This window comes from Pedobacter changchengzhani, from assembly GCF_004354365.1.
In the GTDB taxonomy this organism is placed as follows: Bacteria; Bacteroidota; Bacteroidia; order Sphingobacteriales; family Sphingobacteriaceae; genus Pedobacter; species Pedobacter changchengzhani.
This window is the reverse complement of the sequence record NZ_SJCY01000011.1, coordinates 57672-114678: the sequence shown is the minus strand read 5'-3', so window position 1 is coordinate 114678 and position 57007 is coordinate 57672. Positions and strand designations below refer to the sequence as shown.

Genomic DNA, 57007 nt, shown 5'->3' with positions numbered 1-57007 from the left:
TTCTTTCTGTTTGCAAAACCATTGAGCTTACTCTCAGATAAGTGATGGTTCAATTCCCCAGCCATCATAGACTCTAAAAAATGCTTCATCATAGGTGCCAAAACACCATCACTTCCAGTCATCTTTTCGCCGGAACTTAGCCCAGCCATTGCTTCGTTTTTGAAGCTCTCAAAATCAAAATCTTCTCCTGTTCTCATCGCTAATTGTGTTTAAAGGTTTAACGCTTTGACACAGTTCGTGGTACATACTCCCATGATATTAAATATATCAAAGAACTACCCTTCTGATTTCCAGAGTCGGTTTCCCAAAGTTCAAAATTAAGCCAACACTACAACCCGAACACTTTAAATAATTAATCGACTGAGCTAAATCTTCATTTGCGATTCCACTTTTTGATTTAATTTCGAGTATAACAGAATCAAAAACGACAAAATCAGCGTTAAAACTATGACGTAATAAAATTCCTTTATAATAGACAGGATAATACTTTTCTCTTTCGAAAAAATGGCCTCTACTTTCCAACTCGATAACAAGCGCATCTTTATAAACAATTTCCAAAAACCCACAACCTAAAGTTTTATGAACTTCTATAGCTGCATTTATGATTAAATAAGTTTCATTTTTATAGGGAAAATTGTTTTCCCTTATCGAATAATCCATATTGATAAATTTAAACCTAAGTTAACGCATTTTTTATTTATTTTAATTTCCGTGAATTCCGTGTTTCCGTGGCAGATAATCCAGCAACACACCTTTTTAAACGCTACGTTTCTTTTCCATGAATTCCGTATTTCCGTGGCAGATAATCCGGCAACACACCTTTTTAAACGCTCCGTTTCTTTTCCGTGAATTCCGTGTTTCCGTGGCAGATAATCCAGCAACACACCTTTTTAAACGCTCCGTTTCTTTTCCGTGAATTCCGTGTTTCCGTGGCAGATAATCCGGCAACACACCTTTTTAAACGCTCCGTTTCTCTTCCGTGAATTCCGTGTTTCCGTGGCAGATAATCCAGCAACACACCCCTCCAAACGCTCCGTTTCTTTTCCGTGAATTCCGTGTTTCCGTGGCAGATAATTCAGCAACACACCCCTCCAAACGCTCCGTTTCTTTTCCGTGCATTCCGTGTTTCCGTGGCAGATAATTCAGCAACAGACCTTTTTAAACGCTCCGTTTCTTTTCCGTGAATTCCGTGTTTCCGTGGCAGATAATCCAGCAACACAGCTTTTTAAACGCTCCGTTTTTTTTCCTTGCTTCCTTGCCGGCTCATAAAACAAAAAAAGCGCCTCGATTTCTCGAAGCGCTTTCTTTATCTAAATTAAATAAATATTATTTTGCTAATTCTTCTGCCATTGCAGCACCGATTTCAGCAGGACTTTCTACCACACGAATACCACATTCGCGCATAATTTTCATTTTTGCAGCAGCTGTATCGTCCGCACCACCAACAATTGCACCAGCGTGGCCCATTCTACGTCCAGCAGGAGCAGTTTGACCAGCTATAAAACCAACAACAGGCTTAGTGCCATGTTCTTTTATCCAACGTGCAGCTTCAGCTTCCATTCCACCACCAATTTCACCAATCATGATGATTCCGTGCGTATCTGGATCGTTCATTAATAATTTTATCGCTTCGACAGTTGGTGTTCCAATAATTGGATCGCCACCAATTCCGATTGCTGTGGTAATACCCAAACCAGCTTTAACAACCTGATCAACGGCTTCGTAAGTTAAAGTTCCTGATTTTGAAACCACGCCTACATGACCTTTTTTGAAGATAAAGCCTGGCATGATACCAATTTTAGCTTCATCTGCAGTGATAATACCTGGGCAATTTGGGCCAATCAGCGTAACATCGCGATCAGAAATATATTCCTTAACCTGAATCATATCCTTTGTTGGAATGCCTTCAGTAATACAAACAATAACTTTGATACCACCTTCGGCAGCTTCCATAATTGCATCGGCAGCAAAAGCTGGTGGCACAAATATGATCGATACATCGGCCCCTGTTTTTTCTACAGCATCTGCAACTGTATTAAACACAGGCTTATCCAAATGTGACTGCCCACCTTTTCCTGGCGTAACACCACCAACAACATTTGTACCGTACGCCAACATTTGCTCTGCATGGTAAGTGCCTTCGTTTCCGGTAAAACCTTGTACGATAACCTTAGAATCTTTATTTACTAAAACGCTCATGTATCAATTATTTTGTGCAAATCTAATATTTTAGCCTTGCAATTCAAACCTAAAAGGATATTATTTTGAATTTAGGCTTTTATGGATGATGTGGATTAAAACAATTACCGAGCAATCATTTTCGCTAGCAACTAATTATAATCCTAAAATTATGCGCCAGTCAATAACTTAAAAGTTAGTTAATTAATCAATACCCCATTAAGCATTGCAAAACTTTGTTTTTCTGATGTGGACAAAGCCTATTCCACCTATTAATAATAGTAAGGCAGGAATGTAATCGTCCAACGGACATTGCATTTCATAATCTCCTTTTATGTATCCGCGCCCTCCAAAAGCACATCCGCCTATTACCCTTACTAAAACCCAGTTGCAACCTGGTGCAGAAGGATAGCTGGGTGTGCCATAATACAAACCTGAACTGGGAACTTGATTGGTTAGCAGAGAGTTACCTACTAAACAACCAATTTCCGAAAATACTTTGTTGGGGATGAAAAAAAATATTATTGAGAACGGGATGATTAAACCTAACTTTTTCATAAGCTTTAGTATTAATCAGGCACTAATATATGGTTAATAATTGATAAAAAAATAAGTATCCATCAGTTTATCAATTGATTATGGTGAAACACGAGCGCGCTTCGACCTCCTTTACAAAACAAATTTAGCAATTGATGAACGCCAGGCCATTCGTTTATTTAAAATAACACCTATTTTAACCTAATAAAGATGTATTTTTGGAGTTGCCAAAGACCAAATAAAAATGAATACATTTCCTTTACTTTAGAAAAATAAAGGAAAATATTATTAAAATTGCCTCAAAATATGCCTAACAATAAATCATTTATACTGTTCATTCCATTAATTGCAATCATTTTGTTGTCATCCTGCTCTGTTCGCAGAGAGAAAGCGTTGTTTAATGCTCCGACTGATATTATTACAGACACCTTAAAACAGGTTTACGTTGTAAATGATCAAGGGTTGGGAGATTTATACTACCGAATTAAACCAAACGATTTGTTGGCCGTGCGAAACGTTCAAAATCCTGAGTTTGGAGCGGTTGGCAGTACTTCATCTTCTGGAGGTGGTGGTTCAACTGGAGGAACAGCATCTGCTGCACAATCTTTTGCGGTAGATTTAGACGGACAAGTAGATTTGCCAGCAATAGGAAAAGTTGCCGTAATAGGCTTAACCAGACGAGAAGCTGCAGCGAAACTACAAGAGATTTATAAAGAAAAGCTATTAAAAGATCCAATTATAGAGGTAAGCGTGGTTAATTTGAAAGTTACTTTATTGGGCGAGTTTGCCAGGCAAGGGAATTTTTTATTAGAGAAAGACAACACCACTTTAATTGACATTTTGGGAGAAGCTGGAGGAATAAATAAAACGGCAGACCCAAAGAGCTTAAAAATCATCCGTGGAGATAGGGCTAATCCTGAGATTATATATGTAAACCTAAACAACATTAACAGTTTAGCCAGCAAAAAATTAATTCTGCAAAATAACGACATCATCTATCTGCAAACCACAAAATCGGCTGCATTTAATGAAAAAATGCAATCCATCAGCAGTTTCGTACAGCCTATTTTGGTAATTGTAAATGTTGCATTGCTTATACTAACCATTACAAAATAGTTATGGATACTCAACCCATTAAAAGTGTTCTTGTTAATCAGCAGTTAAACTATTGGAAGGTTATTAGGATTTTTCTAAGTAGATGGTATTGGGTTTTAGGTTGCGCAGTTATTAGTTTAGTTGTGGCTTGGCTTTATATCCGCACCATACCGCCTACATACACCACTGGTGCTTCTTTAAAATTAGATGAATCTCCATCTGATGCGGCAACTGACCCAAGTATGCGCAGTTATAGCCGCTTTTATCAAAGTAATATACAAACTGAAGCAACGGTAATGCGTTCTCAAAATGTTATTAACAGAGCAATTGAGCATTTAGATTATAAAATTTCTTATTATTTAAAGGGAAGGGTTTTAACTAGCGAACTTTACCCATCAGTACCATTTAAAGTTATCGTTATTTCGCAAGATAGTGTCAATTTTAGTCGGGCAACTTACGCTGTAGAACCTATAGACAAAGACAGCTTTAGCTTAACATCTACTGATCAGCCAGAAAAGAAGCTAAAATTTAAATATAACCAAAATATTGCGTTAGGCAACATGTTGTTTAGCATCAAAAGCCCGATACCGAATGTAGGGAGTTACAGCTTTAAATTTAATACCAAATCAGATTTTTATGGACGTGCTGTAGGTGGATTGAACATTTTTGAAGCCGAAAAGTATAGTAATATCATGAACATTAATCATACTGATGTTAACCCAGTGTTTTCGTCGGATATTTTAAATGCCATTGTTAAGGAATATATTATTAACGACGCCGAACAGAAAAAAAGATCAGCGAAGCAAACCATTGCTTATTTGGATAGTCAAATAGATTTTTTAAATAAACAAGTAGATCAAGCTGGAAAAAAGCTATCGAATTTTACGTCAGAAAGTACTGTTGGAGATCCGGCAACGGATAAACAATTTAACATTGGCAAGCTCACTTCCCTTCAAACGCAGCGTACAGATTTAGCATTTCAAAAGTTTTCCATCGAACAATTAGAACAGCAAATTAAAGCAAACAAGGAAAAAATTAGATTAAGTTTAGATATTGATGGCATCGCAAGTTCTGGATTGCCAGCATTGATTGGCCAATTAAACGGCGCTATCGCCAATAGGGAATTAAAGTTGACCCAATTTAATGAGGATGCCGCTCCTATTAAGCAGTTAGATAATCAAATAGCAGAAATAAAACAGCTTATTAATGCAAATATCAATTCGCTAAAACAAAAGAATCAAAAAACCATCAACCTAATCAACAGTGAATTAAATAAGGTAGGTGGTTCGTTAAGTCAGCTTCCTGCTAAGGAGAACGATTTCGCTAAACTTCAGAATAATTATAATATCAACCAAAGAATGTTTTCTTTGTTGTTTGAGAAAAAACTAGCGGCTCAAATTACATCTGCAGCCGTTACGGCAGGAGCCAATATCATTAACGAAGCGCAACCATCGTTCAACCCTATTTCTCCCGTAGCGGGCCAAATTTATTCATCTTATTTAATCGGTGGTATTCTGGCTGGCTTGGGCCTGATCGTTTTAGTTAGGTTAATCAACCCATACATTTACGATGTGGAAACTGTAGAAGGTTTAACGAGTATTCCAATTCTGGGTGTGATATTAAAGTATGATAAGGGCAAAATTGGTGACATTCAAAAAATATTAGCGCTCGAAAAACCCAAATCCATTTTTGCAGAATCGGTAAGATCGGTGCGTACAAACCTGAGTTTTTTAGCTTCGGATAAAGAAAATAAAACAATTTGTATCACTTCAGAAATTTCTGGTGAAGGCAAATCTTTTGTAGCATTAAATTTAGCTGGCACGCTTAGTATAATAGATAAAAAGGTGATTCTGATTGCTGCAGATTTAAGAAGATCTAAATTACACCATGTTCTTGATGCTGATAATTCGAAAGGATTGAGTACTTATTTATCTGCGCAGTCTGACTTAGATGAAATTATAAATCGAGATAACGCTTACAATTTTGATTATATAACCTCGGGTCCTGTGCCACCAAATCCTTCAGAATTACTTCATAGCAATAAAATGAAATTGCTTTTGCAAGACTTGAAAAAAAGATACGAATATATCATTTTAGATACTGCCCCGGTTGGTTTAGTGTCTGATTCTGTTCCGATAATTAACCAAGCAGATGTAAATCTTTTTATTATCCGCTCTGGGGTGTCAAAATTTGGCGCTGCATCAGTACCCGAAAGACTATCTAAAGAATATGCTTTAAATAATATAGCCATTATATTAAATTCGTTTTCGAACGAGTTATTACACTCGAACATTCATACCAGTAATTATACCCAAAGTGGATCTGGAACTTATTACTACTCTAATTATAGTGGTTATGGAGATAGGACGTATTATGAAGATGAGGTTAAAAAATGGTGGGAATTTTGAAAAAAAAGCTAGGAGGTGGTTACGCGTGGAGGCGTTAAAGCGTTAAGATGAGGAAGCGGGAAGGTATAGAGATTAAAATCCTCAACGATTCAACGAAAAACGACTAAACAAATAAACAACAAACTACTAAACGAAAAATGGACAATACCTACAATTGGTACCCAGTGTGCACAAAATCACGATTTGAGAAAAAGGCATACGACGAACTTCTGCGCAAAAATATTATTGCCTACCTACCCTTAAAAAAAACCTTAAAACAGTGGAGCGATCGCAAAAAAATAGTTGAGGAGCCTTTAATAAAATCTTATTTATTCGTTTATATCTCAACCAAAGAATATGGAGAAGTATTGATTACAAACGGCATTGCTAGGTTTATTTATTTCGCTGGCAAAGTGGCATCAATGCCCCAACGACAGATAGAAGATTTAAAATTATTGCTAGCAAACGATTCGGATTTGGAAGTTTTCGAATTTGACATTCAGCCGGGCGAAAAAGTATTGATAAAAGCAGGGCCATTTAAAGGAATGATTGCTGAAGCTGTATCCCTATACAACAAACAACGCATCATACTACGTTTAGAAAATATGGGACTTTCTATAAACATCAATACATCAATGGCATTTATAGAATCATTAAAAGACTAAAAAAGTCAAAATCTTCAAAAAACCTGCCTTAATTTTTGTAAGTTCGCCTTATTTGCAGGCAATTGCACCTGCATTTAAATAGTATTTTAGTCCCTACTAAATAAGCTGATCAAACGGTTACATTGCCATAGAATTTAAGGCGGTACAAAACAGTAGGACAAACTAACTCAGTGCTAGCTAAGTTAGCAGAATCGAAACATAATAATCAGGCTTATTTTTTCAAAGAAATGGGACTGAAAGGGCGAAGCTGTGGGAGACCGAGACCGAGGCTGAGACTGAGACTGAGACCGAGACCGAGACCGAGACCGAGTACTAAACTTTAACCTCAACCTTAACCTCAACCTTAACCTTAACCTTAACCTTAACCTCGACCTTAACCTCAACCTCAACCTTAACCTTAACCTCAACCTCAACCTTAACCTTAACCTCGACCTCAACCTTAACCTTAACCTCAACCCCAACCTCAACCTCAACCTTAGAGATAAAAAATGTATTACGACTTCACCGACATGCCTGTATGGAAAATTTCGATGGATTACGCAGTAGAAATATTTAATTTGACTATTAAACTGCCTAAGCAAGAGGACTATGCTTTAACATCTCAAATTAGAAGGTCATCTGTTTCAGTGTCGGATAACTTAGCAGAAGGATTTGGTAGAGAAACGAATTTAGATAAGAAGCGATTTTACGTGATGTCTCGAGGTTCACTCTTAGAATCGAAAAATCAATTAATCTATGGTAAAGCAGTAGGCTACTTTAGTGAAGAGACCGTTAACAACTTATTAAAAAGCAACGAACAAATTCATCACGAATTAAATAAATTAATAAAAAGCTTGAGAGGATAAATAAGGCTGAGAGATAACAGAGGCTAAGACTGAGACCGAGGCTGAGGCTGAGACTGAGACTGAGGCTGAGACCGAGGCTGAGACCGAGGACGAGACCGGAGACCGAGGCTGAGACCGGGACCGAGACCGAGGCTGAGACCGAGACCGAGGCTGAGACCGAGACCAAGGCTGAGACCAAGGCTGAGACCGAGGCTGAGACCGAGGCTGAGCACTCAACCTTAACCTAGCCCTAGACCTTAACCTCAATCTCAACCTTAACCTCAACGTCAATCTCAACCTCAATCTCAACCTTAACCTCAATCTCAATCTCAACCTAAACCTCAACCTTATCCTCAACCTCCTTTGTGCCGTATAGCTGGAATTATAAATAAAACTCAAGATGAAGCAAAACTACTGCATGATGTAAAAATTATGTGTGACGTTATGGCTCATGGTGGCCCTGATGATGAAGGCTTCTATATTAATGAAACAGAAAATTTTGCTTTTGGTCACAGAAGGTTAGCATTGATTGATTTATCCAAAAATGGTCACCAACCCATGTTTTACAATAACGACGAGCTGGTGATTACTTTTAACGGAGAAATTTATAATTATTTAGAACTGAAGCAAGAATTAGTAGAACAAGGTTTTTTATTCAACACACAAACCGACACCGAAGTTATTTTAGCGAGTTACAAAGCTTGGGGAATTGAAAGTTTTAACAAGTTTAACGGAATGTTTGCCTTTGCCCTTTACGACAAATGCGAAAACACAACTTATTTAGTTAGAGATAAATCTGCAATAAAACCACTTTATTACAGCAATGTAAATAACAGTTTGGTGTTCGCGTCAGAAGTTAAGGCATTTGAAGCAGTTGATTATGAGTACACGGAAAATCCCGATTGGAAAATTTATTTCTTAGCCTTCGGTCATATCCCAGAGCCATTTACAACATATTCTGAAATCAAGATGTTGCCAAAACAGCATTATCTAAAGTGGAAACATAAAAGCAATTCTTATATTCTAGAAAATTATTCGAGTACAAACACAGTTAAGCAGATTACAAATCGAGCAGAAGCAATTGTAGCGGTACGTAATTGTTTAAAAAATTCGGTAAAAAACCATTTACTATCAGATGCCAAAATTGGCGTTTTTTTGAGTGGTGGAATCGACAGCAGTGTTCTTTCTGTACTGGCAAACGAGGTTAAAACTGATGAAGGAAAAATAGAAGATTTAAACACACTATCTATAAACTTTAAAGAAGCGAAATTCTCTGAAAAAAAATATCAAGATATTATAGTTGATAAAATCGGCGGAAAACACTCCGAATATCTAATTACGAAAGAGATTTTCGATTCAAATTTTGAACGTGCATTAAATGCAATGGATCAACCCACTACGGATGGGGTAAACTCGTGGTTTGTAAATTACTTTGCTAAGAAAGAAGGATTAAAAGCAGTATTATCTGGCATAGGTGCCGATGAATTATTTGGCGGTTATCCATCTTTTAATAGAATGGCAATTGTTGATACACTATGCAAACTGCCAAAATTTCTTTTAAAGAAAGGCTATCATTTCAAAAATGAACTTTTAAAACGGGCTTATTACCTCAGCTATAAAAACACCATTGGCCAATATCTTTTTCTAAGGGGAATATTTAGTCCACGAGATATTAGTGCGCTGTTAAATTGTTCTCTAAATCATGTGGATGAAGTTCTGCAAAAGATCAAAATCCATGCGCCTGTAACACTTAATTCAAAAGAAAAAGCAAGCTGGATGGAAATGAACATTTACATGCAAAATCAATTGCTTAAAGATACCGATATGATGAGTATGCAGCACGGTATTGAGGTGCGTTTGCCATTTTTGGATCAAGATTTAATCAAACTGATGCAACATTGCAAAAGTAATTTGGTATTTAACAAATCACCCAAAAAAGCATTACTTATTGATGCGTTTGAAAATATGATTCCAGAAATAATATGGAATAGACCCAAAATGGGTTTTACCTTTCCTTTTGAGATTTGGTTAAAACAAAACAAAAAGGACATAAAGAAAGATCCTCAAAATAAACACGAAAAAGAAATTTTAAGTGCTTATCAAGCTGGACAATTACATTGGGCAAAGTCATTGGCTATCCGCTTGATAAACAAGAAAGAACTTTGAAAAAATCATCACAAATAATTAATGAAACTTAATTTTTTTGAAAGATGCTTTTATTAACCCTTAAAACATTTAGCTCAACTGGCGGTATCGAGAAAGTAAGCAGAACACTTGCAAAGGTGCTCTACGACCATCATCATCCAAGTAACGGTGTAAAGGAAACAACTTTCGAGATGGTTTCGCTTTGCGATAAAAATGAAAATTTAGATAGCAGGTACTGCACGCCAGATAAATTCTCGGGCTTTGGAGGCAATAAAATACTTTTTGGAGTATCAGCTTTCGCAAAAGGTTTGCATCATGAGGTTATTTTACTAAGCCACATCAATTTGCTCTTTATTGCAATGCTAATCAAATTTTTTAAACCTAAAAAACGAATTATCCTTTTAGCACATGGCATAGAGGTTTGGAGAGAACTTAGAAATTGGAAAAAGAAATTTATACAAAAAAATGTTGAAATATGGGCAGTAAGCCATCATACCGCAAATATTTTAATAAATACCCATAATATTGACCGAAAATCAATACACGTACTCAATAATTGTCTAGATCCATATTTTAAGCTCCCAACTAAATTCGAAAAACCTGCCTATTTATTAGAAAGACATCAAATAAATAATCAGCAACCTGTACTGTTAACCGTTACACGTTTGTGCTCATCAGAACTTTATAAAGGGTATGATATGGTGATTGAAACTTTGAAAGATTTACTGATAAGCTTTCCTAATCTTAAGTATTTATTGGCAGGGAAATATGATGTAAAAGAAAAAGCGAGAATTACAAAAATGATTAGCAGAGATGGTTTAGAAAAACATGTATCATTGGTCAGCTTTATCCCAGATGATGAACTTTCTGATTACTTTTTACTTGCCGACCTTTTTATCATGCCAAGTAAAAAAGAAGGCTTTGGAATCGTTTTTATAGAAGCCACCGCTTGCGGATGTCCTGTGATTGCAGGAAATCAAGACGGCAGTACCGATGCTTTACTAAATGGGGACCTTGGTTTGTTGATCAATCCAGAATCTTCATCAGAATTGATCAGTGCAATAGAAAAAAGCTTAACAAAAGGTAAAAGCCATGCCTTAAGCATAGTTTTACAACAAAAATGTTTGGCAAATTTTAGTTATAAAGCCTATCTAGATAAGGTATTGGCGTTATTAAGGAGTGGAACCCCAAAATGATGTAATCCTGAGCGGAGTCGAAGGACAATCATTTTGTTATTTTATTACTAGTGAAAGGTCTTTGACTAAGCTCAGACTGACAACTCTTAAGCTTTAACTAATCATTCGTACCAAAAACAAGTGCTCTGTCGGAATGGCGGAGAGATAAAATTAGCTTCCATAACATTATTAAGAAACTAAAAATATAAATGAACCAAGACGAACACGATTGGAGCCCCTCCCCAACCCTCCCGAGAAGTCGGGACGCGTACCCTGAAGGAGAGGGAGTAGTTATTGAAACCATATGAACACAGACAATCAAGAATGGGAAATTAATTCCAAATCTTCACTATTCGACCTTAAGTTAAACGAGGTTTGGGCTTATCGCGATCTATTGGGTCTATTGGTGCGAAGGGATTTTGTTTCCTTCTACAAACAAACCATTTTAGGTCCGCTATGGTTCTTTATCCAACCCCTATTCACCACCATTATTTTTACATTCATTTTCGGCAATCTGGCTGGAATCTCTACTGATGGTTTGCCAAAACCGTTGTTCTACATGGCCGGTATTACGGCTTGGAACTACTTTTCTGATTGTTTAACCAAAACATCAACCGTATTTAGAGATAATGCAGGCATTTTCGGAAAAGTATATTTCCCTCGGTTAATTATGCCTTTAAGTATCGTAGTCAGCAACTTGGTCCGATTCGGCATACAAATGCTCCTATTCGTGTTCTTCATGGCCTATTATTACTTTTCGGGTGCACATTTTCAAATAACTTGGGCCATTTCGCTCTTTCCGCTCTTAGTTTTATTAATGGCGCTGTTGGGCTTAGGTACTGGTATGATTATTTCTGCCATGACCACCAAATACAGAGATTTAGCATTTTTAGTCGGTTTTGGTGTACAGCTTTTAATGTATGCCACGCCAGTAATCTATCCTTTATCCATCGCCCTAACAAAATATCCAAAATATGCTTGGCTTATCGAGTTTAACCCAATGACGCCAATTATTGAAACCTTTAGATATGGCTTTTTAGGCCAAGGTAGTTTCAGCTGGGGAAGCTTGGGTTATGTGAGTGGGATTACGGCGCTTTTGATGGTTGTTGGTATTGTAGTGTTTAATAAAGTGGAACGAACTTTTGTGGATACAGTGTAGGGATAAATTTATGCATACATCAATAGCTAAAATCGAGGAAAAAATTAATACAGTTAATCAATTATTAAGTTACCCATTAACAACACCAGATTTTTTAAACAAAAAATATTACCCGTCATTGGATGGTTGGAGAGCTATAGCTATAACACTAGTGGTTTTAGGCCATGCTGGTTCCTCAAGTTCACCGGATTCTGGTTATTATATAATTGCTAAAATTTTCTTCAGTGGATTACTTGGCGTAAAAATATTTTTCGTATTAAGTGGTTTTTTAATTACAAGTCTACTGATAAAAGAAAAGATAAAATATGGTTCAATTAATGTCAAAAATTTTTTCATAAAAAGAGGCCTGAGAATTCTGCCCGTACTTTACCTATACTTGCTAATAGTTTTTATTCTAAATAATAAGTTTGATTTTGGACTTAATTCTATAGGCTTCTTGGGACCAGCCTTATATGTTACAAACTTTGGTTTTTTTCCATCATCTTGGGTTCTTGTACACACATGGACACTCTCAGTTGAAGAACAATTTTATATGTTATGGCCGTTTATTTTTAGACTAAATAAATATGCAATTTATATTTGTATAATAATTATTTGTTTATCTCCTATTTTAAAGCCATTAACCTATAAATTTCCTTCGTTAAATTACTTACTTCTGCAACCATTTTTTAATTCAGCAACATCAATTTTCACTGGGTCATTGAGCGCCTTTCTTATTTTCAATAAACATATATTTAAAAGACTGATAATTACAAAAGTGATGGCAATAATTGCCTTTATATTTTTATGCGTTTACGCATATTCGTTATCTTTAGGCATTTTTGGAAAATTTAATTTAACATTAGGAGAGTTAGTAGCAAATTTTTCAATAATGTATCTTATAATAGCTACAATAGTTAAACATGATCATTTTCTATTTAAAGTACTAAACACCCAGCTTTTTATAAAGCTAGGGACAATCTCTTATAGTTTATATATATGGCAACAGCTGTTTTTATTTCCTTTAGGGATTTATCCGAATTGGTCGGTTTACGTTTGGTTTCCAATAAATATAATATTTGCAGTTTTGGCGGCATTAGTATCATATTATTTTTTTGAAAAATATTTTTTAAATCTTAAAAACAAATTGCTTCGCGACACTTAATGAATTTGGCAATAAAAGCAGAAAACCTCTCCAAAGCCTACCAGCTTGGCCAAATTGGCACCGGCACAATAAGCAAAGACTTAGAGCGCTGGTATGCCAGTATACGTGGAAAAGAAGATCCTTTTTTAAAAATTGGCGAAACTAATGACCAACGGAGCAAAAGCTCAAGCGACTTAGTTTGGAGTTTAAAAGACATCAACTTCGAAATTGAACAAGGCGATGCCGTGGGCATTATTGGCAGAAATGGTGCCGGTAAAAGCACTTTATTAAAAATATTAAGTAAAGTAACCGCTCCTACCACGGGCAAAATCTCGGGAAGAGGTAGAATAGCCAGCTTACTAGAAGTTGGGACAGGTTTCCACCCAGAATTAAGCGGTAGAGAAAACATTTTTTTAAATGGTGCTATTTTAGGCATGCGCATAAAAGAAATCCAACGTAAATTGGAGGAGATTGTAGATTTTGCAGGTATAGAACGCTACCTCGATACGCCAGTGAAACGCTATTCTTCTGGTATGTATGTGCGTTTGGCATTTGCAGTTGCGGCACATTTGGAAAGTGAAATCTTAATTGTAGATGAAGTTTTAGCTGTTGGCGATGCAGAGTTTCAAAAGAAATGCTTGGGAAAAATGAATGATGTGAGCAAAGGTGAAGGGAGGACGGTACTTTTTGTGAGCCATAACATGGATTCCATAACAAGACTTTGCGAGAAAGGTATACTTTTGAAGAATGGACGAATACAATCGTACGATCAGTCATCTAAGGTTATTGATTCCTATTTGAGATCTGATTCTGGTACTACGTCAACACGAACTTGGTCTCATAGGGATGCGCCAAAAAATAGTTTAGTAGAATTAATATCTGTCAAAGCACATGATGCTAATTATGTAAATAAGGAATTTTTTGACATTACTGAATCAGTAGGTATTTCCATGAAATATCAAGTTTTTACGGAAGGATACATATTTCATTCAGCATTTAATTTTTTCAATGGAAATGGTGTAAACATATTCGATGCTCATGAATATTTAGATTCCAATAACAAGCCTAAGCAAATAGGTACTTACGAAGTTGTTGCTTGGTTGCCAAAAAATTTATTCTCAGAAGGAAATATTATAATCGGAGCTGCGATTTTAACGCAAAATCCATTTGTAATACATTTACATGAAATGGATGTAATCGTCTTTAATATGGTAGATCAAACAAATGATAATCCTACAAGAGGTCATTATGTTGGAAGTCTACCCGGCATCGTCAGACCTCTGCTAGAATGGTCAATAACCAAGATTTAATCATTTAATGAGTTGAGATTCTGCACAAAATATTTTGAACTAAATTTTAAAGAGATATTATAAAATAAGTAAGTAATTATTACAGCAACAAAAAATATGATTTCATTTGGCAAAAATAAATTCAACTATACTGATACAGTCAAATTTGACATTAAGTCAATTGAGCAGGGGCATCACAAACTAGCGTATAAAAATGTTCCAATGATAAAATGTCCATTTGATTATGTAATTTATCAAATGTTAGTATTTCAGATTAAGCCAGACTTGATTATAGAAATTGGAACAAATAAAGGTGGTTCTTCCATGTATCTCGCAGACCTGCTTGAACTTAGTGGAAATGGAGAACTACATACTATAGATATTGTGGATTTAAGAGATGAAGCCGCTAAGTCACATCCTAGGATAAAATTTTTTGGTAGTGGTTTCCAGAACTATGATATTAACCTTATCAGCTCATTCAGTACGGTTCTAATAATTGAGGATGGGTCTCATACTTATGAAGATGTCAAGGCAACACTAAATAAATTTTCAAAGTTTGTTACAAAAGAATCATATTTTATAGTAGAAGATGGAATTTTAGATAAGTTGGGTTGGAAAAAAGAATATAACGGTGGTCCAAATAAAGCAATAAAAGAATTTATACAAGAGAATGATTCGTACATTATCGATAGATATTGGTGCGATTTATTTGGAATTAATGCAACTTTTAATACCAACGGATTCTTAAAAAAAATTAAGTAGTATATGGAATCGGAAGAAATATGGACAGGAGAACGCTTAGAAACTTATATTTTTAACGAAAATACAATAGAGCACCTCCATCGATATGCAATCGCAATTGAACTAACTAAAAATAAGGTTGTTTTGGATATCGCTTGCGGTGAGGGGTACGGTAGTAATTTATTGGCTGAAAGTGCAAAATACGTTCATGGTGTAGATATATCACCAATCACTATTGATAAGGCTCAAAAAAAGTATCTAAAATCTAACCTAAAGTTTAGCTGTGGTTCAACATCTGCCATTCCGCTTGAAAATCAAAGCATTGATGTAGTTGTCAGTTTCGAAACTATAGAGCATCATGATCAACATGAACAAATGATGCTTGAAATAAAAAGAGTTCTAAAGCCCAAAGGATTACTAATAATTTCATCACCAGATAAACTTACCTATACAGACCAAACAGGAAATATCAATCCGCACCATGTTAGAGAACTTTATTTTGAAGAATTCAATTTCCTATTAAAGCGACATTTCAAAAATGCTTCTTTCTATTTTCAAAAAATGATACAAGGCTCTATTATTTACAATAATAATTTAAAGATGAACTTCTCAGAATATGTAGGAGATTATTCGATAGTGAAAGAGATCTCAGAAAAAACGCATATTTACGTTATCTCAATAGCGACTAATGGTGAATTACCTCTTTTAGGAATTAGCTTATTTGATTCTAAAATGATTAATTCGTTAAGCATACAAGATACTCATCAGAAAATTGAAAGTGCAGTATCAAAAATAAAACAATCTTGGAGCTATAGAATTGGCAATGTGCTTTTAAGACCATTGAGTTTCTTTAAAAGTAAATTTAATGCCTAAAGTCACTGTAATTATTCCAAACTATAATCATGCAAAGTTTCTCGAACAACGGATTGACTCAGTAATCACTCAAACTTACCAAGATTTTGAAATTATAATTTTGGATGATTGTTCTACAGACAACAGTAAGAATATTATTGAAAGATATAGAGGTAATTCAAAAGTAAAAGAGATTGTTTATAACACGAGGAATAGCGGTTCCGCGTTCAAGCAATGGGAAAAGGGAATTAGTTTAGCCAAAGGTGAATACATTTGGATTGCTGAAAGTGACGATTTTGCAGATATTTTTTTCATAGAAACTTTGCTAGAATGTTTTACTACTCAGAAAGACATTGGAATAGCCTTCTGTAACTCTAATTGGATAAATGATAAAAATGAAATTGGTATCAGTCTCTCTCTGCATTTGAAATCGAGATTTGCATTAGGAAATAAAGAAATAATAACATTGTTGTATTATAACACTATTCAGAATGTAAGTTCAGCACTCATAAAAACTAATCTCGCAAAAAAGTATACAAGTCAATTATGGAAATTCAGATCCTGCGGTGATTGGCTTTTCTACATCCAAATTTTAAGTGAATCAAATTTATATTATACTGAAAAAATACTTAACAATTTCAGATGGTATCATGACAATATTTCAAATTCAGCATTCAAGAATGGGCTCTGGATTACTGAAGGTACTAAACTATTAAGCCTGCTGAATCCAAAAACGATAAAGCTACCTAGGCGAGAACTACATCAAACAATTAAGATGTGGTTATCAAAAATATGGGGAAACAATGGGCTGGATATAAAAGCTCGAATTAAATCAACAATAGATATAGCCACCTTTTACATAAGATTTGCAATATGACAAGTGCTATATTAATTATCATACATAAACCAGATCCTCAAGAATCAGAGTTAGCTTCACTAGAACAATGCTGGAAAAAACTTAACAACTATAAAATTGTATTGATTTTTCCAAAAGGAATGGACATTGGTGCTTATTTACCAGTCGCACCAAATATAAGCCATGTTGCCATAAACCCTAAATGGCTTTCAACTTATCGAAATTTTAATAAATTAAAAACCAACCCATTACTCTATAAATTATTCAGCAGTTTTGATTTTATTTTATTTTATGAGCTGGACGCATGGGTATTTAATGATGAATTACAGTATTGGTGTAGCCAAAATTATGACTACATCGGTGCACCATGGTATGAAGATTTGCACAATGCAAATTCAGATTCAAAATTTATAGGTGTCGGCAACGGTGGGTTTTCACTAAGAAAAGTAAAAAGTCACTTAAAGGTTCTCTATTCATTTTCTTATGTAAACTCACCCGTAGAAATGATGAAAGAAACTTTTAAAAACAGAGGATTAACGTTTAGAAGTTTACTTCATGTTGTGTCCAATTTTACTTTTAGGAATAATACATTTTATCTTTTTAACAACTTTAATTCTGGCGAGGATATTTTTTGGGGACAAATTGTTTCTAGGTCGTTTAAAAACTTTAGGCTACCAAATGAGCGCACGGCTTCTAAGTTCGCAATGGAAGTAAAAGCGCCTCAGCTTTATAAGGAAAACAATAACATATTACCCTTTGGTTGCCACGCTTGGGAAAGATACCACAAAGATTTTTGGATGCAATTTATCAAAGTAAAAGAGGAAAATGAATGAGATCAGGTTGATTTCTATCATTATTCCAACCTACAACTCAGGAAAAACCATTGAAGCATGTTTGGAATCAATATCCATACAAACTTTTAAAGCTTTTGAAGTAATCATTATAGATGGACTATCTACCGATGAAACAATTCTAAATGCAAAAGAATTTGAGAATAAAATCGCATTAACCATTTCATCAGCAATGGACGAAGGAATTTACGATGCTATGAACAAGGGAATATCATTAGCAAAGGGCGAATATTTATACTTTTTGGGCAGTGATGATACTTTATTTGACAATGAAGTTTTACACACTATTGCAAAGGAAATTGTAAATTCTGATGCTAGGATAATTTACGGCAATGTAAAAATGAAAGGTAACAGCCATTTGGTAAAAAATAATACAATCTACGGTGGCGAATTTGACTTAAAACGTTTATTGGTTCACAACATTCCACATCAGGCTATATTCTACCATAAAAGTGTTTTTGATCAAATCGGGAAATACAATATCAATTATCAACTCTTTGCAGATCATGATTTTAATCTGAGAGCCATCTCTAAATTTGAGCTTCAGTACATTGACCAAATCGTTGCCAATTTTAATGTTGGAGGTTCGAGCACAACGTTAAAAGACGAAAAATTTGAACAAGATAAAATTTATAATTTCATCAATTATTTTGGCAAACACATTCATAAAATAGAATTTGCTAAAGTTAGATATTACATTAAAGAAGCGGCATTAAATAGAAATAGTAAAGTAGCACCAATGATGAGAGTTTACTGCTTAATGATTTATTCAAAACTGAAAGTTCAATCCTTATTAAAATGATTTCGATTATAATTTGTAGCCGAACGGCAAAGATTAACGAAACGCTAAAAACTAATATTGAGAAGACTATCGGAACTGAATATGAAATTATTGCAATTGACAACTCTGCTAATAAACTGAGTATTTTCGAGGCTTACAATATTGGTGTATCAAAAAGTAACGGTTCCATTTTGTGCTTTATGCACGATGATATTTTATTTCATACTCAGAATTGGGGTGTTAAGGTTGATCGTCATTTCGATAACCAAAATATTGGCGCCATTGGTATTGCAGGAAGCCCTTATGCGCCAAATATGCCTGGATCTTGGTGGGGAGGCGATTTAATTAACCAACAATTACTTGTAAAAGAAAACAGCAGTTTAAGATTATCAACGAAAATTAGCGATGGCATCGAAGCCGTTTCTAAACCGGTTGCTGTACTTGATGGAATATGGTTATGCATTAGAAAATCTATATTCGATAAAATTAAGTTTGATAGTGATAATTTTAAAGGTTATCACATTTATGATATTGATATCTGCTTACAAATTTTTAAATTAAAGTATGAACTATATTGTGTTTTCGATATCCATATCGAGCATATCTCTATGGGAGATGTAAATGACCAATGGATTAAGAATGCCCTTGCGCTAAAAAAAAAATGGAAAAAAACATTACCAGTACAAGTTGTAAAATTAACTAAAACTGAAATGTTAGATACAGAGTTTAAAACCCTAAAAGAGTTTTCTCAGATATTAATTGCTAATAATTATTCTCCTAAATACAGTTATAATTTAGCTTTAAAAGAAATTTTTCAAAGTAAGTTTGGTATTTCAGCGTATAAGGAAACAGCTTATTTTTTATTAAAATACATAAAAAGTACCATTACCGCCTTTAAAATATCATGAAAGAACTGTACGATAAAAAAAATATTTCTTATTACAGCCATACCAGACCAGAACTGCTGAAATTTTTACCCAAAACTTTTACTTCAATTTTAGATATTGGTTGTGCTGGTGGTAATTTTGGACAAATGCTAAAAGAGCTTTACAAATGTGAAGTTTGGGGTGTAGAGCCAGGTGAAAATTCGGCAAAGATTGCAAGTACTAAATTAGATAAGGTATATCATGGGCCATTTGATAATGAGACAGATATACCTGCCAACAAACAATTCGATTGTATATTTTTTAATGATGTGCTTGAGCATTTAGCACAGCCAGAGGAAGCATTATTACTTGCAACAAAGTATTTATCGCCCACAGGTTGTATAATTGCTTCAATTCCTAATATTAGGTTTTACCCAGCTATAATTTCTCTGTTAAGACATAAAGACTTTAAATACCTTGATGCGGGCGTCATGGATAAAACGCATCTTCGGTTTTTTACAAAAAAAAGTATGATTAGGCTTTTTGAAGAAAGCAATTACATTGTTAAAACAGTAGAAGGAATTAATCGACACACTTTTAAGTATTTAGAAATTCTAAATTTCTTTCTGCTAAAATCAATAGACGACATGCATTACCCACAATATGCGATAGTTGCTACAAAAAATGAATAGCGAAAATCCATTAGTTATAGATATTATTATACTTAGCTATGCTAAAAATGATGAGCTTAAAAAACTGACTGAACAAACCATTTCCACCTGTGTTGAATCTGAAGAGCAGAAAGAAATCAAGTTCAATATCGTGGTTATTGAGTCTAATCAGAATTTAAAACCATATCAATTCGAACATTCAGAAACAATTTATCCTGACGTGAAATTTGGTTTTCACAGGTATTTAAACATCGGAATAAAAAATACGAATAACGAATATATATGCCTGTGTAATAACGACTTGCTTTTCCATCCAAATTGGGCATCAGAAATTCTTAAGGCAATGAAAGATGATTCAGAACTTCTAAGTGCTAGTACGTTCTGCCCAATTATGCACAAAAATGGAAAATTTAAAATGAATAGCGGTTTGATTGATGGTTACGAAACGTTATTTTCTGGTTGGTGCTTTATGGTTAAAAGGTCCCTATTTGATACAATAGGTTTTTTAGATGAAAAATTTGAATTCTGGTATGCAGATGCGGATTATTTAAAAACATTGAAAATGCATGGAATTAAAAATACACTAATCACCAGCTCAATCGTTTCACATCTAAATGCGGTTACATCTCAGTCCTTGAGCAAAAAGGAATATTTTAGATATACTCGCCTGCCGCAACTCTATTTTAATTACAAATGGAAGCGAGATTCATATCTTAAATACAAGACTAAGCTGTTTTATTTTAAATTTAAACATCTTTTAAGCCTCAAATAAATGAAACTAAATTACGCAACTAACTTTGCTATTCGTTTATTCAAATTGCTCAACTTTAAAAAAATTCGGTCAAAATATAAAGCTCAAATATTCGAAGAGAAAAAAAAGATTGTCTTTTATAGTGAATTAGAAAAATTTGAGAAAGAACAGTTACTTTCTTCTAGATCCTTAAAAATAGAAAGATTAATTCCTTTTCTTAATGACAAGACTTCAAATACTTCCTTTGACCCCCACTATATTTATCACCCAGCATGGGCAGCAAGAATTCTTGCCAAAACAAGACCAGCATTTCACATCGATATTTCAAGTACAGTGAGTTTTTGTAGTATTGTTTCAGCCTTTATTCCAGTAAGATTTTATGATTATCGGCCGGCAAAAATCCAACTAAGTGAGTTGGCAATGGGAAAAGCAGATTTGATGGCCCTTCCGTTCGCAGATAATTCTGTTGAATCAATTTCTTGCATGCACACGGTAGAGCATATCGGCTTGGGCAGGTATGGCGATCCGATAGATTATGATGGAGACATCAAAGCAATGAAAGAACTTGCAAGAGTTTTGGCACCTGCTGGAAATTTACTCTTTGTGGTACCAGTCGGTTTTCGGAGAATAGAATTTAACGCACATCGCATCTATCAGTATGAAGATATCATTGAGACTTTTCCATCTTTAGAAATTGTTGAATTTAGTCTCGTACCTGATGACTATGAAGATAAAGGCCTAATTTTAAATGCAACAAAAAGCGAAGTTAATGCTCAAGCGTGGGGTTGTGGGTGTTTCTGGTTTACTAAAAAATGATAGCAGTTGCATTAGCTGGAGGTTTAGGAAATCTTCTATTTGAATATGCCTTTATTTACAGTTCACATAAACGATTAAACACCAATTTCATTTTATTAAAAAAGGGCTCTCCTATTTTACTGTATAAATATTTTATATTAGATAAGAATACGTTCTATTATCTAGACTTATTCTTCTTCGATTATGATGGGTTTAAATTAATTTTCTCGCATTATTTAAGAAGGATTTTTACAACTTTACTGATTAAAACGAAACTGAAACATACTGTCGTAGTCGATAATCGTGACAACCCAAAAGTAGCACTTAAGTTAATAAATGATAATACTATTTATGAAGGTTATTTTCAATCAGAACAATATTTCCAAACGCATAGTAAAGAAATATTAACGCTATTTCAAATCAAAAAAAAATATTTAAAGGCATTTGATCATAAGTTCAATTGGTTAAATAATAAAAAAAAAGTTGTTACGATTCATATTAGACGAACAGATTATCAATCGGCTTTTGGATATTTAAACCTAGGTTCTGCTGACTTAACTTTGCCGATGAGTTATTACCATAGTGTTATCAAAAAGATTCATAATTCAGAAAATTTTTACATTTTCATCTCTGATGATATTTTATCTATTGGTAAAGAATTCGGTTATCTGGAAAACAAATATCTTTCTCAAGAAAATGAGATTATTGATTTCCAGCTTATGCAAAATGCAGATATTTGTGTAATTGCAAATAGCTCATTTAGTTGGTGGGCTGCCTATTTAAATAACAAGGAAAAAATAGTGTATTGCCCCAAATATTATCTAGGTTTTCTAACAGAAGTTGAATACCCAAACCAAATATATCCACAAAATTGGATTCAGATACCAGTAATTTAACCCTTAAAAAATCTTTCTTTACTTTTGCAAGTGGTAAAAAGTACTTGGCGCTTGCTTTCGCTTTAGCTCGGTCGTACCGTTTTCACAATGGTACTTCAATTCCATTTAGCATAATTTCTAATAAAGATTTCAGTTTACCTTGGGATTTGACTTGGGTAAACAAAACAATAGTTAGTCAAAACATTCTTGGTCCAGGTTTAGAATTCAAACTTCATCTTTTAGACATTGCTCCAACAGATGAATCCATTTTTATTGACGCAGACTCTTTAATTTATGGAAGTATAAGCAACCTATTTTCTTTGTTCAATAAGCAAACAGTAAATGTAATTGGTTTAAAGGTTACGGATGGTATTTTTGTAGATGAAGATGTTGAATCTGCCTGTAAAGAATTTGATTTAAATTATATGGTAAGATATTGTGGCGCCTTTTATTACCTCATAAAAAATAAAATAGGTAAAGATATCTTCGATTATGCGAATGAACTTTATCTTTCAGGCCGAAAATTTCAGCACAATGAAAACACCATGTATGATGAGCCAATTTTATCGATAGCCTTGTCTAAATTTAGGGTAGATCCATTAGCAGACGATGGTAAAATTTGGGGTGATTTGGCTCAATGGGAGTATAAAAATCAACTTAATATATTTAAGTTTCCGCCCGTTTTTAATAATATCGCCAACGCTACAAATTATAAATTCTGGTTACCAATAGGCGAATACAGTCCAAAAATACTTCATGTAGGTAGTGGGAATTATAATAAAAAACCTTGGTTATTTGATTCCGTTCGTTTAAAGCTACATTACAAATTATTACTGCCTGTAAATTTAAGCGATTGGTTGGTGAAAATTATCGTGATCCCATTATATCAATTGGCAAGAAAATTATTGAGGTAAATGAAGTTGGTTATTTTAATTATAAAAATTGATTGCTGTAAATAACATCAAATATTATAAAGGACTCGATGTTTTGAGGGCTTTTGCTGTTTTCTTTGTGATTATTACACACTGGGGCCCACATCAATTTAGCTCAGTAACATTTACAGCTATATACCAAAAAATACTGCCCGACGGCAATTTTGGTGTAGATCTTTTTTTTGTGCTTAGCGGATTTCTAATTACTAAGATTTTACTTAACGCGAATTTAGAATCTAATGGAATAAATAAAATGAAAATTATCAAATCATTTTATATACGTAGATCATTGCGAATATTTCCCGTTTACTACATTTTAATTCTTATCGTGTTTTTATTGGGAGACCAAGGAGTAAGGAATCATTTACCTTATTATCTCACTTATACTTCAAATATTTTTATATTTCAAACAAATATTTGGGATAGTATTTCCCATACTTGGTCACTTGCTGTCGAGGAACAATTCTATATAATTTGGCCATGGGTTATAATTCTCTGTCCTCAAAATAAAATTTTAAAAACCATTTTAGCTTTCCTAGCAGTAGGCATTATTAGTAGCTTGGCAATACATTATTTTTATGGTGCTATTTTTTATGTGCTCACACCTACTTGTTTTACAGCATTTTCGATTGGCGCCTTAGCGAGCTATCTACAAATCTATCCAAATGTTAAAATTCAACGTATTATTACATTTGCCCTTCCTTTTGCAATTCTTTTTTTTATGATTAGCCAATTTGGTCATAAATTGGTGTTAATTAGATTGATAAATTCAATCATTGCCGTTAACCTTATCCTCTATGTAACCAAAGAGAAATATAACACTGTAACAAAATTTATCTTTGAAAATAGATTATTAATTACCATTGGGAAAATCAGTTATGGTATTTATTTGTATCATTTCATTACACCAAGATACTATTTAGAGTTTATAGATTATATTAATCATTATTCCAATTTTTCCCCTCGCACATTAAGAATATTAACTTATCCACCGCCAGCATATTTAATCCAATTGGCAATTGTTTTTTTTGTGTCCTATATATCATTTAAATATTTAGAATCTAGTTTCACAAAATTGAAACGATATTTTAGCTATACAGACAGTAATAATATAACAAAGCATATTGAGAATATCAATATTAAATATTAGTCATGAAGAAGATTAACATTAAATTTCAGAATGGTTTATCTTTTGAAAGTGGCGTTAAGGAGATTCTTTGGGAATTAACAGATGAGTATGAATTTGTAGACAGCAAGAATCCAGATTTTATCATTTTTGGGCCTTATGGAAATGATATACCTACGAAAGGAGATTATGTTAGGATAGGGTATTATTGCGAAAGTATTAGACCAGATTTAACAAATTGTGAATGGGCATTTGGTGTGCCAATAGAAGAGGAAGTTAAAAATTATCGATACAAACGCATACAATGGCATGGTTTAAATCCATCCGTTTTTATCAAAAATATTGATGTTAAATCTGAGTTTGCAAAAAAAACTAAATTTTGTAATTTCCTATATTCAAATAAGATACCTTACCGGGAAGAATTTTTCAAACAGCTATCAAAATACAAAAAGATAGATGCTCCAGGAAAATCTATGAACAACATGGCTCCAATAGATTCTCAATACAAAGGGGATACATGGGAAATTAAACGACAATTTCTTAGCCCATATAAGTTTACAATTGCTTTTGAAAGCTATTCTTATCCAGGTTATCAAACAGAAAAATTATATGATGCCATGCGGATGAATACAATTCCCATTTATTGTGGAGACCCAAAGGTAGCTGAGGTATTTAATGACCAAAGCTTAATCGATGCTAACAATTATGTAGAAGTTTCTAACAATACATTAAAAGAATTTTTAGAAAAAAATAGTCAGTATAACTTTAAAGATTACCGTCCCGCAACATTTGATAGTTTATATTACAAAGTGCGTCGAAAATTAAAAATGATCGGCAAAAATGAAAAAATGAAAATACAGCTGAATAATCTGAATTTTACACCTTTGATTGACAAAATCATTGAACTAGATAATAATCCCGAAATGTATATGAGTATGTTGAATGAACCTTGGCTAAAAGAAAACAAAGTGCCCGAAAGTTTATCATCAATAAATAGATGGAGAGAAATCTTTAATTCTTAGTTATTGATGACTTTACCTTTAATTTCAGTGATTATCCCACTCTACAATTCAGAAAAGCATATCGCTGAAACACTTAACAGTATTTATAATCAAACCTACACCAATATCGAGGTTATCGTTATTGATGATGGTTCGACAGATAACTCTTACGAGGTTGCTAATAAATTAAAGAAGGAAAATACAATCATCGTACGCCAAAATAATAAGGGCGCAAGCGCAGCAAGAAATGCTGGATCAAAAATTGCAAAAGGTAAATATATTCAGTTTTTAGATGCTGATGATTTGATTAGTGACGATAAGATAGCTAGTCAGGCTTTGATACTTGAAGAAAGACTGGAGTTTATAAGCATTTGTTCAACAGTATATTTTAAAGATGGTGAAGAAATTAACCTAAAATATCCTGAAAAAACTTGGATGAGCAATTTTACTGGTTCTAAACATGAATTTATAAGAAACCTTTATGGGGGCGATCTAGTGGGGGCGAATTTAGGCGGAATGGTTGCTGTACACTCTTGGCTATCGCCAAAAATAGTATTGGATAAGGCAGGACAATGGAACGAGGCGTTAAGTATGGATGATGATGGAGAATACTTTTGTAGAGTTTTGTTAGCATCAGAAGGTATTTGCTTTTCAGTGAATGGAATTAATTATTATAGAAAGCACAATTCAAATACTAATCTATCAGCCCAACTTACTTTAAAAGGCTTCACTTCTATGTTCAACGCTTCGTTACTTAAATATAGCCACTTAAAAGACGAGCTTAGTAAAGATTTACTTGATAAGATTTTTAGTATCGAATTTCAACAAATTACTGTTGCAACCTATCCAAGGTTTAATGGTATATCTGCACAAGCATTGAAGAAAACAAAAGAATTTGGATTAAAAAAAATAGCCTATTCAGCTGGCCCGATCAGTACAATCTTAAGTAAAATATTTGGTTGGAAATTAATCAAATACATTAACTATTTGCGTTTTGGGCATTAATTCAAAAAGAGTAGTTAACTGCTATTTACGAAGATATTATCATGGCTATACTTTCAATATCAATCATAGCGGTTTAGAAGCAATTAAATAATAGTGAATAGAAATATTATCACACTCGCTACAGGAAAGAAATTTTATTTTGATTTGGCAATCAATCTTGCCCGATCGTTTATATTGTGGAATAGAGATTCTAATATCGATTTTTATATTGTTACCGATTTACCAAATCAACTTCCATTAGATTTGTTAAATGATATTAAAATAATATCCATTCAGCCAAACGAATTTGGATTAGGTTTTACACCAAAATTATTTTTAGACAAAGTTGCTCCTCCAGGTCAAACCTTATTTATAGATAGTGATTGTTTAATTTTCGGCAACCTTATCAAGGTTTTTGAGCGCTTTAAAGGAAAAAAAGTTTCAGTGGTTGGTGATTATATAACTAATGGAGAATGGTTTGGAGACATAAGGCTTATTTGTGAAAAATTTAATATCCCTCACCTACCGAAGTTTAATGGAGGAATATATTATTTAGAAAGTAGTGAGAAAGCATCAGAAGTATATAGTTTAGCAAGAGAAATAGAAAAGAAATACGATGAAATAGGTTTTGTAAGATTAAGGAACCGCCCCAATGATGAAGTAATTATGGCATTGGCTATGCAAATACATAACATGGAGCCTTTAATTGATGATGGAACGATAATGAGTGATCCACAAGCCTGTCAAGGTGGATATGAAATAGATGTGATCAGCGGAGAAAGATGGCTATTAAATTCGTTTAAACATCCGTTACACCAGTCTTGGTATCCATTTAAAAAAGTAGAGCCACTAGTTGTTCATTTTTTAGGTAGTTACACGCAAAACTATCCATATAAAAGAGAAGTTTACCGTCTTGAAAAACATCTCAACAATAAATTGAACTGGCATACAGACCTTTATTCAAAGGTTACAATAGAAGCGCCCGCTCGATTTAAAGAACAATTTAAAATACTTTTCAGACCAGTTTTTAGATTGCTTTTTGGAACTAGACGGATTATTAAATCAGAAAGAATAGTAGAATAATGGATGTTAGTATTATAATCCCTACTTACAATAGAATTTGGTGTTTACCTAAAGCAATAGAAAGTTGTTTTCCAACGAATTGCAAAGTAGAAATTATTGTTATTGATGACGGAAGTAATGATGGAACCTGGGAATGGCTACAAAATCAAAAAGAAATTACTAAAATAAAAACACAAAATTGGGGGAAGTGTTGGGCAGTAAATGATGGTTTTAAAATAGCAAAAGGAAAGTACATCAAATTTCTTGACTCTGACGATTTGATTAATAACCAAGCAACAGATGAACAATTTATTCTTGCAGAAAAAGAAAATGCAGATGTAGTGGTAAGTGGGTATAAATTAATTGATGAAGCAGGAAGGATTATAAAAGAACAACCCTGGATCAAATCTGATGATTTTGTTGCCCAACAGTTAGGAGAATGTGATTCGTCACATTATTCTTCATATTTATTCAGAAAGGAATTTATCAATGAAATACCCCATAGACCTGATTTTGGATTTAGAGATGATCGGTTGTTCGTTCTTGAAGTAGCTTTGAAGAAACCAAGAGTAAGTTTTCATGATGGATACGGACTATTGCATAGAATTCACAATAACAAAAGACTTCAATTTACCCCAAATAAAATAATCCAAAACTACCAACACTATCAACTCTATCGAAAAATATTTGAAATACTCTCGTCATCAAGCGAGCTTTCCAAGCGAAGAATTGACGCTGGCATAAAAGTGCTATGGCCATTAGCACATTGGGTCGCAATAAACCATTTACAGGAGGCTGATGAAATTGTGAAATGGATTTATAAACTAAATCCCGATTTTCACATACCAAACAAAGGAATATTAGGTGTGTTTTACAAAAAATTGGGTTTTAGAACCACCGAAAAAATATTAAATTTCAGAAGATTATTTACTAAACCCAAATCCCATTAAAACGCTTAACTTATTTTACGAAGAACCTGAAAATGATCGTTGGATCAAATATGATCGCTATCCACGAAAAATAATACGCAGAATATTTAGAGGTAAAGCTAAACCTGGGGGCGTAATGTTAATTGCTTTACAATTAATGAAGGGATTAGACGAACTGGGCATCCCCTATCGTTTTAACGATTATAAATACGCCAAAAAGCACCCAACAGAGTTGATTGGAATAGTTGGTAAACCCCAGCTAATTTTTGAGAAGCGATTTAAAAACCCTATCCTATTTGGTGCAGGAGTTTATTCTCATCCTATAGAATGTCCTGATTTATTTGAGTTTTACCCCAACGTAAAAAAAATTCTTGTTCCGGGTAACTGGATAAAAGAAATGTTCGAACCCTATTATAAACATAAGGTATTGGCTTGGCCAGCTGGAATAGATACAGCAAAATGGAATCCATCAATTAAAAAACAAAAGGAGTATGATTTTTTAATCTATGATAAAATTAGATGGAAACATGATGAATTTGAAACCTCACTCATACAACCTATTGTAAACGAATTAGAAAGATTAAAGCTTACCTATACCATTTTGAAATATGGTTCTTACCAGCCTAATGAGTTGATGGAAAAACTAGCCGTCTCTTTATCGGCAATTTTTTTGTGTGAACATGAAACACAAGGGCAAGCTTATCAACAAATTCTATCGACCAATACCCCTATTTTGGCCTGGGATAGAGGTGGATATTGGCAAGACCCTTATTATTTCCCCAATAAAGTCAAATACAAACCTGTAAGCTCAGTTCCATATTGGGACGAGAGATGTGGCTTGAAGTTTGAAGATATTTCCAATTTTAGTGATACGCTTGAAACATTCATTTATCAATTAAAAAGAAAAGATTTCAAACCAAGAGATTATATTTTAGAGCATCTAACTCTTTCAATTTGTGCGAATAAATACGTAGAAATCTACACAAAAACCACTGATGAAAATTCTTCAAATCGTTAACCCGGTAATTCCATTTCCTGTAACTACAATTGGTGGTACAGAACGTGTAGTATCTTATTTGATTGATGAATTAATAAAAGATGGTCATGAAGTTACGCTGATGGGTCATAGTGATAGTATCGTGCCTGCACGCGTTAAATTTATTCCGATTGGGCGATATCTAGAACAAGAAAACACAGTAAAAACGATCTGGAAACATTTACTTTTCAATAAATACGATGTTATCCATAACCATGGAAGACTTATTTATTTCTTGCCTTTAATATGGAGTAATGTGAGAAAAATACACACATTCCACATGTCAGACCTGGAAACAAAGTCTTTTTTTAGATTTTCGAAACTCAAAGCTAGAAATTTCACTTTTAGCCCGTGTGGAAGGTGGATACAAGACAAAACAAAGCATTTAATGGGTAATTGGGCATTTGTTAATAATGGTTTGCCAAAAGACTTATATACTTATCATAAAAAAATAATGTCTGAAGATTCCCCACTAATTATTATTTGCAGAATGGGAAAAAAAAAAGGTGTTCTTGATGCAATCAAACTAGCCAAGATTACCGAGAGAAATTTAATTATAGCTGGTAAAGTTGGTGATTATCCTGAAGAATTAGATTGGTTTAATAAATATGTTCTTTCAGAATGTAACGGATCCAATATAAAATTTATTGGAGCAATAAATGATGAGCAAAAAAATGTACTACTCAATTCAGCTCTTGCGTTACTTATTCCTACCATTGATAGTGAAGCATTTAATACTACAATGTTAGAGGCAAACGCTTGTGGGTGTCCTGTGATTAGCTATAATCGTTTTTGTTTCGATGAATATATTATAAATGGAGTGAATGGTTTTAAAGGAGAAACATTTGAAGATCTCATCAGTGCAGTTTATAATCTAAATCAAATTGACAGACAAATATGTAGAGCTTTCTTTGAAAGAAATTACACAGCAGCGATTATGGCAGAAAACTACACAAAACTATATAAATCTAGAGTTTGAAAATAGCAATTATAGCCGATCCGGAATTGCCTGTTCCTCCCCTTTTATACGGAGGAATAGAAAGAATTATATCCATGTTAATTGAAGGTTATATAAAACTTGGGCATAAAGTTAGCTTATTTGCGCATCCAGATTCTAACACATCAGCAAAACTATTTGCGTATAGTGGATTAAGCAGCAGCAATAAATTAGATGTGATTAAAAATACATTTTTAATTAATCGAATACTTATAAAGAATAATTTCGACATCGTTCACAGCTTTGGACGATTGGCTTATTTGCTACCGCAATTACCAGTTAAGTTACCTAAACTGATGAGTTACCAAAGAGAGCCATCATTAGGGCAAATTAAAAAGGCAATAACATTGTCGAGGAAAAATTCACTATCGTTTACGGGTTGCAGTGCCTATATCAGTAACCAAATATCACCTTTCGCTACATCCTATCCAATATTTAATGGAGTAGATTTATCAATTTACGATTTTGTCGAAAAAATAAAGGAAGATGCTCCTTTAGTATTTTTAGGACGAATTGAACCTATAAAAGGTACACATATTGCAATAAAAGTAGCTCAGGCAACGAATAAAAGGCTAATTATTGCTGGAAATATTCCAGCTGAATATCAAAATTATTTTGAGCAGGAAATTAAACCTTACCTGTCAGATACCATTACCTACATTGGTCCAGTAAACGATTCACAAAAAAACAAGCTCTTAGGTAGTGCCTTGGCATTTCTGATGCCTATTGAATGGAATGAACCCTTCGGCATTGTAATGGCTGAAGCGATGGCCTGCGGAACTCCCGTAATTGCATTTAATCGAGGGTCTGTTCCAGAAATTGTTATCAATGGAATTAATGGATTTAGTTGCAACACTGTCGAAGAAATGATTGGTCTAATAGGTAAGGTGCCACAATTAAATAGACAAAATATCAGACGAGATTGCGAAGAAAGATTTTCTTCAACAATAATTATTAATCATTACTTGGAATTGTATCAAAAAATGATCGACAATAATAAATGAGTAAGATTGTCCTCATCACTTCCGGTCAACCTTCCCTTAACCCGCGACTAGTAAAAGAAGCCGATGCATTGGTAGAAGCGGGTTATGAGGTGACTTTGATTTATCAATATTGGAACGATTGGGCAACCATAGCAGATGAAACTTTAATTGCTTCAAAAAAATGGAAAGCGATTAGAGTAGGTGGAACACCAGACACGAATCGTTTTTCGTATTGGAAATTACGCATCATCAGTAAAATCGCCAATATCTTATCCCGAAAAATTGGCTTAAAATATCATCTAGCTGAATTAAGTATAGGGCGATGCGCAATGGCTTTATCGCGAAAAGCGTGTAAAATATCTTCAGATTTATACATTGCCCATAATCTAGCAGCATTACCCGCAGCGGTGAATGCTGCAAAAAGAAACAAAGCAAAATCTGGTTTCGATGCAGAAGATCTTCATCGTTATGAAATGAGTAATAAGGCAACAGACATCCATGTTAAACTAAAAAAATTTATTGAAGAAAAATACTTCCCTAAAGTTGATTATTTAACCACAAGTAGCCCTCAAATAGCAGCTTATTATAAAAAATTATTTCCAAAACTTATATTCAATGGCATTTTAAACGTTTTCCCAAAGCAAGAAAACTTAACGATAAAAACATCAAATAATCACGCAATTAAACTCGTTTGGTTTTCTCAAAACGTTGGTTTGTCTAGGGGCCTTCAAGATGTGTTTACCGCTTTAAAGAAGTTGCAGGAGTTTGAGATTGAATTTTATATTTTAGGCTATTTATCAGATGTAATGAAACAAAAGTTTGAGGAAATTACTCATCACTTACAATTCAATCATCCACCTAAAATATTCTTTCAAGCACCTATTCATCCTGATGATGTACAAAATTATCTTAATCAATTTGACATAGGCTTGGCTACAGAACCTGCATTTTCTATTAATAACGATTCGGCGCTGAGCAACAAAATCTTCACCTACATTCAAGCAGGCTTGGCTGTAATCGCATCTGATACAACTGCCCAATCGTCTCTTTTAGAGGAATACCCAAATATGGGGATGATTTATAAAAAAAATGATCCAGCATCATTATCAAAAGTAATAAAAACATACCTAGAAGACAGAACGTTATTATTGGCTCACCAAAAACAAGCCAAAAAATATGCGGATGAAGAGCTTAACTGGGAAGTAGAAAAACTGAAATTTCTCAATATTGTAGAACAAACTTTGGCAACAATTTGAAACGCCTCCTCATCATTTCCCCTCACTTCCCTCCATCCAATACTGCCGATTTGCAACGCATTAGAATGAGTTTACCTTATTTTGAGGAATTGGGTTGGCAAGCAGAAGTGATTACGGTCGACCAAAAATTCACGGATGTGGTAAAAGATGAATTGTTGCTAAACACCGTTCCAACTTCAATACCTATACATCGCGTTAAGGCATTATCAAAAAAATACACGGCTAAAGTTGGTTTGGGAAGTTTAGCTTTAAGATCATTGTGGTTTATCAGGAAAAAAGGAAATGAATTACTTAAAACCAAAAAATTTGACTTAATATATTTTTCGACTACCGAATTTCCAGTATGTATTTTAGGTACCTATTGGAAAAAGAAATTCGGCATTCCTTATGTAATTGATATGCAAGACCCTTGGCATACTGATTATTACAAAGATAAGCCTAAGGCAGAACGTCCAAAAAAATACTGGTTTTCGTATCGATTGAATAAATACTTGGAGCCTTTAGCCATGAAAGCTGTTGATGGTTTAATTGCAGTTTCGGCCAATTACATTGAAACTTTGGAGCAGCGCTATCCGCGACTAAAAAACAAACTAAGTGCTGTAATTACCTTTGGCGCTTTTGAGGTTGATTTTGAAATCGCAACAGAATACAATGAACAACTTAATTTAGTTTATAAAGCAGAGAAAAAACAAGTGAATTTGGTTTATGTAGGTCGTGGTGGGCATGATTTGAAACCAGCTCTACAAACTTTATTTAGTGCATTTAAAAAAGGCCTAAAGGAAGACCCCCAGCGATTTGAAAAAATTAGCATGCATTTTATTGGCACAAGCTATGCACCAAAAGGTAAGGGCGAATTTACAGTGAAGCCAGTTGCGTCAGACTTCGGCCTGACCAATTATGTGAGCGAATATACCGATAGAATTGGGTTCTATGAAAGCATAAAAAACTTACAAAATGCCGATGGCTTGATGATTGTCGGGTCCAACCAAGCAGATTACACCGCTTCGAAGTTGTACCCTTATATTTTAGCAAAAAAACCATTATTAGCCGTTTTACATTCAGGAAGCAGTGCCACCAAAATATTAAAAGATTGTAACGCTGGTTATTATATTGGGATAGGATCAGAAGAGGAATTTGCTTTTAAAACGCTGTCCAATTATTTAGAAGGTATTAAAAATAACCTAATCCCTGCTACGGACTGGGAAGCTTTTAAGCCTTATACCGCCAAAGCGATGTCGGAAAAGCAGGTAAAATTATTTAACGAAGTTATGGGTTTTCATTTTCTAAATTTGTGACCCCGAGATACGAGGGATCTATGTTAGGGAATTCGCACCAGTTTTTTAACCACAGAGGGCAAAGAGTTTTGCACAGAGACCACAGAGAAAGAATACAAGTTAAGGTAGATCGCCTTTCGTTTAAAAATCACCGTTTGTTTAACTACTTAACTTATCAGTTCCCAAACTCACACTTTCGAAGAGGAAATATGAAATTATCTAAAATAGATTCTTCGTTCCTCAGATCCGATAGCTGTCGGATGACAAAATCTATTTAAAAAAACATGCAATCCATATATCAATTCATTTTAAGAAGAGCTTTTTTTAGTGGTCAGGATAGAATATTTAATTATTTGTTTACCCATAACAAATTTAAAAAGCATTCTACAATCGTACAACCATTAACAGGCGATTTCGAAATCTGTTGCGACACGGCTACTTGGATTGGTGGGAAAATTGTGTACACTGGCGATTACGAGCCCGAACTTAAAAAAGTATTTAAATCGATTATTAAAAAAGGTGACCAGATTTTGGATGTTGGCGCAAATATTGGTTTCCATACCTTATACTTTGCACAACTTACTGGAGAAAACGGTTCAGTTAAATCCTTTGAACCTGTACCACAAAACTTTAAAGCACTAAATAATAATATAGGATTAAACAGCTTTCTAAATATAACCACTTACAACATCGCTTTAAGTAATCAAAAAGAACAAATCATTATTGATGTTGATGCGAAAAGTACTAATCCTGGTGCATTTAACTTATTTGAACAAGGCAGACAAACACCTATTAATTGTTTTGTAGGAGATGAAATTATTGGGGGAAAAAAGGTTGATTTTATTAAAGTAGATGTAGAAGGATACGAAAGTTTCGTAATAGAAGGTTTAATGCAAACCATTAATAAAAATAAACCGAAGATTATTTTTGAATATGATAAGCATTATCATGAAAAAACAGGAAGATCGGAAGATTATATTTTGTTGATGCTGGCGAAATCGGGTTATCGTTTTCAATACGTCACTAGAAAAGGTTTAGTGGATGTCAAAAACTTTCAAAACCTCCTATCGGGAAACATTTTAGCGAAATATTATGAGTAAAAAATTGGCTATAATTACTACCCATCCCATTCAATATTATGCGCCAGTATTTCAGCTTTTGGCTAAAAGTATAGACTTAAAAGTTTTTTATACTTGGGGAGAAAGTTCGCTAAAAAAGTTCGATCAAGGTTTCAAAAAACAGGTCGAATGGGATTTGCCTCTTTTATATGGTTACGAGTATGAATTTTTAAAGAATACGGCGGAGGATAAGGGTACGCATCATTTTAATGGCATCGTTAATCCAGATTTAATATTAAAAGTAAGTGATTTTAAACCTGACGCGATTTTAATTTATGGTTGGGCTTGGAAGAGCCATTTGCAAGCGTTTAGATTTTTTAAGGGTAAAATTCCGATTTATTTCAGAGGAGATTCCACTTTATTTAATAATCGAATGGGATTAAAATCTGTTGTGAAAAATCTCTTTTTAAAATGGGTTTACAGTAAAGTAAATTTCGCTTTCTACGTTGGCAGAGCTAATAAAAATTATTTCAAAAAATACGGATTTAAGGAATCTCAATTGATATTCGCACCACATGCAATTGATAATGAACGGTTTGCCGAAAATCGAACCCAAGAAGCGAATGCGTTGAGATCAAATTTGGGCATCGCCGAGGAAGATACGCTCATTCTTTTCGCTGGAAAATTTGAAAAAGTAAAAAACCCTGAACTTTTACTTAATGCCTTTATTGGAATGACGAAGGAGTCAGAAATCATGAAAAAGTTGGAAGACCGAAGACCAAAGACAAAGGATCAAAGTATAAAGTTTAAAGTTCAAAGTCAGAATTCCCAAGTCATAAAAACTAGTACCCTCGTCGATCAAACAGTTTCCCCTTTAGGGGATGTCCGAAGGACAGGAATTCATTTACTTTTTGTCGGAAATGGAGAATTAGAAGAAAGCTTAAAGTTGAAGAGTAGTTTAGCGATTAGCGGTGATGGGCTAGCGGAAAAGGAAGTTGAAAGTTCAAAGCTTAAAGAAGTTGAAAGTTTAGCAGAAGATAAAGCTCAAGGTTTAGGGGTTAGCGGTGAGGCGTTAGTGGATGAAGGTTTAAAGGTGAAAGGTAAAAGATTTGAGGAATACATCACGCAGGATAAGCACCCAAATCTCATATCTCATATCTCACATCTCATAACTAAAAACGTTCATTTTATGGATTTTCAAAATCAATTGCAAATGCCTGTGGTTTACCAAGCTTGTGATTTATTTTGCTTACCATCGTTAAGTGAAACCTGGGGTTTAGCTGTTAACGAAGCAATGGCCTCGGGCAAGGCTGTTCTAATTTCGGATAAGGTGGGTTGCGGGATTGATTTAGTTACAAATGGCAAAAATGGTTATATCTTTGAATCAGAAAATGAAAGTGATTTACAAAGCAAACTAATCACGATGTGTGCAAATAAAGATTTATTGCGTAATATGGGCAAAGCTTCTCTAGCTAAAATAGCTTCTTGGAGTTTTGATAACCAAGTAACCGCTATTAAAACTGAATTAGATAAAATATGACCGGAGCAAACGAGCGATCGAAAACCATTGTACCGCTTTACATTCCTGTAATTTTAGCCTACCTGTTTAGTGGTATTCCAATTGCATCGTATATTATTGCTTGGTTGGGGTCGTTATTTATATTTTATTGGACATGGTTCTCACCATCAAAATATTATAACGAAGATTTGCCTATTTACAAGCAAATTATGAGGCCAATTTACCTCACTCAATTTGTATTTGCTGGCTTTATGTGCGTAACATCCATATTTTATTTTATGGATCATTTGGGGTATAGATATTTTACACAAGTAGAAAAAGGACTTCAATTTCAAGGCTCAGAAAAAACATATATTATTGCGCAATGTCAGAGATTGAGTTTACTTGCCCACGCCGCAATCGTAACAGGGATAATTTTAAAGATAAAAAAAGAACCTATTCAACCAAAAAATTACACATTTTATAGTGGCCATAACTATTTAATTGGTCTATCTATTATCAGTTACATTATTGGTTTTATTTGTCAGTATTTACCCGGCCTTATACAAGTTGCATTACCAATAATGGCTGTGGCAATAAGCTGTGGCGCGGTTCTTTTGGTACGCGGGGTAGTAGAGAAAAACCTAAATTATTTTTTGGTTGGTGCTTTCATATTTATTGGTAATTTTTTAAATGCCAGTTTAAGTGGATACAAAGAACCAATTATTACCAATGTAATTATACTTGCATGTTTATTTTTACCTTATTATAAAAAGGCAATTATTTGGTCGTCTATTCCAGTAGCTTATATTTTATTGTACTTTTTACCTACCTACAATACAGTTGTAAGATCTTCATGGAATGGAAGCGTTTCTGCAGAGGAAGCCAGAACAGAAGCCTTTGAAACATTATTGGGCAATTCAAATCAAGATGAAATTGAAGAAACAAATTGGAGTTTTTTAACCAATCGATTAAGTGAAATTGACATGTTTACCACTTTTGTTGCTTACGTGCCCGCACACCACGATTATTATGGCTTTGAAATTTTAGAAGATTCATTTATAAATTTAATCCCGAGGATATTTTGGAAAAATAAACCCAATACCGAAGATGTTTCAATGAAAAGAGTTTACGACGCTGGTGTGGCAAGTAGATTTTCTTCCGTTTCTGCTAAAACGAGGCCTGTGGTTGATGCTTACCTCAGCTGGGGCATTCCTGGTGTTTTTTTTACCATGCTGATTTATGGGCTAATGATGCAAAGTATGTGCAATTTGGCAGAAAAATTATTTGGTAGTTATGAGCTAGGTTGTATAATCGTATTTAACAGTTTGTTCCAACAACTATGGCGCGGAAATAATTTTGAGTTTATGATTAATAATATTTTTTATAGTTACTTAATTATGCTTGCTTTATGCAAACTGCTAATTATGTTTAAAATAATAATGCCAAAATTTTCGGTTAAAGAAGCTTAGTTTGTTGGTTAGTTTTTTGGTTGGTTGGTTAAGGTTTAGAAATATGAAAATCGTTATTTTATTTTGAGAATTATTCAAATTATAGCATCGTATAAACCTGCCTACATTTATGGCGGACCAACCATGTCGGTGGCTAAATTGTGCGAGGCACTGGTTAAAGAGAAGACCAAAGACCAAAGCTTAAAGCTCAAAGATCGAGAAACCAATCAAGGCAGTATAGAAAGCCCTTTTAGGATTGGGGGAGACCAAAACGAAAAGACCAAAGACCAAAGCTCAAAGACTAAAGGTGAAGAAACGAAGAACGAACAACGAACAACGATTAAGGAAAACCAAATATTAGATATCGAGGTTTTCACTACACTAGCCAACGGTAAAACCGAACTAAATATTAAGTCGAATGAGAGACAAATAGTAGATGGCGTACCAGTAACCTATTTTAACCGGATAACAAAAGACCACACGCATTTCTCTCCAGCATTGCTTCTGGCTTTAAGGCGTAGAATCCAGTCTCATAAAAAAAATATAATAGTAACGCAACGTAACTCAGTTAATAACTCCCTCTCCTTCGGAGAGGGCCGGGGTGAGGCTCTAGTCATCCACATCCACGCTTGGTGGAATTTAGTCTCTATTTTTAGTTGTTTAATAGCAAAGTGGTATAAAATACCTGTTGTATTATCGCCTCGCGGAATGTTAACAAGCTACACCCAAGAAAATAGAAATGGATTTGTTAAAAAAATTATCCATCAACTATTAGGAAAAAGACTTCTCTCCTACTGCCACATACATGCAACAAGCGAGTTAGAAAAACAGGATATTCTGAACTTTATTCAACCCAAAAGTATTACGGTTATTCCAAATTTAGTAGAATTAGGTAACGCGCAAGGAGTTGAAAGTGAAAAGTTAAGAGTTGAGAGTTTAGGAATTAAACCAGCCGGCCGGACAGGCTGGGACCAAAGCTTAAAGACTAAAGACCCAAAAGCGAACAAGGAACAAGGAGCAAAGAGCAATGAAGAAGCGTTAAAAACAAACGAACAAACATCAACAACGTATAACGTACAACGACATACGACATACGACATACGACAAACGATAAACGAACCCCGCCCATTCAAACTCATATTCCTATCCAGAATTGAAGAAAAAAAAGGTTTAGAACTTTTATTTGAAGCTCTGGCTAAATTGAAATTTACTTGGGAATTAACAATTGCAGGTTCAGGAGAAGAAGAATACGTTGAAAGTTTAATGACTAAAGTTAAAAGCTTGAAGCTTGACGCTAAAGTAAATTGGGTTGGACAAGTAAATAATGACGCTAAATTTAACCTCTTGGCACAACACGATCTTATGGTTTTAACTTCATATAATGAGAACTTTGCGAACGTTGTGGTAGAAAGTTTATCGGTGGGCACACCAGTTTTAATTTCTAACAAAGTTGGCTTAGCCGATTATGTTAAAGAAAACAACTTTGGATGGATCACTAATTTGGAAGCAAAACAAATCGGCGAGGAGATTGAAAAAGCTTTCGTAGATATACAAAGCAGAAACCTCATTAGAGAAAATGCACCCACTACTATCGCTCACGACTTTTCTGCTCATCTAGTTGATCGATATATCCAACTTTATCAGACCATTTCATAAATGAATGCAAATTTCACCTTCGTAATCCTCACTTTTAACGAAGAAATACATTTACCGCGGTTGCTAAATTCGATAAAGGATTTGAATGCTCAAATTTATATTTTAGACAGCGGAAGTACAGACGACACCTTGGAAATTGTAGAGCGTTTTAAGGCTGAGGCTAAGGTTGAGACCGAGGCTAAGGTTGAGGTCAAGTTTAATAAATTTATCAACCATCCAAAACAGTGGGATTTCGCACTTAAGGCTTTTCAAATTAATACACCTTGGATTATCGGACTTGATGCAGATCAAACAGTGAGTAAAGAACTTTTTACGCTTTTACAAGATTTTAACGATGAAGATTACGCAAATGTAAACGGCATATACTTCAACCGAAAAAATTATTTTCAAGGCAGTTGGGTTCGCTTTGGCGGATATTTCCCTTTTTACCAGCTAAAAATGTTTCGAAATGGAATCGGATTCTCTGATTTAAATGAAAATATGGATCATCGGTTTGTAGTTACCGGCGCCACGCATATTTGGGAAAATGGTTATTTAATTGAGGAAAACTTAAAGGAAAACGACATAAAATTCTGGTTTGCCAAACATGAAAAATACAGCGATCTTATCGCTGAAGAAGAAATTGAAAGAGAAAAAAAATTGAGGATGCAGACCATCAAAGCAAATTTTTCGGGTAACCCTGATGAACGCAGAGCTTGGTTTAAAAAACTGTGGTGGAAATTGCCCTTGGGTATCCGTCCTTATTTGTATTTCATTTACCGAATGACTTTTAAACTCGGTATATTTGATGATCGGAAGGCCATCTATTTTCATTACCTACAAGGATTATGGTTCAGGTTGCTTGTCGATAAAAAAATAAAACTATTAAAAGCTAAAAATAAAATCGCAACAGATGCTTAACCTATCTACTGATGAAACTAAAAAGGTAGCCAACCAAAAAGCAATACAATTTGTTGCCTCGTTATTGATATTATATTTCTTTTTTAGCCAAAGCAATCTATTTATGAATAGCGTGATGAGTCCTGGATCTCGGTTTTACAATTTATATATTGCAACTAATCTTGATTACATCCAAGCGTTAAAAAGCGCGTTAATCAAACCAGCAGCCAGTATCATAAAAGCCTTTGGCTTTTATGTGGTTTACAATAACGAAGATGTTATGGTGGTGAATGGGCCATGGCTGAGGATTAACTATTCTTGTTTAGGTTTCGGAGTGATGAGTTTTTTAGCAGCCTTTGTATTTGCCTTTCCAGCTACATGGAAATCAACTTTTAAGATGCTAGTTCTAGGAGTGATAGCTATTTACATCCTTAATGTACTTAGAATAGCAGGATTGGGTATTTTACTTGGGTTCTTCAAATCGCAACGTCATAATTTCACCTATCACCACGAAATTTTTAATGTTTTGGTTTATATCTGCATCTTTATAATGCTTTTTATGTGGATTAAGAAAAAAAGGAAGGTAGGTTGAGACTGAGAACGAGGCTGAGACCTACCCTTCTCAACCTCAACCTCAGCCTCAACCTCAACCTTAACCTTAACCTCAGCCTCAACCTTAACCTTAACCTTAACCTCAGCCTCAATCTCAACCTCAGCCTCGACCCTTAAAACAAACACTATACTTTGCAAGAAACTCAACTACATAAAAACTTCAATAAGGGCGATTTCAAGATCGGAGCATCCAATTTCAAACAAATTTTATGGTATGCCTGTAGCCTGCTTTTTTTTAAAAGTCACTTAATTCCTTTTAGTCGCATTTTAGTCTTTATTCTTCGCCTTTTTGGTTCAAAAATCGGAAAAGAAGTTCGCATTAAGCCTGGCATACATATTAAGTATCCTTGGAAATTAACAATAGGTGATTACAGTTGGCTTGCCGATTGTTACATCGAAAATTTAGATTGGGTACGCATTGGCGAGAATTGTTGTATCTCACAAAAAGCAATGTTGATTACAGGAAACCACAATTACAGAAAAAATTCTTTTGACTTAATGATTGCGCCAATTATTTTAGAAGATGGCGTCTGGATCGCTGCAGGGTGCATGGTTGCTCCGGGAGTAACATTACATAGTCACGCTGTTTTGGGTATGGGTAGCGTTGCAACTAAAAGTTTAGATGCAAATTCTATTTACCAAGGCAATCCAGCGGTAAAAGTTAAAGATCGAGTGATTGATTAATTTCATTTGAAAAGTTACTAACCCTAATACGCGCTTGCATCATTAAGAGTTGGTAACTTTCCTCTCCGTGTTAATTTTCTCTGTTTACGCTGTGGTTAAAAAACCCTTTATCAAAAGTGCTGTTTTTTCTGAAGCACCCGGTTTGCCCATCAAATCAAGTAAATCATCATAATTGCGAAGCATTTCTGCTCGTCCGTCTCCATTTAAAATTTCCAACACTTCTGCATTCATTTTAGCCGAATTGCAATCTTCCTGGATAAGTTCGGTTACAATCTTACGGTTAACGATCAAATTAACCAATGAAATGAATTTGATTTTCACCAACATCCGCGCTATTGCGATGGAAATCGTACCACCTCTATAAACCACCACCTGTGGCACTTTAAAAAGTGCAGTTTCGAGCGTTGCAGTGCCAGAAGCCACAATAGCAACGTGCGCATTTTGCAACAGATTATAGGTATTTCCGAAGAGTAACTTCACCGCTTTGCCTTGCGTAAATTGGCTGTAATAATCTTCGCTAAAGGTTGGCGCTGCAGCGATGGCGAAAATATAATCTGGATAATTTTCGGTGATGCTCAACATCACAGGCAACAAGCGTTCTATCTCTTGTTTTCTGCTGCCGGGCAAAAGTGCAATAATTTTTTTATCGCCAATTTTATGAGTTGCCCTGAAATTTTGATCGGGTGTAAATTGAGCAATTTCATCTAGTAAAGGATTGCCAACGTAATCAACGTTCATTCCCCATTTGGCATAAAAATCGACTTCGAATGGTAAAATGCAGAACATTTTATCTACAACCCTCTTTATTTTAAGTACTCTTTTTTGGTTCCAAGCCCAAACCTTTGGCGAAATATAATAACAAACTTTAATGTTATTTTCCTTTGCAAATTGAGCTATTTTCAGATTAAAACCAGGAAAATCAATTAAAATTAAAACATCGGGTTGCCATGCCAATATATCGTTTTTACAGGCTTTTAAGTTTTTAAAGATCGTTGGCAAATTCATCACAACTTCCGTAAAGCCCATAAAAGCCATATCGGCATAATGTTTAACTAGCTCGCCACCTTCAGCCTGCATTTTATCGCCCCCAAAATAGCGAAATACAGCACCTTCATCTTCTGCTTTTAAAGCTTTGATTAAGTTAGCACCATGTAAATCGCCCGATGCCTCGCCAGCTACAAGATAATATTTCATTTTTGGTTTGTTTAGTTGGTTGGTTTTTTGGTTTTTTGGTTGGTTGGTTGGTTTGTTTTTTGGTTGGTGCAAAAGGGATGCCTATGACAATGGTTGGTTGGTTTTTTGGAACATACCTCTCTGCTTTTGCTTTTATAATTTTTAACTTCCCGACTTTCGGATTCTAATAAAAAACCACCCCCCGCCAATGCTCAGCCACGCACTCACCCTCCTCAAAAAAAGGAGGGGAGTAAAAATCCATCTTCTAACATCGTTCTTATAAAATCGGACTTCCCGATTTTTTTAACTACTGATCTTTTCTGCTGCTCTATCTTCGGTCATCGGTCTTATGACCTCGGACTTTCGGACTTCCCGACTCAACCTCAACCTCAACCTCAACCTCCCCCCCTACAAAACCTTATAAAAGAAAAAAACAAAAGCACATAAAAATGTTGCGGCCAATATACCTCTTCCTATATTTTCTTTATTATATTTAAAAAAGTACTGCATTACGTATGCGTTTACCGCAATGCCACCAATGTACAACAAATCGGCGCGTTGTAAATAAATAACATGGTTAATCAAATACCAAGCAAAGCCGCATAAAATTGCAGGAATTACAATGCCAATTGCCAAACCGATCCACACCGAATTGGTAAGCTTGTTTAATTGTTCATTCATTTTATCTCGATTTACCACTAACCCAAATTAAAGCCATCAGGTGATGAAGTTTTAGTAGGCGCACTTGACTTTTTATTATAAACATCCAAATCCCACGAGTTTAACACCGGAATGGCGTGATGAGCTGTTAAATCAAACTGAACAGGCACCACGGAAACAAAGTGATGATCGAGCGCCCAAACATCAGTATCTTCACCCTTATCAAAGTTTTGAAAAACACCCGTTAGCCAGTAATAAGGTCTTTTATAAGGATCGGTTCTTTCTTCAAATTCCTCTGCCCATTTCGCATTTGCTTGCCGGCATATTTTAATACCTTTTATATTATCCCCTTTGGGAAAATTTACATTTAACAACGTTGCCTCTGGTAAACCGTGCGACAAAACCTGTTCGCAAATAGTTTTAATATATTTCTTACAATGTTCAAAATCTGCATCTTGTGCAAAATCATCCAACGAAAAACCAATAGAAGGAATTTTCTCAATCGCACCTTCTACCGCAGCAGACATGGTACCCGAATAAATTACATTGATTGAATTATTTAACCCATGGTTAATACCCGAAACGCATAAATCGGGCTTTTTACCCTTAAAAATTTTATTTACGGCGAGTTTTACGCAATCTACCGGCGTACCACTGCATTTGTACATTTCCACGCCATCATATAGGTTTACTTTATCAAAACGAATGGGTTTCCCAATGGTAATGGCGTGTCCCATCCCACTTTGTGGACTATCGGGTGCAACCACAACAACATTTCCCAATTCCTGCATCACTACCATCAAGGCCTTAATCCCGGTAGCGGTAATGCCATCATCATTAACAACTAAAATATTTGGTTTGGTATTTTGCTTTGTCATTTGGCAAAAATACATATTATAAACTTTTTGGCCTTAAACTTTAACCATATAATAACCACAATTTTTATATGCAACTTTTCGCTCAGCGCTCAATTAAATTTATAAATCAAGCCGACTATTTTTTTTATCGTACTTATAAAATAATCCATATATATTTGGATAACTTATTAAAAACCGCTTGATTAGATTTAAATCAGGTAAAATGCCCCATAAAACCTAAAATTCATGAAATTAAAACTGTTTACAGTTGCGTTTTTATTGGTTACAAGTGCTTTTGTTAAAGCACAAAACACCTATCAATGGAAAACAGCAACCGAAGGAGGTTACACCTACAAATACGTAACCAACGACCCTACAAAATCTCGATTTTACACTTTAAAAAATGGTTTAACTGTTATTCTATCGCAAAATAATAAGGAACCAAGTATTGTGTACAAAATGGCTGTAAGAGCCGGAAGCAATACTGATCCGCGTACAAATACAGGCTTAGCGCATTACTTAGAGCACTTATTATTTAAAGGAACAGATAAATTTGGAACGTTAAATTATGCAAAAGAGAAACCTTATTTAGATAAAATTGAAGCGCTTTACGAGGTTTATGATAAAACAACCGACCCCGCAAAACGTAAGGAACTTTATAAGGAAATTGACAAACTTTCTGGCGAAGCCTCTAACTATTCTATCGCAAATGAGTACGATAAAATGATGAAAGCAATTGGCAGTAACGTAACCAATGCGCATACATCGGTGGAAGAAACTGTTTACGAAGAAGATTTACCATCAAACGCAATTGATAAATTTTTAGCTGTGCAGGCAGAACGATTCCGCAACCCTGTGTGTCGGATTTTTCATACCGAATTGGAAGCTGTTTACGAAGAGAAAAACATCGGGATGGATAATGACGGCCGTAAAATGTACGAAAAAATGCTTTTTAGTCTTTTCCCAACACACAATTACGGACAACAAACTACTATTGGTACCATTGAGCATTTAAAAAACCCATCGTTAGTAGAAATTAGAAAATATTACAACAAATATTATGTGCCTAATAATATGGCGCTAATTATGTCTGGCGATATAAATTACGATGCGCTAATTAAAAAAATTGACAAGAGTTTTTCGTTTATGCAACAAAAGCCGTTGGCACTTTACAACCCAGCACCAGAAAAGCCACTTACTAAAATACAGAAAGTTGATGTTTTTGGCCCAAGTGCAGAAAGCTTATACATTGCTTACCGAGGTTATGCAGAGAATACGCACAACAGCATCATGTTAGATCTGATTTCGAGCATATTATCTAACGGTAAAGCAGGCTTATTTGATATTAACTTAAATCAACAGCAAAAAGTCCTTAGATCCGGCACTGGCTACAACCAAATGAAAGATTATGGCGTGTTTATTTTAACCGCTACGCCAAAAACTGGACAAAGTTTGGAAGATGCACAAGCGTTATTGTTGGGGCAAATTGACTTACTTAAAAAAGGCGAATTTGATGAAAGTTTGATTAAAGCCACTGTTGCCAATCAAAAATTAGCAGAATTAACGGCTTTCGATAACAACGATGTTAGAGCAGATGCCACCATGAAATCGTTTATTTTAAACCGTGGTACCGAGTGGGATAAAGATTTGTCGGCAACAGATAACATGGCAAAAATTACTAAAAAGGATGTTGTTGATTTTGCAAATAAGTTTTTTATCAACAATTATGTAGTGCTATTAAAACATAAAGGAGTAGATAAAAGCATAGTTAAAGTTGAAAAACCTGCTATTACCGCAGTAAAAACCAATACCAATGAGGTATCTCCTTTTACCAAATCGATTATTGATGCGCCAGTAACGCCTATTGCGCCGAAGTTTTTAGATTATAAAAAAGATTTGACATTTGGCAAAGCTGGCATAGCCGATGTTATTTACGTTAAAAATGTGGGGAATAGCATTTTCGATATGGATTATCAGTATAATCTTGGTTCGTATAACGATAAGTTATTGCCTTATGCATCGCAATATTTGAGTTTTTTAAGTACGGATAAATACACGGCCGAAGAAATTAGCAAAGCTTTTTACAACATTGCGTGTAGTTACAATATGAACGTAAGCAATGATGTAACGGTAATTTCTGTTAATGGTTTGCAAGAAAATTTTGATCAGGCAGTGCATTTATTAGAAGATGTTTTGGCCAATTGTAAGCCTAATGAAAAAGCATTAGAAGATTTAAAAGGACGTATTTTAAAATCGAGAGAAAATGCAAAATTAAATAAAGCTTCTATTTTGGGTGGCTTGATGAGTTACGCGCAATATGGTGCCGATAATCCTTTCAATTACGGGTTAACCAACGATGAAATTAAAAACATTAAATCTTCTGATTTGATTAATATTCTGCATAACTTAAAAAACTACAAACATATTATAACCTATTACGGTCCGAAAACTTTAGGAGAATTTAGCACTGAAATTGCCAAACTTCATGCGTTGCCAAAAGAATTTATGACAGAGGCACCTGCAAAAAAATTCGCTTATACAACAACCAATGCAAATAAAGTTTTATTTGCAGATTACGATATGGTGCAAGCCGAGATTCGTTGGGTGCGCAATAGTGGCCTTTATGATCCGGCAAATACAGCCAAAGTGGCTTTGTTTAACAATTACTTTGGCGGTGGCATGGGCTCGGTTGTTTTTCAAACTTTGAGAGAATCAAAGGCATTGGCCTATTCTACTTTTGCGGTGTACGCTACGCCAAATCGTAAAGATAAAGACAATACTGTTATTGCTTATATTGGTGCGCAAGCCGATAAAATGAACGAGGCTTTGGCAGGAATGAACGATTTATTAACCACTTTACCCGAATCGGATAAATCATTTGCACTTAGTAAAAGTAATTCTTTAAGTGGTTTAGAAACTTCCAGAATAACCAAAGGTGACATTATTCAAAAATATTTGGCGGATGAAAAATTAGGTTTAAGTCAGGATTCGAGAATTGATGAATACGCAAGTTTAAAACCATTAACCTTTGCTGATGTTAAAGACTTTCATAAAAACAACCTTTCTGGGAAAGCTTATAATTATTGCGTTGTTGCTTCTGAAAAGAAGATAAATTTAGCTGATCTAGAAAAATTTGGTCCGGTAACTAAATTGAGTTTAGCGCAGATTTTTGGGTATTAAGAGAGGAGCTTAAAGCGGAAAGACTAAAGATTAAAGCAGAAAGCTTAAAGCGGAAAGACTAAAGCAGAAAGCTTAAAGCGGAAAGATCAAAGCTTAAAGCGGAAAGAATAGAGCAGAAAGCTTAAAGCGAAAAGACTAAAGCAGAAAGCTTAAAACAGAAAGCTTGAAGCGGAAAGCTTGAAGCGGAAAGAATAGAGCAGAAAGAGCAGTGCGTTAAAATTAATGCTTTCTCAAAAGTATCTTTTTGGGAGATTGGGAGGATACTAAAGATAAAAGCGATTCTTGGAAACGGGAATCGCTTTTGTTTTGTATTGTGATTTTCTAACTGAAATTTCGTGTTTATGACTGTTGATTTATTATCGATTTACAAATACTGCAATAGCGATAGTACTTCCTGAATAGAAAATTTAGCGCCACAAATAAACTCATCGGCCGCGCCGTAATAAATAGTCAATTCATCACCTTTTACAAGGTGTCCGTTGGTAAAAACAACCTGACCGAAAAAGCCGTTCAATTCATAATCTTCCTCGGGTTTCATTATTGGCGCATCCGTTTGGGCAAGCACGATGGATGGATCATTTAAATCCAACAAAAATGCACCCAAACAATATTGATTTGCGTCATCAGCGCCATGATAAATGGCCAGCCAACCCATCTTTGTTTTGATTGGCGATGCACCTGCTCCAACTCTTTTACTATCCCATTTACTGGCCCTGGTTTTAATTAGGCATTTATGATTTCCCCAGTGCAATCCATCAGTAGATTGCGTAAGCCAGATATAATTTCCGCCTAAATCTACACTGCTTGGCCGGTGTAGGGCGTAAAATTTACCATTTACTTTCTCCTCAAAAATTGCACAATCTTTATTGTGTGGTGGAATAATCATTCCATGTTTTTCAAATGTTTTCCAGTCTTTTGTAGTTCTCAACCCAACGCCCACGCCATGCTCAGATACAGCCGTATAAGTTAAATAGTATGTTTCTTCAATTAAAACTACCCTACAATCCTCAATTCCAAATGTCTCATTTTTTCCTTCGCCCTGCAAAAGAGGATAATCAGTCGGTTGGTAAAAATGAACACCATCATCGCTACAAACCAACCTTAAATGCGAAAGTGTGGTCAAATAATCTACGCCTTTGTAGGTAAGTATCCGTGGGTCGTTAATAACTAATTCGGGGTCATCTTCTTTAATTTTTTTTATTTCAATACCTTGATCAGAAAGGATTGGAAATGATATAACGCCATCTACTTGCTTTGGCCTTTCGGCTACCCGCAACAGCAACCAAGTTTTGTTTAAAAAAGTAAATACGCCAGGATTTAGCAAACATGCAATTTCCAGCCCGTTTATACTCGGCTGTAGATCCTGTGGAGAAAGTAATGGATTATCAGAAAATCGGTAAGCGATATCGGCCATGTGCATTTAAATTATAAAAAAAAAGCAACCAAATTTGGTTGCTTTTTTAATGTATAAAATTATAGGGAGTTGATCCACTTTACGAGCTCATCTCTTCCTTTGCCAGTTTTTTGTTGTAATTTACCCAATAATTCATCGTCTTTTCCTTCTTCATGTGTTAAATCATCTTCGGTTAAATCTCCATAAGCTTGTTTAACTTTTCCCTTAATTTCATTCCACTTTCCTTTTAATTCTAAATTATCCATGTTTTGATTATTTTTATGGTTTAACAATTGGTTGATATAAAAATAACATTTAGCTATTGATTTTGTTTTTAAAAAATTAAATGAATGTAGCGTGCTTTCTAAAAAATTTTATTTGTAAATTGTAAAGTAATTACAACAAATATTTCTGTATTTTTCCAATCGACAAAACATTATTAACTAAAACTAAATTAGATGAAAAAACTACTACTCAGTATGGTTTTATCTTTCGGATTGATCTCTCTTGTGTTTGCTCAAGATAAGGTCATTACCGGAAAAGTAACCTCAACAACATCCGGACCAATTCCAGGTGTTAGCATTTACGTAAAAGGTACTCCTACAAATGGCACACAAAGTGATGCAGCTGGAAGGTTCAAATTAAGTGTACCTGTAAATTCTAAAATACTCGTTTTTAGATTTATTGGTTACAAAACCAAAGAAGTCGCAATTACAGGCGCTACTGTCAATGCAAGTTTAGAAGAAGAAAATACCGTATTAACCGATGTTGTTGTGGTGGGTTATGGTACGCAAAACAAGCAGGATGTTACGGGCTCTGTTGCCTCAGTAAAATCGAAAGATTTAGAAAACTTACCTGTTACTAGTTTTGAACAAGCACTACAAGGTAAAGCTGCGGGTGTAAGTATAACTGCTCAAAATGGTAAATTGGGCCAAGCTATATCAGTAAGAGTTCGGGGTGCATCATCGGTATCTGCTGGTAGCGAACCACTTTATATTGTAGATGGAATACCTATCACTGCGGCCGATTTATCGAACACGTCGGCAGCTACAAGCTCACTTGCAGATATCAATACAAATGATATCGAGTCTATCGAGGTCTTAAAAGATGCAGCTTCATCTGCTATTTATGGTGCTAGAGCATCTAATGGTGTGGTATTAATTACAACTAAACAAGGTAAAGTAGGTAAAACTTTAATTCAATTTAACGCTTTAGGTGGCATAAGTAATCCTTCTGGGCATCGAAAGTTTTTAAATGCAACGCAATATGTGCAAATAGAACGTAGGGCTGCAATAGGTGCTGCAAATGTAGGCTTAGCTGACGGAACCTACTCCACCATGCAAGAGGCATTGGACGATAATGTGCCTTATGTGGAAGACAGGTTAAATAGATACTCGGCAGGTAATGACGATTATAAGACTTATCTAGTAAATACTGATTGGGATAAAGCAGCGTTTCAAAAAAACCCAGCTACACAACAATATGATTTAAGTTTAACTGGTGGTAACGATAAAACAAAGTTTTATGTTGGCGGTCAATCTCTAGATCAACAAGGTATAGTTATTGGTAACAGCTACAAACGATACAGTGGCAGATTAAACCTTACCAATAAAGTAAACGATTTTTTAGAAGTTGGTGTAAATTTAAATTTCTCTAACAGTATTAATAATAGATTATCAAACGATAATGCATTTTCTAATCCTTTACAGGCAGTAGCTTTATCGCCAATTACGCCAATTATCGATCCAAGATCGGGTTTGGTTAGTGGAACATTACCCGGCATAGCCTCAAACTATCCGCTTTATTACAATCCCCTAATTAGTGTAGATAATGCAGCCTATAAAGCAACCGTTTACCGTACAATAGGTAAAGCTTTTGCTAATTTAAATATTTCAAAAGGACTAAAATTCAGCAGCGATTTTTCTATTGATAACTTAAATCAAAATGAAGAAAGTTATTACGGATCATTAACCTTTAGAAACTCAGGAACAGCAAATGGCGATGGTGAAAATATTTCTACTTTTGTAATAAGCACAAATACAAACAATTTCTTTAGTTACAACAAAACTATAGGTAAAAGTACTCTCGATGCAATTTTAGGTTCGAGTTTTCAAAAATCGACAACAAAATATAGTTCAATAGAAGGCCAAGACTACCCGAGCGATTCTTATAAAAAACTTGGTAGCGCAGCCACGAAGGTATTGGCAACAAGCAATGAAAATGCCTTTAGTTTTCTATCTTACTTCTTTAGGGCCAATTATAAGTATAACGACCGTTATTTAGCTAGCTTTAGTGTTAGGGCCGATGGCTCATCTCGCTTTGGTGAAAACCACAGATATGGTTATTTCCCAGCTGGATCATTAGGATGGATTGCATCAGAAGAAGATTTTCTAAAAAATAGCGAAACGATTAGCTTATTAAAACTGAGAGTAAGTTATGGCTTAACTGGTAATGCCGAAATTGGTAACTACTCATCCCTTGCATTATTCAGTGGCACCGGTGCTTATGGTGGCAATGCCGGCCAAATCCCAACCAGAATTGCGAACCCAGAATTAACTTGGGAAAAAACCAAACAATTTGATATCGGTTTAGATTTTGGTTTCCTAAAAAATAGAATTAGTGGCGTTTTAGATTTTTATCAAAAAAATACGACTCAACTGTTATTAGATGTACCAATTCCTCAAACAACAGGCTTCTCCACAATAACGAAAAATCTTGGTGCATTAAAAAACACTGGTTTTGAACTTGGTATTAGTTCCGAAAACTTGGTTGGCGCATTTAAATGGTCAACAACAATAACTGTTGCCATAAACAATAATAAAATTATAGATTTGGGTGGGCAGGTGATAAACCGAAATGAAATTAATGCTGCGGTAGCCAATCAGCCAATTGGCGTGTTTTATTTACCAGAGTATGCTGGTGTTAATCCTGCAAATGGCGATGCTTTGTATTATTTAAATACGACCGATGCAAATGGAAATTTAAATAAAACCACTACAAACGATATTAATTTGGCACAAAGAATTTTTGCCGGTAACCCTAATCCGAAATATACGTTTGGCTTAAATAATAATTTTTCTTACAAGAATTTCGATTTGACTATATTTTTTCAAGGTGTAAAAGGAAATAAAATTTATAACGGTGGCGGCCCTTATATGAGTGCGAGTGCATCTAACGGTTTTGACAATCAAACCATCGACCAAATGAACTATTGGGACAAACCCGGCGATATCACATCCGTACCGGAACCACGTTTATTTGCAGGAAATGGAACTGGAAATTCGACTAGATATTTATCAGATGGATCTTACGTTAGGTTAAAAACATTAACGCTAGGCTACAACTTTCCAACATCGGTATTAAACAAGATAAAGCTAAGTAAATTAAGGTTATTTGCTACCGGCCAAAACTTACTTACCATTACCAGTTATAAAGGTTGGGATCCTGAAGTTAATGCCGATTATCAGGCAACAAATATTAACCTAGGTGTAGATTTTTATTCTGCTCCGCAACCAAGAGTTATCTCTTTCGGTATAAACGTTGGTCTATAATCTTAAATTCAAATAATTATGAAAAAGACATATATATTTAAATTAATATTTGCTTCTGTATTAATAACAGCAGCCTTTTCGTGCAAAAAAGCACTTGATATTGTGCCAGTTGATACTTTAGAACAAAGTAGAGCCTTACTAACATCGAAAGATGTAGAAGCTGCACTTGTAGGCACGTACTCTGCCTTAGGGAGTAGAAATTTTTATGGTGGAAGACCATTTTTAATGGCCGATTTTTTAGCAAATACCAATGCAATAGTTTGGGGTGGAACTTATGAAGAGCTTACTCAGGCCATAAATAAATCACTTTTAAAAACAAACGGTTATGTTGATAATGTTTGGGCAGATGGCTATACTGCAATTAACGATGCAAACAACGTAATTGCTGTTATTGGTAAGGTTGAAGCAGCAAAGCAAAATAGGGTGTTAGGCGAGGCCAAATTTATAAGGGGATCTGCATACTTTGATTTAGTGAGGCTATTTGGTAAAGCCTATAACGATGGTAACCCAAACACAAACTTGGGCGTACCAATAGTACTTAGTCCAACAACTACAATTAGCGATGCTAATTATGTAAGCCGAGCTACAGTTGCAGCGGTTTACACGCAAGCAATTACCGATTTAACCGATGCTGAAGCTAAGCTACCAGCAACTAATGGGTTTTACGCCACTAAATTTTCCGCAGCGGGTATGTTGGCTCGATTGTATTTACAAATGGGTGATTACGCCGCGGCTGCAAACGCTGCCGATAGAGTAATAGCATCGGGTAATTACAGCCTTACAACTTCTTTTATTAATGCATTCCCAATTATGGGGACTTCTGTCGGTGTAAATACTACCGAAGATGTATTTTCCATCCAAGTAACAAAGCTTACCGGTTATAATGGATATAATGAGTTTTATGGGTCTTCTAGCTATGGAGGACGTGGTGATGCTGTTATTGATCCAACTTGGATAAGTACTACTTATAGTGCAACTGATGACAGAATTAATGCGTTTTACGATGATGGAGATATGTTTACCTCAAAATTCGCAAATTCTTTTGGTAATGTTTCTATTATTAGATTAGCTGAAATGTATTTAATTAGGGCAGAATGTAACGCTCGCTTAGCACCTTTTGCCCCTATTGGTGGCCAAACACCACTACAAGATTTAGCCGTAGTGCGGTCTCGTGCAAATTTAACAACCACAACTGCAACACTTGCAGATATTCTTTTCGAAAGGAAATTAGAGCTGGCTTTTGAGGGTTTTGCTTTGCACGATGCGAAAAGAACTCAAACAAATATTGGCTCCCTATCTTGGAATTCCAACAAATTAGTTTTCCCTATACCACAACGAGAGATGGATGCTAATAAAGCACTGGTTCAAAATGCTGGTTATAACTAAACCAAATTACAAACAACAAAAAAGCCTTCTGAGAATTTCCCAGAAGGCTTTTTTTATTTAAAAACTAAAGGTATTTATAAACCCTTCGAAGCTTCCATTATTTCCTCCACAATTGCAGGATCTAATAATGTAGAAGTATCACCTAAATTATTAAAATCGCCTTCGGCAATTTTACGCAAAATACGCCGCATAATTTTACCCGATCTTGTTTTAGGTAAGCCATTTACGAATAAAATCTTATCTGGCTTTGCAATGGCACCAATTACCCTGGTTACTGTTTGTAAAATATCTTTTTTAGTTAGGTCTGTATCGCCGTGCATTTCTGGGCAGATTACAAAAGCGTAAATACCTTGCCCTTTTACTTCGTGAGGATACCCTACAACAGCACTTTCTACTACTCCTGCATGCATATTAATTGCATTTTCTACCTCGGCTGTGCCAATTCTATGTCCTGATACATTTAAAACATCATCAACGCGACCAGTGATTTTGTAATAGCCATCTTCATCTCTTAAACAGCCATCACCAGTAAAATAAAGATTCTCGTAAGTAGAAAAATAGGTTTGCTTACAACGTTCATGATCGCCGTACGTGGTGCGCAACATACCAGGCCAAGGAAATTTAATACAAAGGTTACCATTTACACCATTTCCTTCAATTTCTTTTCCATTTTCATCAACCAAAAGTGGCTGAATACCCGGTAAAGGTAAACTGGCAAAACCCGGTTTAGTTGGTGTAACCGTTGCAATTGGCGAAATCATAATGCCTCCCGTTTCGGTTTGCCACCAAGTATCAACAATAGGTGCCTTTCCTTTACCAATCTTTTCATCGTACCAATGCCAAGCCTCTTCGTTTATCGGCTCTCCTACCGATCCCAAAACGCGAATGGAACTTAAATCTTTTCCATTAAGTGGATCATCACCATAACTCATTAAAGAGCGAATGGCGGTTGGTGCGGTATATAAGGTATTCACTTTGTGTTTCTCGATAATATCCCAAAAACGCGATGGCGTTGGGTAGGTTGGAATGCCTTCGAACAATAATGAAGTTGCCCCTTGCGAAAGCGGACCGTACACAATGTACGAGTGACCAGTTATCCAACCAATATCGGCGGTACAGAAAAAGACTTCGCCCGGTTTGTAATTAAATACGTTGGTAAAAGTATAGCCTGCGTAAACCATATAGCCACCGCAAGTATGTACAACGCCTTTTGGTTTGCCGGTTGAGCCTGAAGTATATAAAATAAACAGCAAATCTTCTGCATCCATTTCTTCTGCCTCGCAAACATCGTTAACGTGTTTTACTTCATCTTCCCACCAAACATCTCTGCCTTTAAGCATAGAAACTGGCGTGCGTATGTGGGTTAGAACAATGCATCTCTCAACCGTAGGACAACCAATTAATGCATCATCAATTACTTCTTTTAATGGAATTTGTTTATTGCCACGATAAGCGCCATCTGCAGTAATTACTAATTTACATTGCGAATCATTAATTCTATCTGCGATAGATTTTGCAGAAAAACCGCCAAAAATTACCGAATGTACTGCACCAATTCTGGCACAGGCAAGTACTGCAATCGCCAATTCTGGCACCATTGGCATATAAATACAAATACGATCGCCTTTTTTGGCACCATTACGTTTTAAAACATTTGCAAAACGACAAACGCGTTCGTAAAGCATTTTATAGGTGTAGGTTATGCTTTCGGCATCCGGATTATTAGGTTCGAAAATAATTGCAGGTGTATCACCATTGGTGGCCAAATGCCTATCCAAGCAGTTTTCGGTGATGTTTAACTTAGCACCTTCAAACCACTTTATATTTGGTTCTGTAAAATTCCACGATAAAACCTTGTACCAAGGTTTGCGCCACTGAAAATTTTGCGCTACTTCGCCCCAAAATTGCTCGGGGTTTTCTACACTTTTTTTGTAATCTTCTTCGTATTGCTTAAAAGATGTAATTTGCATTGCTAGTTTATATATTTTGGGTTAGTGCGGCTAATTTAATTAAATATTAGTCAAGAAAATTACCAAAATCGCATCAAAATTAATAAAGGAGTGAAATTGAAAAAATATATAAAAATATTCTTCAACCCTCTTGCTGTTTTCAAATATTATTCAGATATTTGCACACTCTTAAAAAAATTAAGCGAACGATACTAACAACTATATATACAAGTCATGTCAAGAGTTTGTGATTTAACAGGAAAAAAAGCAATGGTAGGTAACAACGTTTCTCACTCAAACGTTAAAACCAAGCGCAAATTTTACCCAAACCTACAACTACAGAAATTTTATATTCCTGAAGAAAATCGTTGGATTACGTTGAAAGTTTCTACTTCAGCAATTAAAACCATCAATAAAGTGGGTATAAGCGAAGCAATTAACCGTTTCGTAAAAAAAGGATTTTTGTAAAAAACATTAACTGTTGAGATTAACAGTTTACAATTTAAATTAAAATGGCAAAAAAAGGTAACAGAGTTCAGGTTATTTTAGAATGTACTGAGCATAAAGAAAGTGGCATGCCGGGTATGTCTAGATATATTTCTACAAAAAACCGTAAAAACACTACAGAACGTTTAGAATTGAAAAAATTCAACGCTGTATTGAGAAAAGTAACATTACATAAAGAAATCAAATAAGGTTAAAGATAAAAGGCAAAAGGTTGAGGGTTATGCTCTCATTCTAACCTTCTATTATTTAATCATTAATTTAAAAAAGACATGGCTAAGAAAGTAGTTGCAACCCTTAAAACAGGTACAGGTAAAGAA

Annotated in this window: 52 protein-coding genes and 1 pseudogene (1 of these 53 running past the window's edge); 43 read left to right on the top strand and 10 right to left on the bottom strand. The window is 34.9% G+C overall.

All coding sequences use genetic code 11. The features are described from left to right. From EZJ43_RS14595 to EZJ43_RS14580, 4 genes and pseudogenes are all read right to left on the bottom strand, one after another. Positions 1 to 197: pseudogene (locus EZJ43_RS14595) on the bottom strand (IS256 family transposase); the annotation flags it as partial. A 70-nt stretch (positions 198 to 267) separates the two neighbouring features. Next, the gene (locus tag EZJ43_RS14590; protein ID WP_133263450.1) at positions 268 to 660 is read right to left on the bottom strand and encodes a GxxExxY protein; all 393 of its coding nucleotides are present in this window, start codon (positions 658 to 660) and stop codon (positions 268 to 270) included. Positions 661 to 1326: 666 nt separating this feature from the next. Next, a complete protein-coding gene (gene sucD / locus EZJ43_RS14585) occupies positions 1327 to 2199 on the bottom strand; it encodes a succinate--CoA ligase subunit alpha (RefSeq protein WP_133263449.1) in 873 nt (290 codons plus the stop codon). A 198-nt stretch (positions 2200 to 2397) separates the two neighbouring features. Next, the gene (locus EZJ43_RS14580) at positions 2398 to 2736 is read right to left on the bottom strand and encodes a hypothetical protein (protein ID WP_133263448.1); all 339 of its coding nucleotides are present in this window, start codon (positions 2734 to 2736) and stop codon (positions 2398 to 2400) included. A 285-nt stretch (positions 2737 to 3021) separates the two neighbouring features. Between EZJ43_RS14580 and EZJ43_RS14575 the strand changes: the two genes are divergently transcribed. The 37 genes from EZJ43_RS14575 to EZJ43_RS14385 all read left to right on the top strand — a co-directional run bounded on the left by EZJ43_RS14575 (position 3022) and on the right by EZJ43_RS14385 (position 42034). Further along, positions 3022 to 3831 carry a polysaccharide biosynthesis/export family protein gene (locus tag EZJ43_RS14575; protein ID WP_133263447.1) on the top strand — a complete coding sequence of 270 codons (810 nt, stop codon included), beginning with the start codon at positions 3022 to 3024 and terminating at the stop codon, positions 3829 to 3831. 2 nt (positions 3832 to 3833) lie between these two features. Next, on the top strand, positions 3834 to 6218 hold the full coding sequence (locus EZJ43_RS14570) for a GumC family protein (protein ID WP_133263446.1): 2385 nt from the start codon (positions 3834 to 3836) through the stop codon (positions 6216 to 6218). Positions 6219 to 6355: 137 nt separating this feature from the next. Further along, complete coding sequence (locus EZJ43_RS14565; RefSeq protein WP_133263445.1) at positions 6356 to 6862, top strand: UpxY family transcription antiterminator; 507 nt, start codon at positions 6356 to 6358, stop codon at positions 6860 to 6862. Positions 6863 to 7350: 488 nt separating this feature from the next. Next, positions 7351 to 7707, top strand: a complete 357-nt coding sequence (locus EZJ43_RS14555; protein ID WP_133263444.1) for a four helix bundle protein — start codon at positions 7351 to 7353, stop codon at positions 7705 to 7707. A gap of 342 nt (positions 7708 to 8049) precedes the next feature. Next, entirely contained in the window at positions 8050 to 9852 is a 1803-nt protein-coding gene (gene asnB / locus EZJ43_RS14545) for an asparagine synthase (glutamine-hydrolyzing) (protein WP_133263443.1), read from the top strand. Positions 9853 to 9896: 44 nt separating this feature from the next. Then, positions 9897 to 11027: a glycosyltransferase family 4 protein gene (locus EZJ43_RS14540; protein ID WP_133263442.1), complete on the top strand. Its 1131-nt coding sequence runs from the start codon at positions 9897 to 9899 to the stop codon at positions 11025 to 11027. Positions 11028 to 11310: 283 nt separating this feature from the next. Continuing rightward, a complete protein-coding gene (locus tag EZJ43_RS14535) occupies positions 11311 to 12165 on the top strand; it encodes an ABC transporter permease (RefSeq protein ID WP_133263441.1) in 855 nt (284 codons plus the stop codon). A gap of 10 nt (positions 12166 to 12175) precedes the next feature. After that, positions 12176 to 13309, top strand: coding sequence for an acyltransferase family protein (locus EZJ43_RS14530; RefSeq protein ID WP_133263440.1), 1134 nt, complete (start codon positions 12176 to 12178; stop codon positions 13307 to 13309). Continuing rightward, on the top strand, positions 13309 to 14598 hold the full coding sequence (locus tag EZJ43_RS14525) for an ABC transporter ATP-binding protein (protein WP_133263439.1): 1290 nt from the start codon (positions 13309 to 13311) through the stop codon (positions 14596 to 14598). Before EZJ43_RS14530 ends, EZJ43_RS14525 begins: the two co-directional genes overlap by 1 nt. Before the next feature lie 96 nt (positions 14599 to 14694). Beyond that, complete coding sequence (locus tag EZJ43_RS14520) at positions 14695 to 15339, top strand: CmcI family methyltransferase (protein WP_133263438.1); 645 nt, start codon at positions 14695 to 14697, stop codon at positions 15337 to 15339. A gap of 3 nt (positions 15340 to 15342) precedes the next feature. Then, a complete protein-coding gene (locus EZJ43_RS14515; protein WP_133263437.1) occupies positions 15343 to 16191 on the top strand; it encodes a class I SAM-dependent methyltransferase in 849 nt (282 codons plus the stop codon). After that, a complete protein-coding gene (locus EZJ43_RS14510; protein WP_133263436.1) occupies positions 16184 to 17047 on the top strand; it encodes a glycosyltransferase family 2 protein in 864 nt (287 codons plus the stop codon). The genes EZJ43_RS14515 and EZJ43_RS14510 overlap by 8 nt, the downstream gene beginning before the upstream one ends. Continuing rightward, a complete protein-coding gene (locus EZJ43_RS14505; RefSeq protein WP_133263435.1) occupies positions 17044 to 17859 on the top strand; it encodes a DUF5672 family protein in 816 nt (271 codons plus the stop codon). Before EZJ43_RS14510 ends, EZJ43_RS14505 begins: the two co-directional genes overlap by 4 nt. Continuing rightward, the gene (locus EZJ43_RS14500; RefSeq protein ID WP_133263434.1) at positions 17852 to 18679 is read left to right on the top strand and encodes a glycosyltransferase family 2 protein; all 828 of its coding nucleotides are present in this window, start codon (positions 17852 to 17854) and stop codon (positions 18677 to 18679) included. The genes EZJ43_RS14505 and EZJ43_RS14500 overlap by 8 nt, the downstream gene beginning before the upstream one ends. After that, entirely contained in the window at positions 18676 to 19566 is an 891-nt protein-coding gene (locus EZJ43_RS14495) for a glycosyltransferase (protein WP_133263433.1), read from the top strand. Before EZJ43_RS14500 ends, EZJ43_RS14495 begins: the two co-directional genes overlap by 4 nt. Continuing rightward, positions 19563 to 20216 carry a class I SAM-dependent methyltransferase gene (locus tag EZJ43_RS14490; RefSeq protein ID WP_133263432.1) on the top strand — a complete coding sequence of 218 codons (654 nt, stop codon included), beginning with the start codon at positions 19563 to 19565 and terminating at the stop codon, positions 20214 to 20216. The genes EZJ43_RS14495 and EZJ43_RS14490 overlap by 4 nt, the downstream gene beginning before the upstream one ends. Then, positions 20209 to 20967, top strand: a complete 759-nt coding sequence (locus EZJ43_RS14485) for a glycosyltransferase family 2 protein (protein WP_133263431.1) — start codon at positions 20209 to 20211, stop codon at positions 20965 to 20967. Before EZJ43_RS14490 ends, EZJ43_RS14485 begins: the two co-directional genes overlap by 8 nt. Further along, a complete protein-coding gene (locus EZJ43_RS14480) occupies positions 20968 to 21762 on the top strand; it encodes a DUF268 domain-containing protein (RefSeq protein WP_133263430.1) in 795 nt (264 codons plus the stop codon). Further along, positions 21759 to 22637, top strand: a complete 879-nt coding sequence (locus EZJ43_RS14475) for an alpha-1,2-fucosyltransferase (RefSeq protein ID WP_133263429.1) — start codon at positions 21759 to 21761, stop codon at positions 22635 to 22637. Before EZJ43_RS14480 ends, EZJ43_RS14475 begins: the two co-directional genes overlap by 4 nt. Continuing rightward, positions 22613 to 23530 (top strand): hypothetical protein, encoded by a 918-nt coding sequence (locus tag EZJ43_RS14470; RefSeq protein WP_133263428.1) that lies wholly within the window; start codon positions 22613 to 22615, stop codon positions 23528 to 23530. The genes EZJ43_RS14475 and EZJ43_RS14470 overlap by 25 nt, the downstream gene beginning before the upstream one ends. Positions 23531 to 23558: 28 nt before the next feature. Further along, positions 23559 to 24698 carry an acyltransferase family protein gene (locus tag EZJ43_RS14465; RefSeq protein ID WP_133263427.1) on the top strand — a complete coding sequence of 380 codons (1140 nt, stop codon included), beginning with the start codon at positions 23559 to 23561 and terminating at the stop codon, positions 24696 to 24698. Positions 24699 to 24700: 2 nt separating this feature from the next. Further along, positions 24701 to 25696: a glycosyltransferase family 10 domain-containing protein gene (locus tag EZJ43_RS14460; protein WP_133263426.1), complete on the top strand. Its 996-nt coding sequence runs from the start codon at positions 24701 to 24703 to the stop codon at positions 25694 to 25696. Positions 25697 to 25702: 6 nt separating this feature from the next. Beyond that, positions 25703 to 26680, top strand: a complete 978-nt coding sequence (locus EZJ43_RS14455; protein ID WP_133263425.1) for a glycosyltransferase family 2 protein — start codon at positions 25703 to 25705, stop codon at positions 26678 to 26680. 93 nt (positions 26681 to 26773) lie between these two features. Then, complete coding sequence (locus tag EZJ43_RS14450) at positions 26774 to 27742, top strand: hypothetical protein (RefSeq protein ID WP_133263424.1); 969 nt, start codon at positions 26774 to 26776, stop codon at positions 27740 to 27742. Further along, positions 27742 to 28671, top strand: a complete 930-nt coding sequence (locus EZJ43_RS14445) for a glycosyltransferase family 2 protein (protein WP_133263423.1) — start codon at positions 27742 to 27744, stop codon at positions 28669 to 28671. The genes EZJ43_RS14450 and EZJ43_RS14445 overlap by 1 nt, the downstream gene beginning before the upstream one ends. A gap of 115 nt (positions 28672 to 28786) precedes the next feature. After that, a complete protein-coding gene (locus tag EZJ43_RS14440) occupies positions 28787 to 29668 on the top strand; it encodes a hypothetical protein (RefSeq protein ID WP_207924634.1) in 882 nt (293 codons plus the stop codon). After that, positions 29646 to 30665, top strand: coding sequence for a glycosyltransferase (locus EZJ43_RS14435; protein ID WP_133263421.1), 1020 nt, complete (start codon positions 29646 to 29648; stop codon positions 30663 to 30665). The genes EZJ43_RS14440 and EZJ43_RS14435 overlap by 23 nt, the downstream gene beginning before the upstream one ends. Beyond that, positions 30662 to 31687 (top strand): glycosyltransferase family 4 protein, encoded by a 1026-nt coding sequence (locus EZJ43_RS14430; RefSeq protein WP_133263420.1) that lies wholly within the window; start codon positions 30662 to 30664, stop codon positions 31685 to 31687. The genes EZJ43_RS14435 and EZJ43_RS14430 overlap by 4 nt, the downstream gene beginning before the upstream one ends. Then, complete coding sequence (locus tag EZJ43_RS14425) at positions 31684 to 32922, top strand: glycosyltransferase (RefSeq protein WP_133263419.1); 1239 nt, start codon at positions 31684 to 31686, stop codon at positions 32920 to 32922. The genes EZJ43_RS14430 and EZJ43_RS14425 overlap by 4 nt, the downstream gene beginning before the upstream one ends. Then, positions 32919 to 34217, top strand: coding sequence for a glycosyltransferase (locus tag EZJ43_RS14420; RefSeq protein WP_243718106.1), 1299 nt, complete (start codon positions 32919 to 32921; stop codon positions 34215 to 34217). The genes EZJ43_RS14425 and EZJ43_RS14420 overlap by 4 nt, the downstream gene beginning before the upstream one ends. 263 nt (positions 34218 to 34480) lie before the next feature. Next, positions 34481 to 35296 carry an FkbM family methyltransferase gene (locus EZJ43_RS14415; protein WP_133263418.1) on the top strand — a complete coding sequence of 272 codons (816 nt, stop codon included), beginning with the start codon at positions 34481 to 34483 and terminating at the stop codon, positions 35294 to 35296. After that, positions 35289 to 36794 carry a glycosyltransferase family 4 protein gene (locus tag EZJ43_RS17510; protein WP_243718105.1) on the top strand — a complete coding sequence of 502 codons (1506 nt, stop codon included), beginning with the start codon at positions 35289 to 35291 and terminating at the stop codon, positions 36792 to 36794. The genes EZJ43_RS14415 and EZJ43_RS17510 overlap by 8 nt, the downstream gene beginning before the upstream one ends. Further along, positions 36791 to 38224 carry an exosortase Y-associated Wzy-like protein gene (locus EZJ43_RS14405; protein WP_133263417.1) on the top strand — a complete coding sequence of 478 codons (1434 nt, stop codon included), beginning with the start codon at positions 36791 to 36793 and terminating at the stop codon, positions 38222 to 38224. Before EZJ43_RS17510 ends, EZJ43_RS14405 begins: the two co-directional genes overlap by 4 nt. A 63-nt stretch (positions 38225 to 38287) precedes the next feature. Continuing rightward, positions 38288 to 39859, top strand: coding sequence for an XrtY-associated glycosyltransferase XYAG1 (locus EZJ43_RS14400; protein ID WP_133263416.1), 1572 nt, complete (start codon positions 38288 to 38290; stop codon positions 39857 to 39859). Beyond that, a complete protein-coding gene (locus tag EZJ43_RS14395; protein WP_133263415.1) occupies positions 39860 to 40759 on the top strand; it encodes a glycosyltransferase family 2 protein in 900 nt (299 codons plus the stop codon). After that, positions 40752 to 41330: an exosortase Y gene (xrtY, locus tag EZJ43_RS14390; protein WP_133263414.1), complete on the top strand. Its 579-nt coding sequence runs from the start codon at positions 40752 to 40754 to the stop codon at positions 41328 to 41330. Before EZJ43_RS14395 ends, xrtY begins: the two co-directional genes overlap by 8 nt. Positions 41331 to 41482: 152 nt before the next feature. Beyond that, positions 41483 to 42034: a WcaF family extracellular polysaccharide biosynthesis acetyltransferase gene (locus EZJ43_RS14385; RefSeq protein ID WP_133263413.1), complete on the top strand. Its 552-nt coding sequence runs from the start codon at positions 41483 to 41485 to the stop codon at positions 42032 to 42034. 84 nt (positions 42035 to 42118) lie between these two features. Here EZJ43_RS14385 and lpxB read toward each other — a convergent pair whose 3' ends face one another. The 3 genes from lpxB to surE all read right to left on the bottom strand — a co-directional run bounded on the left by lpxB (position 42119) and on the right by surE (position 44745). Beyond that, positions 42119 to 43228 (bottom strand): lipid-A-disaccharide synthase, encoded by a 1110-nt coding sequence (gene lpxB / locus EZJ43_RS14380; protein ID WP_133263412.1) that lies wholly within the window; start codon positions 43226 to 43228, stop codon positions 42119 to 42121. A gap of 387 nt (positions 43229 to 43615) precedes the next feature. Further along, positions 43616 to 43888 carry a stationary phase survival protein SurE gene (locus EZJ43_RS14375; RefSeq protein ID WP_133263411.1) on the bottom strand — a complete coding sequence of 91 codons (273 nt, stop codon included), beginning with the start codon at positions 43886 to 43888 and terminating at the stop codon, positions 43616 to 43618. A gap of 17 nt (positions 43889 to 43905) precedes the next feature. Next, positions 43906 to 44745 (bottom strand): 5'/3'-nucleotidase SurE, encoded by an 840-nt coding sequence (gene surE / locus EZJ43_RS14370; RefSeq protein WP_133263410.1) that lies wholly within the window; start codon positions 44743 to 44745, stop codon positions 43906 to 43908. Positions 44746 to 44970: 225 nt separating this feature from the next. Between surE and EZJ43_RS14365 the strand changes: the two genes are divergently transcribed. Next, entirely contained in the window at positions 44971 to 47904 is a 2934-nt protein-coding gene (locus tag EZJ43_RS14365) for a M16 family metallopeptidase (RefSeq protein WP_133263409.1), read from the top strand. A 364-nt stretch (positions 47905 to 48268) separates the two neighbouring features. On the opposite strand, the gene EZJ43_RS14360 is transcribed toward EZJ43_RS14365, so the two are convergent. Then, a complete protein-coding gene (locus tag EZJ43_RS14360) occupies positions 48269 to 49318 on the bottom strand; it encodes a glycoside hydrolase family 130 protein (RefSeq protein WP_133263408.1) in 1050 nt (349 codons plus the stop codon). Between the two features lie 59 nt (positions 49319 to 49377). Continuing rightward, positions 49378 to 49563 (bottom strand): CsbD family protein, encoded by a 186-nt coding sequence (locus EZJ43_RS14355; protein WP_133263407.1) that lies wholly within the window; start codon positions 49561 to 49563, stop codon positions 49378 to 49380. Between the two features lie 192 nt (positions 49564 to 49755). Here EZJ43_RS14355 and EZJ43_RS14350 point away from each other — a divergent pair, with 192 nt between their 5' ends. Beyond that, complete coding sequence (locus EZJ43_RS14350) at positions 49756 to 52848, top strand: SusC/RagA family TonB-linked outer membrane protein (RefSeq protein ID WP_133263406.1); 3093 nt, start codon at positions 49756 to 49758, stop codon at positions 52846 to 52848. 18 nt (positions 52849 to 52866) lie between these two features. Beyond that, positions 52867 to 54234, top strand: a complete 1368-nt coding sequence (locus tag EZJ43_RS14345) for a RagB/SusD family nutrient uptake outer membrane protein (RefSeq protein ID WP_133263405.1) — start codon at positions 52867 to 52869, stop codon at positions 54232 to 54234. Positions 54235 to 54308: 74 nt separating this feature from the next. Here the strand turns inward: EZJ43_RS14345 and acs are convergent, their stop codons facing one another. Continuing rightward, positions 54309 to 56204, bottom strand: a complete 1896-nt coding sequence (gene acs / locus EZJ43_RS14340) for an acetate--CoA ligase (RefSeq protein WP_133263404.1) — start codon at positions 56202 to 56204, stop codon at positions 54309 to 54311. 213 nt (positions 56205 to 56417) lie between these two features. Between acs and rpmB the strand changes: the two genes are divergently transcribed. The 3 genes from rpmB to EZJ43_RS14325 form a co-directional block, all read left to right on the top strand. Further along, entirely contained in the window at positions 56418 to 56651 is a 234-nt protein-coding gene (rpmB, locus tag EZJ43_RS14335; RefSeq protein WP_025145121.1) for a 50S ribosomal protein L28, read from the top strand. Between the two features lie 44 nt (positions 56652 to 56695). Next, on the top strand, positions 56696 to 56878 hold the full coding sequence (rpmG, locus tag EZJ43_RS14330; RefSeq protein ID WP_133263403.1) for a 50S ribosomal protein L33: 183 nt from the start codon (positions 56696 to 56698) through the stop codon (positions 56876 to 56878). An 81-nt stretch (positions 56879 to 56959) separates the two neighbouring features. Further along, on the top strand, positions 56960 to 57007 hold the beginning of the coding sequence (locus EZJ43_RS14325) for a DUF4295 domain-containing protein (protein ID WP_133263402.1). Its footprint extends 108 nt past the window's final position; 48 of the gene's 156 nt are visible here — the first part of the coding sequence; it begins with the start codon at positions 56960 to 56962; the stop codon falls past the right edge of the window.

Bases quoted from the DNA above. Each gene is read 5' to 3' on its own strand.
- EZJ43_RS14515 (WP_133263437.1), top strand. From the start codon at position 15,343: ATGGAATCGGAAGAAATATGGACAGGAGAACGCTTAGAAACTTATATT.
- EZJ43_RS14590 (WP_133263450.1), bottom strand. From the start codon at position 660: ATGGATTATTCGATAAGGGAAAACAATTTTCCCTATAAAAATGAAACT.
- EZJ43_RS14405 (WP_133263417.1), top strand. From the start codon at position 36,791: ATGACCGGAGCAAACGAGCGATCGAAAACCATTGTACCGCTTTACATT.
- rpmG (WP_133263403.1), top strand. From the start codon at position 56,696: ATGGCAAAAAAAGGTAACAGAGTTCAGGTTATTTTAGAATGTACTGAG.
- EZJ43_RS14505 (WP_133263435.1), top strand. From the start codon at position 17,044: ATGACAAGTGCTATATTAATTATCATACATAAACCAGATCCTCAAGAA.
- EZJ43_RS14510 (WP_133263436.1), top strand. From the start codon at position 16,184: ATGCCTAAAGTCACTGTAATTATTCCAAACTATAATCATGCAAAGTTT.
- EZJ43_RS14525 (WP_133263439.1), top strand. From the start codon at position 13,309: ATGAATTTGGCAATAAAAGCAGAAAACCTCTCCAAAGCCTACCAGCTT.
- xrtY (WP_133263414.1), top strand. From the start codon at position 40,752: ATGCTTAACCTATCTACTGATGAAACTAAAAAGGTAGCCAACCAAAAA.
- EZJ43_RS14540 (WP_133263442.1), top strand. From the start codon at position 9,897: ATGCTTTTATTAACCCTTAAAACATTTAGCTCAACTGGCGGTATCGAG.
- EZJ43_RS14355 (WP_133263407.1), bottom strand. From the start codon at position 49,563: ATGGATAATTTAGAATTAAAAGGAAAGTGGAATGAAATTAAGGGAAAA.
- EZJ43_RS14360 (WP_133263408.1), bottom strand. From the start codon at position 49,318: ATGGCCGATATCGCTTACCGATTTTCTGATAATCCATTACTTTCTCCA.
- sucD (WP_133263449.1), bottom strand. From the start codon at position 2,199: ATGAGCGTTTTAGTAAATAAAGATTCTAAGGTTATCGTACAAGGTTTT.
- EZJ43_RS14535 (WP_133263441.1), top strand. From the start codon at position 11,311: ATGAACACAGACAATCAAGAATGGGAAATTAATTCCAAATCTTCACTA.
- rpmB (WP_025145121.1), top strand. From the start codon at position 56,418: ATGTCAAGAGTTTGTGATTTAACAGGAAAAAAAGCAATGGTAGGTAAC.
- EZJ43_RS14395 (WP_133263415.1), top strand. From the start codon at position 39,860: ATGAATGCAAATTTCACCTTCGTAATCCTCACTTTTAACGAAGAAATA.
- EZJ43_RS14575 (WP_133263447.1), top strand. From the start codon at position 3,022: ATGCCTAACAATAAATCATTTATACTGTTCATTCCATTAATTGCAATC.
- EZJ43_RS14580 (WP_133263448.1), bottom strand. From the start codon at position 2,736: ATGAAAAAGTTAGGTTTAATCATCCCGTTCTCAATAATATTTTTTTTC.
- EZJ43_RS14500 (WP_133263434.1), top strand. From the start codon at position 17,852: ATGAATGAGATCAGGTTGATTTCTATCATTATTCCAACCTACAACTCA.
- EZJ43_RS14520 (WP_133263438.1), top strand. From the start codon at position 14,695: ATGATTTCATTTGGCAAAAATAAATTCAACTATACTGATACAGTCAAA.
- EZJ43_RS14350 (WP_133263406.1), top strand. From the start codon at position 49,756: ATGAAAAAACTACTACTCAGTATGGTTTTATCTTTCGGATTGATCTCT.
- lpxB (WP_133263412.1), bottom strand. From the start codon at position 43,228: ATGAAATATTATCTTGTAGCTGGCGAGGCATCGGGCGATTTACATGGT.
- EZJ43_RS14345 (WP_133263405.1), top strand. From the start codon at position 52,867: ATGAAAAAGACATATATATTTAAATTAATATTTGCTTCTGTATTAATA.
- EZJ43_RS14475 (WP_133263429.1), top strand. From the start codon at position 21,759: ATGATAGCAGTTGCATTAGCTGGAGGTTTAGGAAATCTTCTATTTGAA.
- EZJ43_RS14570 (WP_133263446.1), top strand. From the start codon at position 3,834: ATGGATACTCAACCCATTAAAAGTGTTCTTGTTAATCAGCAGTTAAAC.
- EZJ43_RS14455 (WP_133263425.1), top strand. From the start codon at position 25,703: ATGACTTTACCTTTAATTTCAGTGATTATCCCACTCTACAATTCAGAA.
- EZJ43_RS14485 (WP_133263431.1), top strand. From the start codon at position 20,209: ATGAATAGCGAAAATCCATTAGTTATAGATATTATTATACTTAGCTAT.
- EZJ43_RS17510 (WP_243718105.1), top strand. From the start codon at position 35,289: ATGAGTAAAAAATTGGCTATAATTACTACCCATCCCATTCAATATTAT.
- EZJ43_RS14375 (WP_133263411.1), bottom strand. From the start codon at position 43,888: ATGAATGAACAATTAAACAAGCTTACCAATTCGGTGTGGATCGGTTTG.
- EZJ43_RS14445 (WP_133263423.1), top strand. From the start codon at position 27,742: ATGGATGTTAGTATTATAATCCCTACTTACAATAGAATTTGGTGTTTA.
- EZJ43_RS14365 (WP_133263409.1), top strand. From the start codon at position 44,971: ATGAAATTAAAACTGTTTACAGTTGCGTTTTTATTGGTTACAAGTGCT.
- EZJ43_RS14435 (WP_133263421.1), top strand. From the start codon at position 29,646: ATGAAAATTCTTCAAATCGTTAACCCGGTAATTCCATTTCCTGTAACT.
- EZJ43_RS14555 (WP_133263444.1), top strand. From the start codon at position 7,351: ATGTATTACGACTTCACCGACATGCCTGTATGGAAAATTTCGATGGAT.
- surE (WP_133263410.1), bottom strand. From the start codon at position 44,745: ATGACAAAGCAAAATACCAAACCAAATATTTTAGTTGTTAATGATGAT.
- EZJ43_RS14425 (WP_133263419.1), top strand. From the start codon at position 31,684: ATGAGTAAGATTGTCCTCATCACTTCCGGTCAACCTTCCCTTAACCCG.
- EZJ43_RS14440 (WP_207924634.1), top strand. From the start codon at position 28,787: ATGTTAATTGCTTTACAATTAATGAAGGGATTAGACGAACTGGGCATC.
- EZJ43_RS14565 (WP_133263445.1), top strand. From the start codon at position 6,356: ATGGACAATACCTACAATTGGTACCCAGTGTGCACAAAATCACGATTT.
- EZJ43_RS14495 (WP_133263433.1), top strand. From the start codon at position 18,676: ATGATTTCGATTATAATTTGTAGCCGAACGGCAAAGATTAACGAAACG.
- EZJ43_RS14490 (WP_133263432.1), top strand. From the start codon at position 19,563: ATGAAAGAACTGTACGATAAAAAAAATATTTCTTATTACAGCCATACC.
- EZJ43_RS14460 (WP_133263426.1), top strand. From the start codon at position 24,701: ATGAAGAAGATTAACATTAAATTTCAGAATGGTTTATCTTTTGAAAGT.
- acs (WP_133263404.1), bottom strand. From the start codon at position 56,204: ATGCAAATTACATCTTTTAAGCAATACGAAGAAGATTACAAAAAAAGT.
- EZJ43_RS14415 (WP_133263418.1), top strand. From the start codon at position 34,481: ATGCAATCCATATATCAATTCATTTTAAGAAGAGCTTTTTTTAGTGGT.
- EZJ43_RS14530 (WP_133263440.1), top strand. From the start codon at position 12,176: ATGCATACATCAATAGCTAAAATCGAGGAAAAAATTAATACAGTTAAT.
- EZJ43_RS14480 (WP_133263430.1), top strand. From the start codon at position 20,968: ATGAAACTAAATTACGCAACTAACTTTGCTATTCGTTTATTCAAATTG.